The sequence below is a fragment of the Lelliottia sp. RWM.1 genome (genome assembly GCF_016859735.1).
GTDB lineage: Bacteria > Pseudomonadota > Gammaproteobacteria > Enterobacterales > Enterobacteriaceae > Enterobacter.
Genome location: NZ_WLVC01000003.1, coordinates 115,343 through 172,432, shown reverse-complemented (window position 1 = coordinate 172,432; position 57,090 = coordinate 115,343). Strand labels below are relative to the sequence as shown.

General features: G+C 53.9%; 55 protein-coding genes and 3 pseudogenes (2 of these 58 only partly in view). 36 read left to right on the top strand and 22 right to left on the bottom strand.

Features of this window, described 5'->3' with window-relative positions; genetic code table 11:
* The 24 genes from terL to GF617_RS03925 form a co-directional block, all read left to right on the top strand.
* Positions 1–752, top strand: the 3' portion of a protein-coding gene (gene terL / locus GF617_RS04035) for a phage terminase large subunit (protein ID WP_203451124.1). It extends 898 nt beyond the left edge of the window; 752 of the gene's 1,650 nt are visible here — the last part of the coding sequence; its start codon lies beyond the left edge, outside the window; the stop codon is at positions 750–752.
* A gap of 2 nt (positions 753–754) precedes the next feature.
* Positions 755–2,323 (top strand): DUF935 domain-containing protein, encoded by a 1,569-nt coding sequence (locus GF617_RS04030; RefSeq protein WP_203451123.1) that lies wholly within the window; start codon positions 755–757, stop codon positions 2,321–2,323.
* Positions 2,310–3,566, top strand: a complete 1,257-nt coding sequence (locus tag GF617_RS04025; RefSeq protein ID WP_203451122.1) for a phage minor head protein — start codon at positions 2,310–2,312, stop codon at positions 3,564–3,566. Before GF617_RS04030 ends, GF617_RS04025 begins: the two co-directional genes overlap by 14 nt.
* A complete protein-coding gene (locus GF617_RS04020) occupies positions 3,566–4,111 on the top strand; it encodes a phage virion morphogenesis protein (RefSeq protein ID WP_203451121.1) in 546 nt (181 codons plus the stop codon). Before GF617_RS04025 ends, GF617_RS04020 begins: the two co-directional genes overlap by 1 nt.
* A gap of 222 nt (positions 4,112–4,333) precedes the next feature.
* Complete coding sequence (locus GF617_RS04015; RefSeq protein WP_203451120.1) at positions 4,334–5,449, top strand: phage protease; 1,116 nt, start codon at positions 4,334–4,336, stop codon at positions 5,447–5,449.
* Between the two features lie 11 nt (positions 5,450–5,460).
* Positions 5,461–5,853 carry a hypothetical protein gene (locus GF617_RS04010; protein ID WP_203451119.1) on the top strand — a complete coding sequence of 131 codons (393 nt, stop codon included), beginning with the start codon at positions 5,461–5,463 and terminating at the stop codon, positions 5,851–5,853.
* Positions 5,854–5,866: 13 nt separating this feature from the next.
* Positions 5,867–6,775: a Mu-like prophage major head subunit gpT family protein gene (locus GF617_RS04005; RefSeq protein WP_203451118.1), complete on the top strand. Its 909-nt coding sequence runs from the start codon at positions 5,867–5,869 to the stop codon at positions 6,773–6,775.
* Positions 6,775–7,176: an HI1506-related protein gene (locus GF617_RS04000; RefSeq protein WP_203451117.1), complete on the top strand. Its 402-nt coding sequence runs from the start codon at positions 6,775–6,777 to the stop codon at positions 7,174–7,176. The genes GF617_RS04005 and GF617_RS04000 overlap by 1 nt, the downstream gene beginning before the upstream one ends.
* 3 nt (positions 7,177–7,179) lie before the next feature.
* On the top strand, positions 7,180–7,608 hold the full coding sequence (locus GF617_RS03995) for a gp436 family protein (protein ID WP_203451116.1): 429 nt from the start codon (positions 7,180–7,182) through the stop codon (positions 7,606–7,608).
* Entirely contained in the window at positions 7,608–8,261 is a 654-nt protein-coding gene (locus GF617_RS03990; protein ID WP_203451115.1) for a DUF1834 family protein, read from the top strand. The genes GF617_RS03995 and GF617_RS03990 overlap by 1 nt, the downstream gene beginning before the upstream one ends.
* Positions 8,254–8,469, top strand: coding sequence for a DUF2635 domain-containing protein (locus GF617_RS03985; protein WP_203451114.1), 216 nt, complete (start codon positions 8,254–8,256; stop codon positions 8,467–8,469). Before GF617_RS03990 ends, GF617_RS03985 begins: the two co-directional genes overlap by 8 nt.
* On the top strand, positions 8,462–9,880 hold the full coding sequence (locus GF617_RS03980; protein ID WP_203451113.1) for a phage tail sheath C-terminal domain-containing protein: 1,419 nt from the start codon (positions 8,462–8,464) through the stop codon (positions 9,878–9,880). Before GF617_RS03985 ends, GF617_RS03980 begins: the two co-directional genes overlap by 8 nt.
* 13 nt (positions 9,881–9,893) lie before the next feature.
* On the top strand, positions 9,894–10,268 hold the full coding sequence (locus GF617_RS03975) for a phage tail protein (RefSeq protein WP_203451112.1): 375 nt from the start codon (positions 9,894–9,896) through the stop codon (positions 10,266–10,268).
* Positions 10,268–10,660 (top strand): hypothetical protein, encoded by a 393-nt coding sequence (locus GF617_RS03970; RefSeq protein WP_203451111.1) that lies wholly within the window; start codon positions 10,268–10,270, stop codon positions 10,658–10,660. The genes GF617_RS03975 and GF617_RS03970 overlap by 1 nt, the downstream gene beginning before the upstream one ends.
* Positions 10,657–10,791, top strand: coding sequence for a hypothetical protein (locus GF617_RS27360; RefSeq protein ID WP_001446052.1), 135 nt, complete (start codon positions 10,657–10,659; stop codon positions 10,789–10,791). The genes GF617_RS03970 and GF617_RS27360 overlap by 4 nt, the downstream gene beginning before the upstream one ends.
* A gap of 3 nt (positions 10,792–10,794) precedes the next feature.
* Positions 10,795–12,951: a phage tail tape measure protein gene (locus GF617_RS03965; protein WP_203451110.1), complete on the top strand. Its 2,157-nt coding sequence runs from the start codon at positions 10,795–10,797 to the stop codon at positions 12,949–12,951.
* Positions 12,948–14,279 (top strand): DNA circularization protein, encoded by a 1,332-nt coding sequence (locus GF617_RS03960; protein WP_203451109.1) that lies wholly within the window; start codon positions 12,948–12,950, stop codon positions 14,277–14,279. The genes GF617_RS03965 and GF617_RS03960 overlap by 4 nt, the downstream gene beginning before the upstream one ends.
* Positions 14,263–15,489: a phage baseplate assembly protein gene (locus GF617_RS03955; protein WP_203451108.1), complete on the top strand. Its 1,227-nt coding sequence runs from the start codon at positions 14,263–14,265 to the stop codon at positions 15,487–15,489. Before GF617_RS03960 ends, GF617_RS03955 begins: the two co-directional genes overlap by 17 nt.
* Positions 15,473–16,078: a phage baseplate assembly protein V gene (locus GF617_RS03950; protein ID WP_203451107.1), complete on the top strand. Its 606-nt coding sequence runs from the start codon at positions 15,473–15,475 to the stop codon at positions 16,076–16,078. Before GF617_RS03955 ends, GF617_RS03950 begins: the two co-directional genes overlap by 17 nt.
* An 88-nt stretch (positions 16,079–16,166) precedes the next feature.
* Entirely contained in the window at positions 16,167–16,517 is a 351-nt protein-coding gene (locus tag GF617_RS03945) for a phage GP46 family protein (RefSeq protein WP_203451106.1), read from the top strand.
* Positions 16,517–17,584, top strand: coding sequence for a baseplate J/gp47 family protein (locus GF617_RS03940; protein WP_203451105.1), 1,068 nt, complete (start codon positions 16,517–16,519; stop codon positions 17,582–17,584). Before GF617_RS03945 ends, GF617_RS03940 begins: the two co-directional genes overlap by 1 nt.
* Complete coding sequence (locus GF617_RS03935; protein ID WP_203451104.1) at positions 17,581–18,153, top strand: YmfQ family protein; 573 nt, start codon at positions 17,581–17,583, stop codon at positions 18,151–18,153. Before GF617_RS03940 ends, GF617_RS03935 begins: the two co-directional genes overlap by 4 nt.
* Positions 18,153–19,001 carry a tail fiber protein gene (locus GF617_RS27040; RefSeq protein WP_239006315.1) on the top strand — a complete coding sequence of 283 codons (849 nt, stop codon included), beginning with the start codon at positions 18,153–18,155 and terminating at the stop codon, positions 18,999–19,001. Before GF617_RS03935 ends, GF617_RS27040 begins: the two co-directional genes overlap by 1 nt.
* A complete protein-coding gene (locus GF617_RS03925) occupies positions 19,001–19,591 on the top strand; it encodes a tail fiber assembly protein (RefSeq protein ID WP_203451103.1) in 591 nt (196 codons plus the stop codon). The genes GF617_RS27040 and GF617_RS03925 overlap by 1 nt, the downstream gene beginning before the upstream one ends.
* Before the next feature lie 120 nt (positions 19,592–19,711).
* On the opposite strand, the pseudogene GF617_RS03920 reads toward GF617_RS03925, so the two are convergent.
* Positions 19,712–20,326 (bottom strand): annotated as a pseudogene (locus GF617_RS03920) (porin); the annotation flags it as partial.
* 633 nt (positions 20,327–20,959) lie between these two features.
* Complete coding sequence (yddG, locus tag GF617_RS03915) at positions 20,960–21,838, bottom strand: aromatic amino acid DMT transporter YddG (protein ID WP_203451102.1); 879 nt, start codon at positions 21,836–21,838, stop codon at positions 20,960–20,962.
* Positions 21,839–22,059: 221 nt separating this feature from the next.
* Here yddG and fdnG point away from each other — a divergent pair, with 221 nt between their 5' ends.
* Genes fdnG through fdnI form a run of 3 tightly spaced genes read left to right on the top strand, consistent with a single transcriptional unit; the run spans position 22,060 to position 26,652 of the window.
* Positions 22,060–25,107 carry a formate dehydrogenase-N subunit alpha gene (fdnG, locus tag GF617_RS03910; RefSeq protein ID WP_203451101.1) on the top strand — a complete coding sequence of 1,016 codons (3,048 nt, stop codon included), beginning with the start codon at positions 22,060–22,062 and terminating at the stop codon, positions 25,105–25,107.
* 11 nt (positions 25,108–25,118) lie between these two features.
* Entirely contained in the window at positions 25,119–26,003 is an 885-nt protein-coding gene (gene fdxH / locus GF617_RS03905) for a formate dehydrogenase subunit beta (RefSeq protein ID WP_181623561.1), read from the top strand.
* On the top strand, positions 25,996–26,652 hold the full coding sequence (gene fdnI / locus GF617_RS03900) for a formate dehydrogenase-N subunit gamma (RefSeq protein WP_203451100.1): 657 nt from the start codon (positions 25,996–25,998) through the stop codon (positions 26,650–26,652). The genes fdxH and fdnI overlap by 8 nt, the downstream gene beginning before the upstream one ends.
* Before the next feature lie 119 nt (positions 26,653–26,771).
* On the opposite strand, the gene ppk2 is transcribed toward fdnI, so the two are convergent.
* Positions 26,772–27,614, bottom strand: coding sequence for a polyphosphate kinase 2 (ppk2, locus tag GF617_RS03895; RefSeq protein WP_239006314.1), 843 nt, complete (start codon positions 27,612–27,614; stop codon positions 26,772–26,774).
* Positions 27,615–27,783: 169 nt separating this feature from the next.
* On the opposite strand from ppk2, the gene GF617_RS03890 reads away from it, so the two are divergent.
* Both GF617_RS03890 and araJ read left to right on the top strand, forming a co-directional pair.
* Positions 27,784–28,428, top strand: a complete 645-nt coding sequence (locus GF617_RS03890; RefSeq protein WP_181623559.1) for a Qnr family pentapeptide repeat protein — start codon at positions 27,784–27,786, stop codon at positions 28,426–28,428.
* A 120-nt stretch (positions 28,429–28,548) separates the two neighbouring features.
* Positions 28,549–29,724, top strand: a complete 1,176-nt coding sequence (araJ, locus tag GF617_RS03885; RefSeq protein WP_181623558.1) for an MFS transporter AraJ — start codon at positions 28,549–28,551, stop codon at positions 29,722–29,724.
* Positions 29,725–29,730: 6 nt separating this feature from the next.
* On the opposite strand, the gene GF617_RS03880 is transcribed toward araJ, so the two are convergent.
* The 7 genes and pseudogenes from GF617_RS03880 to GF617_RS03850 all read right to left on the bottom strand — a co-directional run.
* Positions 29,731–30,822, bottom strand: coding sequence for an alkylhydroperoxidase domain protein (locus GF617_RS03880; protein ID WP_203451099.1), 1,092 nt, complete (start codon positions 30,820–30,822; stop codon positions 29,731–29,733).
* A gap of 10 nt (positions 30,823–30,832) precedes the next feature.
* A complete protein-coding gene (locus GF617_RS03875) occupies positions 30,833–31,822 on the bottom strand; it encodes a putative FMN-dependent luciferase-like monooxygenase (protein WP_203451098.1) in 990 nt (329 codons plus the stop codon).
* Positions 31,819–33,426, bottom strand: coding sequence for an ABC transporter ATP-binding protein (locus GF617_RS03870; protein ID WP_203451097.1), 1,608 nt, complete (start codon positions 33,424–33,426; stop codon positions 31,819–31,821). The genes GF617_RS03875 and GF617_RS03870 overlap by 4 nt, the downstream gene beginning before the upstream one ends.
* On the bottom strand, positions 33,423–34,274 hold the full coding sequence (locus tag GF617_RS03865; RefSeq protein WP_203451096.1) for an ABC transporter permease: 852 nt from the start codon (positions 34,272–34,274) through the stop codon (positions 33,423–33,425). The genes GF617_RS03870 and GF617_RS03865 overlap by 4 nt, the downstream gene beginning before the upstream one ends.
* A complete protein-coding gene (locus GF617_RS03860) occupies positions 34,271–35,215 on the bottom strand; it encodes an ABC transporter permease (RefSeq protein ID WP_181623553.1) in 945 nt (314 codons plus the stop codon). Before GF617_RS03860 ends, GF617_RS03865 begins: the two co-directional genes overlap by 4 nt.
* Before the next feature lie 10 nt (positions 35,216–35,225).
* Entirely contained in the window at positions 35,226–36,845 is a 1,620-nt protein-coding gene (locus GF617_RS03855; RefSeq protein WP_203451095.1) for a TIGR04028 family ABC transporter substrate-binding protein, read from the bottom strand.
* Between the two features lie 140 nt (positions 36,846–36,985).
* Positions 36,986–37,237 (bottom strand): annotated as a pseudogene (locus tag GF617_RS03850) (NAD(P)/FAD-dependent oxidoreductase); the annotation flags it as partial.
* Positions 37,238–37,406: 169 nt separating this feature from the next.
* On the opposite strand from GF617_RS03850, the gene GF617_RS03845 reads away from it, so the two are divergent.
* A complete protein-coding gene (locus GF617_RS03845) occupies positions 37,407–37,916 on the top strand; it encodes an Rrf2 family transcriptional regulator (protein WP_181623550.1) in 510 nt (169 codons plus the stop codon).
* 47 nt (positions 37,917–37,963) lie between these two features.
* On the opposite strand, the gene adhP is transcribed toward GF617_RS03845, so the two are convergent.
* The gene (gene adhP / locus GF617_RS03840) at positions 37,964–38,974 is read right to left on the bottom strand and encodes an alcohol dehydrogenase AdhP (protein WP_181623549.1); all 1,011 of its coding nucleotides are present in this window, start codon (positions 38,972–38,974) and stop codon (positions 37,964–37,966) included.
* A 273-nt stretch (positions 38,975–39,247) separates the two neighbouring features.
* Here adhP and GF617_RS03835 point away from each other — a divergent pair.
* Positions 39,248–39,839, top strand: a pseudogene (locus GF617_RS03835) (inorganic diphosphatase); the annotation flags it as partial.
* A gap of 44 nt (positions 39,840–39,883) precedes the next feature.
* Here the strand turns inward: GF617_RS03835 and GF617_RS03830 are convergent.
* The 4 genes from GF617_RS03830 to GF617_RS03815 all read right to left on the bottom strand — a co-directional run bounded on the left by GF617_RS03830 (position 39,884) and on the right by GF617_RS03815 (position 44,864).
* Positions 39,884–41,593, bottom strand: a complete 1,710-nt coding sequence (locus GF617_RS03830; protein ID WP_203451093.1) for an ABC-F family ATP-binding cassette domain-containing protein — start codon at positions 41,591–41,593, stop codon at positions 39,884–39,886.
* Positions 41,594–41,900: 307 nt separating this feature from the next.
* Positions 41,901–43,598 carry an NAD-dependent malic enzyme gene (locus GF617_RS03825; protein ID WP_203451092.1) on the bottom strand — a complete coding sequence of 566 codons (1,698 nt, stop codon included), beginning with the start codon at positions 43,596–43,598 and terminating at the stop codon, positions 41,901–41,903.
* Positions 43,599–43,774: 176 nt separating this feature from the next.
* On the bottom strand, positions 43,775–43,912 hold the full coding sequence (sra, locus tag GF617_RS03820) for a stationary-phase-induced ribosome-associated protein (protein ID WP_203451091.1): 138 nt from the start codon (positions 43,910–43,912) through the stop codon (positions 43,775–43,777).
* A gap of 100 nt (positions 43,913–44,012) precedes the next feature.
* Positions 44,013–44,864: a Vmh family MBL fold metallo-hydrolase gene (locus GF617_RS03815; RefSeq protein ID WP_181623754.1), complete on the bottom strand. Its 852-nt coding sequence runs from the start codon at positions 44,862–44,864 to the stop codon at positions 44,013–44,015.
* 112 nt (positions 44,865–44,976) lie between these two features.
* On the opposite strand from GF617_RS03815, the gene GF617_RS03810 reads away from it, so the two are divergent.
* The 4 genes from GF617_RS03810 (at position 44,977) to GF617_RS03795 (ending at position 49,176) form a co-directional block, all read left to right on the top strand.
* Positions 44,977–45,852, top strand: coding sequence for a LysR family transcriptional regulator (locus GF617_RS03810; protein WP_181623544.1), 876 nt, complete (start codon positions 44,977–44,979; stop codon positions 45,850–45,852).
* 111 nt (positions 45,853–45,963) lie between these two features.
* On the top strand, positions 45,964–47,010 hold the full coding sequence (locus tag GF617_RS03805) for an NAD(P)-dependent alcohol dehydrogenase (RefSeq protein ID WP_181623543.1): 1,047 nt from the start codon (positions 45,964–45,966) through the stop codon (positions 47,008–47,010).
* A 99-nt stretch (positions 47,011–47,109) separates the two neighbouring features.
* A complete protein-coding gene (locus GF617_RS03800) occupies positions 47,110–48,285 on the top strand; it encodes an MFS transporter (RefSeq protein WP_203451090.1) in 1,176 nt (391 codons plus the stop codon).
* A 21-nt stretch (positions 48,286–48,306) separates the two neighbouring features.
* Complete coding sequence (locus GF617_RS03795) at positions 48,307–49,176, top strand: LysR family transcriptional regulator (RefSeq protein ID WP_203451089.1); 870 nt, start codon at positions 48,307–48,309, stop codon at positions 49,174–49,176.
* Here the strand turns inward: GF617_RS03795 and GF617_RS03790 are convergent.
* On the bottom strand, positions 49,173–50,087 hold the full coding sequence (locus tag GF617_RS03790; protein WP_181623540.1) for a LysR family transcriptional regulator: 915 nt from the start codon (positions 50,085–50,087) through the stop codon (positions 49,173–49,175). The two genes, GF617_RS03795 and GF617_RS03790, sit on opposite strands and share 4 nt — an antisense overlap.
* A gap of 168 nt (positions 50,088–50,255) precedes the next feature.
* On the opposite strand from GF617_RS03790, the gene GF617_RS03785 reads away from it, so the two are divergent.
* Positions 50,256–51,005, top strand: coding sequence for an SDR family NAD(P)-dependent oxidoreductase (locus GF617_RS03785; protein WP_181623539.1), 750 nt, complete (start codon positions 50,256–50,258; stop codon positions 51,003–51,005).
* Here GF617_RS03785 and GF617_RS03780 read toward each other — a convergent pair.
* The 6 genes in view from GF617_RS03780 to GF617_RS03755 are tightly spaced (at most 24 nt apart) and all read right to left on the bottom strand, a layout consistent with a single transcriptional unit that may run on beyond the window.
* Complete coding sequence (locus tag GF617_RS03780) at positions 51,002–51,988, bottom strand: mannuronate-specific alginate lyase (RefSeq protein ID WP_203451088.1); 987 nt, start codon at positions 51,986–51,988, stop codon at positions 51,002–51,004. The two genes, GF617_RS03785 and GF617_RS03780, sit on opposite strands and share 4 nt — an antisense overlap.
* A complete protein-coding gene (locus GF617_RS03775; protein WP_181623537.1) occupies positions 51,988–52,917 on the bottom strand; it encodes an ABC transporter ATP-binding protein in 930 nt (309 codons plus the stop codon). Before GF617_RS03775 ends, GF617_RS03780 begins: the two co-directional genes overlap by 1 nt.
* On the bottom strand, positions 52,910–53,896 hold the full coding sequence (locus tag GF617_RS03770; RefSeq protein ID WP_203451087.1) for an ABC transporter ATP-binding protein: 987 nt from the start codon (positions 53,894–53,896) through the stop codon (positions 52,910–52,912). The genes GF617_RS03775 and GF617_RS03770 overlap by 8 nt, the downstream gene beginning before the upstream one ends.
* The gene (gene ddpC / locus GF617_RS03765; RefSeq protein ID WP_203451086.1) at positions 53,893–54,789 is read right to left on the bottom strand and encodes a D,D-dipeptide ABC transporter permease; all 897 of its coding nucleotides are present in this window, start codon (positions 54,787–54,789) and stop codon (positions 53,893–53,895) included. Before ddpC ends, GF617_RS03770 begins: the two co-directional genes overlap by 4 nt.
* Entirely contained in the window at positions 54,786–55,808 is a 1,023-nt protein-coding gene (locus GF617_RS03760) for an ABC transporter permease (protein WP_181623534.1), read from the bottom strand. Before GF617_RS03760 ends, ddpC begins: the two co-directional genes overlap by 4 nt.
* A 24-nt stretch (positions 55,809–55,832) precedes the next feature.
* Positions 55,833–57,090 carry the 3' portion of an ABC transporter substrate-binding protein gene (locus tag GF617_RS03755; RefSeq protein WP_375289536.1) on the bottom strand. It continues 272 nt past the right edge of the window, so only the last 1,258 of its 1,530 coding nucleotides appear in the window; the start codon falls outside the window, past its right edge; its stop codon occupies positions 55,833–55,835.

Genomic DNA, 57,090 nt, shown 5'->3' with positions numbered 1-57,090 from the left:
AGGCATACTACCGTGAGCACCAGGCTGAGATGGATGAAGGAGCTGTTGTGTCATGGGCTGCGCGTCCGCTTTATGCCCTGATGCTCATCCGTGCCCGTGATGGCCACAGCACCTTTGATGCGGAATATCAGAACGATCCCGTCAGCGGCGAAGATGCGCCATTTACCGGCTGCATTAACTTCTGGGTCAACCGCCTTAACGAGTGGCGCTTCTATGGTGCATGTGATCCCAGTCTGGGTAAACACGGTAACAGCCGTGACCCTTCTGCGTTGCTGGTCGGCGGTTTCAACCGCTTCACCGGCATTCTGGATGTGGTTGAAGCGCGTATCCGTAAACGTGTGCCGGATAAAATTATCTCCGATGTTATTGGGCTACAGCGGGAATATCACTGCCTGGTGTGGGCGGTCGAGTCCGTCCAGTTCCAGGAGTTCCTGCGCACCGAACTGGTGAAGCGCTCCGCTGCGATGGGTATCCCCGTTCCTGCCAGGGCCGTCACGCCTTCGGTTGATAAGCTCCTGCGCATTGAGTCACTGCAGCCACATATGGCCAACGGCCTGATACGCCTGCACCCTTCCCAGACCACGCTTATCGACCAGCTCCGGCATTTCCCCAAAGCTGACCATGATGACGGGCCTGATGCCCTGCATATGCTCTGGATGCTGGCCGTTTCCGGTGCTGGTAATTTCGAATTTAAAGCTGTTCCCCGCCGTGGCCATAGCGGGGACAGGTTCGGTCCTTCAGGAGGATTTTGATAATGGTTCAGATTCTTGACCAGTATGGTCGCCCGCTAAATAAAGAGGTGCTTAAAGCCCCCCAGTCCTCCCGCACGTTCGAGCTGCAACGTGACTGGCCAACTCATCCCTCACGGGGAATGACGATTGCCCGTCTTCCTCGTTTGCTTGAAGCGGCAGAGCGCGGCGACCTGGCGGCTCAGGCTGACCTTTTCGAAGATATGGTTGAGCGGGACGGGCATATCTTTTCTGAAATGGCCAAGCGCAAGAATGCGCTGCTCACTCTGGACTGGAGCATCGAACCACCGCCGAACGCGACGGCGGAAGAAAAGCAGATCGCCGCGATGGTGGCCAGCTGGTTTGCGGACCTTCAGGAGATGGAAGATATTACCCTGAACGCGGCGGAAGCTATCGGGCATGGTTTTTCCGCTCAGGAGATTGAAAAGTGGGAGCTTGACGGCAATCTGTGGCTGCCCGTCAAAATCAAACTGCGTCCACATCGCTGGTTCTGTACCACGCCGGAAGCCGGGGACGAGGTGCGTCTTAACACCGGCACGCTGGGTGGAGAAGAACTCTGGCCGTTTGGCTGGCTGGTGCATACGCACAACGCCAAGTCAGGCTATATCGCGCAGTCAGGGTTATACCGCGTACTGGTCTGGCCTTATCTGTTTAAAAACTACAGCGTGCGCGATCTCGCTGAGTTCCTTGAAATCTACGGACTGCCACCGCGTATCGGGTCGTATATGTCCGGGGCCAGCCAGGATGAGCAGGATAAACTCATGGAAGCGCTGGTCAGTATCGGTCATAACGCATCGGGGATTATTCCTGACAACACCAAAATCGAATTTAAGGATGCCGCCGAGGGGCAGTCCGATCCTTTCATGGCGATGATTAACTGGTGCGAGCGTACCGAATCAAAGGTCATTCTCGGCGGCACGCTGACGTCACAGGCAGACGGTAAGTCCTCAACAAACGCCCTTGGTAATGTGCATAACGAAGTCCGCCACGATCTGCTGACTGCTGATGCCCGACAGCTGGAAGGGTTTTATCGTGGCTTCATTCGTATGTTACTGGCCATTAATGGTTATAACGTCAGCCCGCGCCGTCAGCCTCGCCTGGTATTTGATACCCGCGAGCTGGAGAGCATTGAAACCTTCGCCAATGGTGTTTCCGCGCTGGTTCGCGCCGGGATGGACACAATCCCGACCTCATGGATACACAAAAAGGTCGGGATTCCGGTACCAAAAGATAACGAAGCTGTGCTGACGCCGCCTGCTGCTCCCTCTCCAGTGGGGCTGAGCACCTCGCCGGTATTCCGCCATTTCACGGCACTCAGCACCACGGGTGAGGTTATTGACTCTGCGCAGGATGCGCTGGACAGCGCCACATCGCCAGGGGAGAGCATCGCGGTGGCCATGGATAAGCTGATTGCGCCGCTGGTCTCGGCCCTGAGCAAGGGGCAAAGCCCTGATGAGGCACTGGATATCATTGCTGCGAGTTATCCTCAGCTGGATGATGCGCAGCTGCAACAGCTGATAAAGCAGGCGCTGTTTGTCAGCGAGGTCTGGGGGCGACTCAATGCCGAAAGCTGATGTTGATCTGGGGTACGCCATCGGGTTAAAGCCCGAAGAAGCGATAGCCTACTTTGAGTCGAAGGGCTACGTCACCGGCTTTAACTGGCACGATATTGAAGCCCGCGCCCACGCCACCAGTTTCACCGTGGCGGGCGTCCTTAAACAGGATGTGCTTGAGGATATTCATAAATCGCTTAGCGAGCATATTGTTAACGGCGGCACGCTCCGGGACTTCGAACGGCAGATTACCCCAACGTTGACCCGTAAGGGCTGGCTTGCCGACCGCGCAAGGCTGGTTGCCGATGAGGATGGCGTTCTGGAGGGTAAACAGCTCACGCCACGCCGTCTGCGCACCATCTTTGAAACCAATATGCAGGCAGCGTATGGCGCAGGGCGCTATGCGGAACAAATGGCCAACGCGGAGTTTCGCCCCATATGGGAACGCGTGGCCGTCATGGACATGCACACCCGGCCACTCCACGCCAGACTCAATGGTTTCACAGCCCGCTATGACGATCCTGTGTGGCAGTTCATGTACCCGCCTGACGGATACCACTGCCGCTGCCGCATTCGTGCCCGAACTCAGGCGGATGCTGACCGCATGGGGATTGAGGTCAAATCGTGGGAGCAGGACATTGTCACGGTACAGCAGGCATGGGGGCCAAAAGAAACCCGTGACGTTAAGGCGCTGCGCTTCAACGGCGAGCTTTACACCCCTGATGCCGGATTCGGGCATAACCCCGGTCAGGGCTGGCTCTCCTCTCTTGGGCAACGTCTTATGGATAAATCTGCGACCACCACGCCACGAATTGCCTCTCAGGCCATTCAGGAAACACTGTCCGAACCTGCTGTACTGGATGCCGTCAGTGATGATGTCCGTCGCTGGGTCGACACCGTCAGCGTGCGGCAGAAAACCCATGGCGATCTGAGACGTGTTGGCGGTATTCATCCGGATCTGCTGAACCGACTCGAAGAACGAGGTATTAACGGTGCGGTCACGTTGAGTGTCCACGAAGAGGATGTCCGGCTGGCTCCCGGACCGATGTGGTCAGAGCTTCCAGCTTTGCTTCGTCAGCCATCAGGTGTCTGGCTGGATGATGACGCGCTGGTGTGGCTGCTCTCCGGGAAGAACGGCGTCCGCGCCGTTCGTGGTGTGCAATCAGAAGACGGCTGGCGGCTGTCACTGGTGAATGCCGGTGACACGGTCAATCCTGATGATGTGATATCTGAACGCGCGGCGCAGCTGCTGGAGCAAAAATAATGAGCTATGCAATCAGGTATGACATTGGTGACTTTGAGCGTTCACTCGGTGAACTCATTAAAAAGCTGGAAAACCGTGCCCCCCTCATGCGCGAGATGGCCGCTGCCATGGGCGATGCCGTCGAAGAAAACTTCGCGCAACAGGGACGACCTGCCTGGATGGGATGGAAAAGCAACGCCTACTGGGCGAAGCGCCGGGGCGGAAAAATTCTACAGAAGTCGGGACGACTTGCCGCCAGTATCACACAGTACAGCACCAGTGATGAGGCGACGGTCGGGACCAATGTGAAATACGCCCGTATTCACCAGGAAGGCGGTGAAATCAGTATTCCTGCCCGCAGTCAGAAAGCATACTACCGCCAGAACAAGGATGGTTCAGTGGGGAACCGGTTTGTTAAAAAGTCCCGTTCTAACTTTGAACAGTGGAACACTATCGGGGCATATAAAATTAAAATGCCCGCGCGTCCTTTCCTGCACCTCACCGAAGATGACGTGGAGAAGATGGAGAGTACGGCTGAGCAGTATCTGAAACGTATTTTAGACTGAGGGTAATTTCTCCCTGTAAGCCTCTGTGACGAGTTTATAACGATTATGGTAGAGTGGTTCGGATCTGAGGAGTTTAAGCGTTTTTAAAAGCGGTTTAAAAAGCCCAGGCATTACCTTCGGCTGTGCCCTGATTAAATTCTTTCTTTTCCGCCTGTTGACCGGCTAAATCCACTGAACCCCTTCATCTGAACCACACCTCTGTGATGCCGTATCGTCGGCATCATGAAAAAGACACTCATCGCTTCACTTACCCAGGAAATTAACACCGCCACTCCCAGTGTCATCCAGCTCTTTCCGGCTGGTGAATTCCGCGCCCGTGATGGTCGTCCGACCGAGTGCGATGCCTGGCTGATGACGCGTGACATTGCTGAGCGGCTGATTGCCGCCGCCGATGCCCGCGAAACGCCGTATGTCCTGGACTATGAGCATCAGACGCTACGCTCAGCCAAAAATGGTCTGCCCGCTCCCGCTGCGGCCTTTTTCAAAAAGCTGGAGTGGCGCGAAGGTGAAGGCCTCTTTGCCGTCGATGTTGAGTGGACCACTGCCGCTGCGGACATGGTGGCAGCAAAAGCATACCGCTTTATTTCCCCCGTCTTTTCTTACGACAAAACCGGTCAGGTGCTGGAGTTACTTAACGCCGCGCTGACCAATACACCTGCGGTCGACGGGATGGAGGAAGTGTTACTTGCTGCCGCCTCTCTGATGGCCGCGCATTTAACCACAGAGGGTCAGACCGAAATGGATGAAGAATTTCTCAACGAGCTACTGAGCAACCTGCGCTGGATGCTCAATCTGCCAACTGCCTCAACGAAAGAAGAGATCATGGCTGAGCTGCAAAAAATCATCACCATGATTTCCAATGGCCAGGGGACTGCAGCGGCGTCGGTCAGTCTGCTGGATATCCTGAACCAGAACGCGCAGAGCATCGCCGACCTGACAGCGAAACTCGACACGCCTGACCCGGCCAGGTGGGTATCAGTGGAGGTCATGCATTCAGCCGTTCAGCAGGCGACAGAGCGTGCCGGTGCGGGTAATACCGCTGTTCTGGCCACGCAGCAGGCTGAATCGTTGATTACGGTTGCCCTCAGCGACGGTCGTCTGCTTCCGGCGCAGCAGGCATGGGCGGCGTCACTGGCGAAATCCGATCCTGCCAGTCTTACTGCCTTTATTGAAAAAACGCCAAAAATCGCCGCACTGACTACCAGTCAGACGAAGGGGCAACCGCCAGCGGGCCTTCCGTCACGCCCGTCACAGGATGCAGATGATGATGCAATTGACCCGGCCATCTGCTCCATGATGGGCAATGACCCGGAAAGCGTCGCGAAATATCTCAAATAAAGGAGAGCGAAATGGATCGTCATACCCCTCATCGCGACGGTCAGCTGTTTGCCGTCCCGGTTGCTGCTGCCACTGAACACTTTGGTGGCCACATTATTGCGGCCAACGCAGCGGGCTTCGCTGTGCCGGGTAGCGCCACGGCAGCCAATACCACCCTCGGCATCTGTGATGGCTGGGTGGATAACTCTGCCGGTGCAGCTGGTGATGCGAGCGTGCAGGTTCGTCGCGGTAAAGCCTGGTTCCTTGCCAACAGCACTACTGACGCGGTCACGCAGACGCAGATTGGCAAGGATTGCTACGTGGTGGATAGCCAGACAGTGGCCAAAACCAGTGATACCAACGCCCGCCCGGTCGCCGGAAAGGTGCTGGGTCTTGAGAATGATGGCGTCTGGGTTCTGATTTAATAAGGAGAGAACCGTGTTAATTAACGTAAAAAATGTGCGTCAGATTTTCATTAATCTGAAAGCGACCTTCCAGAACGCCTTTGATCAGACGCCGTCCGACTGGCAGAAGATTGCGATGGTAGTGCCATCGACCGGGAAAGAGAACGACTACAGCTGGCTGAGCCGTTTCCCAAAAATGCGTGAGTGGATTGGCGACAAGGTGGTTAAAGCGCTCGCCGCGTTCAACTACACCATTCTCAACAAAGACTGGGAAGCGACGGTTGAAGTTGAGCGTAACGATATCGAAGACGATCAGATCATGGGTTATGCCCTGCAGGCGAAAGGTGCGGGCCAGTCCGCTGCCGAACTGCCTGCCGATATCGTCTTCGCGCTCCTGAGCAAAGGTTTCACCAATCTTTGCTACGACGGCCAGCCCTTCTTTGATACCGACCACCTTTTGGGGGGCAAGTCGGTCTCTAACAAAGGGACGAAAAAGCTTGCCGTCACCTCGCTTTCCGCAGCAAAAGCGAGTTACGGCGCTGCACGAACAGCCATGCGCAGCCTGAAGGATGATGAAGGCGCGTCCCTGAAAATCCGCCCGACCATTCTGGTTGTGCCCCCGGCTCTTGAAGACGATGCCAATTATCTGATGACGGCTGACCGCTTCCCGGACAATACGCCAAACCCTTACAAGGGGACGGCTGAGGTTCTGGTTGTGCCGGAGCTGACGTCAGATACCGCCTGGTTCCTTCTGGACACGTCAAAACCCGTGAAGCCCCTGATTTACCAGGAGCGTAAAAAACCGGTCTTTGTTGAGCAGACTGACTACAACGCTGACAACGTCTTTATGCGCAAGAAGTTCATCTTCGGGGCTGAAGCACGTGCAAACGGTGGTTACGGTTTCTGGCAGATGGCGTATGGCTCGACCGGGGAGGCAGCATAATGCCGATTCAAATCACTGCCCGCCGCGACGGTTTTCGCCGTCTCGGCATCGCCCACAGCGCGAATACTGTCACCTGGCCGGATGACCAGTTCAGCGAGAGCCAGCTCCAGATTCTGGAAAACGATCCAAATCTGATTGTGGTCCGCTCGCAGGATGTTCCTGAATCATCAGGGGATGCTGTTTCCGGCCTGACAGCCGAGCGTAACGACCTCAAAGTTCGCATCAGCGAGCTGGAGGCGACAGTTCTGCAGCTCAACCAGGATGGCGACGCACTTAAGCAGAAGCTTACCAGTGCAAACAGCAGCATCGCGGAGCTGGAGGCAGTACGTGATGCACTGAGTCAGAAGCTGAATACGCTGCAGGCCGGTTCGCAAACCACGGACAAAAAGGCTAAGGGGTAAACGATGTACGCGAACCGGGAGGACATGGTCAGGGCGTTTGGTGAACGTGAGTGCGTGTCGCTCACCGACCGCAACTATACCGGGCAGATTGACGATGATGTGCTGAACGGCGCACTCACTCAGGCCAGCGCTGAAATCGACGGCTATCTCTGCGGTCGCTATCCAGTGCCATGGGCTGATGAGCCCCGTGTTCTCGTCGGTCGCTGCTGCAACATCGCCCGCTATCTTCTGTGCGGCTCTGAGACCCAGATGACAGCGGAAATCCGCGAGCGGTATGAAGACACCGTTCGTTACCTGGAAAAAATCGCAGCCGGGAAAATCAACCTGGGCCGGACGGCTACTGGTGAAGTGGTGAAAAGCGGAACCGGTGCGAGGATGGTGTCGGGGGGCCGCGTCTTTGGACGTGACCAGACTGGCGGAGGAAGTTTCTGATGGTGATTACGGATATTGAAAAAGCCATCGTGGAGCGCCTTCGCAAAGGTATGGGGCGTATGGCGAAGAACGTGCGTTCCTACGGCGGCGAGCTGGACGGCGAGCCTGCGGAGGTACTGCGCCAGCTCCCTGCAGTCTGGGTGACCTTCGGCGGGGTACAAAAAACCGAGCCATACAGCACAGCACGGCAACGGTTTGTGACCCAAGGTCGCTTTGTCGTGGTGGTGGGCGAGCGCAGCCTGCGCAGTGAAGAAACGGCCCGAATGGGTGGGCCACATGTGCAGGAGGTGGGGACGTATATTCTGGTCGCCGCCGTTCGTCGTCTGCTGTCGGGTCAGGATATGGCCGATACGGGTATCAAAATTGCCCCACTCAGCCCCGGTCGCGTACGCACGCTCTTCAACACCCAGATAGAGTCACAGGCTTTTTCCGTTTTTGCCTGTGAGTTCGACACGAAGTGGATTGAGTCCGCACTTGAGAACGGACGTTACCCGGTTACGGATGCGCCGGAAGGTCATGTTGATCACATCTTCCAGACTTATGGCGGTGAGACAACTGACGACGACCCGGCGTGGCTGAGAACACGACTCAGTTACGACCTTAAGCAGCCTGAAAAAGACAATGCAGCTGAGGACATTATAAGTCATGAGTAAAATTAAAGTGAAAGCCGCCAGTGGGTTGAAAGTGCCGCGCGAAGATAATGCACGTCGTTACATCACTGATTCGGAACCCCTTGAAGTGGAGAACACCGCTTATTACCAGCGTCAGGTGATGGCCGGTGATCTGATTCTTGTCACAGAGAGTGACAAGAACGGCAAAAACAAAAACAATGAGGCCAGCACGGAGGTGAAAGGTGAGTAGTCCTAATATCAGCCTTGACACTATAGGCACGAACCGCAAGCCCGGTCAGTATATTGAGTTTAATACCCGTCTGGCCGTTCGAACTTTGCCCGGTAACACCCAGAAGGTGCTGATGATTGTGCCAATGCTGGCATCCGGCTCGTCAGCACCGCTTGTCATTCAGAATGTGTTCTCTGATGAGGAGGCGGCGACGTACTTTGGCCGTGGCTCAATGGCTCACCTGATGGCCATTGCCGCCATCGGTGCATATCCCTACCTGCAGTTGCAGATGATGGGTATCAGTGATGCTGCAGGTGCGGTAGCTGCGACGGGCAAAGTCACCGTGACGGGCACGGCATCATCCAACGGGAAGCTGAGCGTAAACATTAATAATACGCGTATCGACGTCGGTATTTCGGCAGCAGATACGGCGGAAACCATTGCAGCCGCGTTAAAAGAACTGATCACCCAGAAAGACGGATTGCCGGTGACAGCGACGGCAAACGCCGGGGAGGTGGAACTAACCTGCCGTCATAAGGGGGCATTTGGTAATGACATTATTGTCTCTTCCAGCGTGACGGCAACGGGTATCACAGCAGCAGCAGCCACGCTTACTGGCGGTAATGTTGACCCTGATATTACGCCTGCACTGGCGGCAGCGTTCTCTGCAGGACATAACATTGTGGTCAGTCCGTTCGCCACGCAGGATGCGATGACGGCGCTGCGTAACCATCTGACCAATGTCAGTAATGCAATGGAACAGCGCGGTGCAATCGGTGTGGGTGGCTGGCGAAAATCTCTCTCCACCGGCATTTTACTGGCAGAGTCACTTAATGAAGGGCGTATTACGCTGGGCTGGCATAACGGCTCGGTGAAAACCCCGGCACAGATTGCCGCAGCGTATGCGGCTGTCATCGCCAGTGAAGAAGACCCGGCCCGACCGCTGAACACCCTGGCGATGAGCACGCTGGATGTGACACCAGTGGAAAGCCAGCCCGGACGGACTGAGCAGGAAAATGCCCTTCGTAATGGTCTTACGCCGTTTGAGATTGGCCCCGGTGACAAAGTGCAGATCGTTCGCGCTATCAGCACCTACACCAAAAACGCCCAGGGTGTGGATGATGTGGCCCTGCTGGATATCACCACTATCCGCACGCTGGATTATGTGCGCAAGGCCTGTCGTGAACGCATCGCACTGCGGTTCCCGCGTAACAAGCTCAGCTCAAAAACGCCCCCCAAGGTGCGAAGTGAGCTGCTGGATGTGCTCTACAAGCTGGAAGACCTGGAGATTATCGAAGAGGTGGATGCCAACAAAGATGGTCTTATTGTGGAGCGTGATTCACAGGACGTGAACCAGCTGAATGGTCGCATTCCTGCGGATGTTGTGAATGGCCTGCACGTCTTTGCCGGTCGAATTGATTTGCTGCTCTGAGGAGTGAACCAGAATGGCTATTGAAGAATATGTTGGCGCGATCGTCATGGAAGTCGACGGCCAGGAAATTGAAGTGACTGACCTCAAGGAAGATGTGACCACCGGGCGTAAGCTGGTCAAGACGATGAACCGAACGGGGCGGGCAAAAGGCTTCTCCCGTGGCATCGAAGAGATCCAGCTGACCCTAACCGTCGTCATCCCGGAATCTGGCGACCTGAACTGGGCCGGTATTGAGGGTGCGAAAATAACCCAGTACCCGCTAAACAGCACAGGTAAACGAGTGTCTTACCTGGACTGCTTCACCACTCAGGCCGGTGCTCAGTATACCGTCGATAATGAAGCCAAGCGTGATATCACCATGAATACGCTTCGTCGGGTGGAGGAATAATGGAAAAGCAGCAGCTTTTATATGGCGTTAAATACGGTGATAAAGTCCATTTTGACTTTACCGTCAGGATGCCAGTGGTGAGCAATACTATTGACGCGCTGCGGGCAACCGATGAAGCCTGCGGCACGACCGAAGGCGCAGCCGCAAACATGTATTATCGCGTTGCGGTGATGGCGTGTGCAATTACTTCCCTCGGAGACCTGCCGAAGGAAGAAATCACGGCAGAGCTTTTACTTAACGAGCTGAATGATGGTGATTTCGATCTCATTGATGCTCAGGTTGAAGCCATTAAAAAAAAGCGGATGGATTTGAACAAAAGCTCACCGGGTACCGAACCCTCGTCCTCGCCCTCGGAAGATACGGGATCAGTGAACAACAAATCGGAAGCATGACCCGGACGGAACTCGACGGCTACACCGAAGCGCTTGCCCGGTTACATGGAAAGAAAACCGGGCAAACCACCACCCGCACAACCCGCACTGTCAAATCGCAACGCCGGAAGAAAGTCGGCAAACGGAGATAACCCATGGCGCGTAACCTACAACTGGCGCTGCAGCTGTTTGCCCGTGACACCGCCTCCAAAGCGCTTAAGCAAGCACTACAGGGTATCAGCCGTGATACCAAAACAGCGCAAAAAGCCGATGATGAGCTGGCGAAATCCCGCCAGCAGAACTCAACCACAGCGATTCGCGCCTCCCGTTCTCTGATTGAGGAATACCGTCGCGCCAGTTCGGCGCGATCAACTCTTGGCATTCGCTCAGAGCGTGATATTCAGCGTGAAATACAGCAGACCATGGCGGCCTACAACCGCCTTACCCGCACAGGCATGCTGTCCGCGAATGAGCAGAACCGGGCTTTCAGGGCCATGACTGACAGGGTCAAAACGCTTCGAACTGAGCTGGTCGGCGTGAATGACTCAATGACGCGCATGCAGCGCTTTCGTGCAGCAGGTTCAACCGTGGCAGCAGTAGCCGGTGGGTTAACCGCTGCAGGTATGATTATAAAAGACCCGGTTCAGCGTCAGATGGCCTTCGAACGACGTAATGCAGAAATAGCCAACACTGCATATAACGAACTGTCAGGACCTGAGCGTATTAAAAAAATCCCCGTTATCAATAACGCTATCCGCAATGCGGTGCGCTACGGTGGCGGTACGCCTGAAGCAGCACAGGATACGCTGAATGCTCTGTTTGCAGGTAGTCTTGATGAAAAGACGGCTATGAAAATATTGCCTGATATTACTCGTTATGCTTCAGCATCAGGTGCTAACCCACAAGACCTGGCTAAAATTGGTATCAGCGCTATAAAAAACTTTGACATTGATCCGAAAGACTTACCTACTGTTTATGATAAGTCGATTCGTTCAGGGGAAAATGGCAAGTATGAACTTGCCGATATGGCGTCATCTTTATCATTAACGCTCACCAAAGCTAAGAGTATCGGTATGTCAGGTCTTGGTGATTTTGATAAGATATTAGCCTTATTACAGGCAAATGCAGAAACAGCAGGTGATAACAGTGCTGCATCCACTAACGTAAATAATTTACTTGATAAAATCACAAGTGCTGACATTCAAAATACTTTGAAGAATTATAAATTCAGAGGGAAAGGTGGAAAGGCACTTGGTTACATTGACTATTTGGCTGAGCAAAAGACAAATGGGTTAAGTACACCAGATATCGTTATGAATGCCGTATCGGGGATTGTATCAGCAGATAAAAGAGTTCAAAAACTAAGGGGTGAGGCAAAAAAATATAAAGGCACGGATAAAGAAAACGATATCCTCGCTGCTTTGGATATTGTTGTTTCTTCAATTACGTCAAAAATAATTGCTGACCAGCAAGCTAGTACTGCTTTAAAAACAAATATAATGAAGCGTGAGTTTATAAAGGAACAAATAAAAGGAACTGAGAATTCGGCCGGGGCTGGCGCGGCATCTTTTGATGTGATGTCATCAACAAATGATTTTAAGTCACAACAATTTGAATCTGAGAAAATGTTTTCTGAACAGGATGCAATGAAACCTATTGCCGATTTATACGGGGATTTGACGTCAAAACTTACCGATTACGCTAAAGAATATCCTGAATTAACAACTGCTATTTCAGGTGCCACCACTGGCATTAAAGCCATGACAGCGGCGGCTGTAGCCTTTGCCGGGCTCAACTTCCTGACTGGCGGTGGAATTAATTTACCCGGTCGTAATCCTGGTGGCGGTATCCCGCCTGTGCGTGGTGGTTCTCGTCTTGGTGGAATATTCAAAAATGCTCTGCGCTATGGTGGCCGTATTGGTGGCCCTCTGGCAGCAGCATATGCAGCCTATGACTTGAATTCGACCTATGACGAAGCCAGAGATAGTGCTGATAAAAGTGGTATGGGGACTGGTGAGTATCTCTTTAAAAAGACTAAAGAGCGGGAAGCAAACAAAAAACCGCTATTCGATGTTGATGTTGGGAAGGCTGTCAGCTCCTGGTGGAGTTCACCTTCAGCAATCGGCCAGCAAAATTATCAGACTGCAGGTGGGTATTCCATTCCTTCGTTCATGCTGCCACCGCAACAACAAAAATCACAACCCATCAACCTCACCACAAAGCTGATACTGGACGGTCGTGAAATTGCATCAGCGGTCAATGAATACAACGGCGAACAATCCGTTCGCGGCTCAACAGGAGGCCCGCAGTGAGCTGGGAAGATTCATTACAGGATGCCTCATTCAGGGGAGTCCGCTTTGATGTGGTTAATACCCGTGACAGCGCCAGCCGCGACATTGCGACGTATGAGTATCCCTATGTGGACGGTGGTGATGTAGATGACCTTGGCCGCAAGCCTCGTAACCTGCGAATGACGGTCCTTTTCTGGGGCGACGATTACGATGTGCGACTGCAGGCGTTTCTGGTCGCGCTGGATACTCGCGGCAGTGCGGAGTTGATACATCCGGTTTTCGGCTCCATGACGCGCATGCAGTGCATTGAATATCAGGCGTCACACGAAGCCGAGAACGTTGATTACTGTGTCGTCGAGGTGGCCTTTATCCAGGGCGGCCTGAATCTGCCATTCTTTGGCAGTGACTTCCCGTTGTCGAAAGCGGATATCATTTTCAACCAGGCGCAATCCGCTCTGGAGAGAGCCCAGACGGCTATCGACAATATTCTTTCTCCTTTGCGAACTGCGAAGAAGTGGATGAAGAAAGCAAAATCGCTGGCAACCACGACGCTGAATATGGTGACGGTGCTTAAAGGGGAAGTGACGGGGTTTGTCAGCTCCACCTCAGATTTTGTTAATTACCCGAAAGCGTTCATGAATGACCTGCAGAGTGCGCTGAGCCTGACGTCGTTTCAGTCCAAATCTAGTGTCAGTAATAATCCCGGAAGCTATTCACAGTCCTCAGACGTTTCCGGCACAGCGGGCATCGTGATGGCCGACTGGAAGAATGGCCGCAACGAGTTGCAGGATGTGGCGACATTACCTCATGAGATTGTGACCGGGCAAAGAACGGCGGCGGTTGCGGTTCCTGCTGGTTCATCTTCCACGGATATTACAGAGCTGGTAACGGCTGTAAAAATCCAGGTAGCCATCCAACTGGCACTCGATGCTTCCGACATACTCAGTGACAGCAGCATCAGCGATATTCTGTCTCCCGTCGATATTGAGCAGATCACCAATGACACCCGGACGGCCATTCAGGATGCCATCGAACAGACTCGCGAAACCTTTGCTCCCGATACGCAAAATGTGAGCGCCGGTGAAACACCCAGCGGCGTGACATGGCAGCCCGTGGTTGAAAGTCTCAAGGATATCGCCCTGACCGTTCAGGAGTTGGGGATAGCGGTTATTACAAGCAGACCGCCACTGACTACACGCGTGGTATCGTCCGACGCTAACCTGCATCTGCTGGCGCATCTGTGGTACGAGGACTACACGCGCGCCGCCGAGCTGCTGCGCCTTAATCCGACACTACGTAACCCTAACAATATCAAAGCCGGTGACGTTCTGAATGCCTACTCAAGATAAAGATTCGCAGAATACAGTGAGCCTGGTTATTGATGGCAAAATCCATAGTGCATGGAGCCGCTATCAGATTGACTCCGATTTTCTGATCCCCTCCGATGCATGGAGCGTAACGCTTGGGCTGCCTGACGGTATTTTCCCTCCGGCCATTAAACGTGGTGTGCCGGTGCTGGTCAGGGTGGGTAATGATGTTGTCATGTCCGGTCGGGTGGATGTGGTTCAGCGCCGGGTATCCCGTCAGCAGGTCTCTTTATCTCTTTCCGGTCGCGATGGCGCAGCCGTGCTTGTTGACTGCGCTTCACCCGTTTTTACCTCCCGCCAGCTCAGTCTTGAAGAAGTGATCGCCCAGGTTGTCAGACCGCTGGGGATAACGAACATCCGTATCGAGGCTGAATCATCCCTGCGTAATGACAAGGTCAGCGTGGAGCCCGGAGAACGTGCGTGGGATACGCTTGAGCGTGCAGCTGCAGCACGCGGTTTATGGCCATGGTTTGAGCCGGATGGAACGCTGGTGATCGGCGGGCCAGACTATACGAAAGAACCGGTGGCCACGCTTGTTCTTAATCGTGACGGTCGGGGTAATAACGTTCTCGATCTCAGTGACCGGTCATCTGTTACCGGTGTTTTCTCGGAGCTGACTATGCTGGCTCAGGGACATGGTCAGGGGAAGAAGTCCGGCAAGCTGGATATCATCGATGTTGACGCTCTGAATGATGACGCAGAAGATGACAGTGCAGAAGATGATACCGATGGTATTTATAACAGCACCGGCTCAGCTGAAAATGGTTTTCATGGTCTGCGCAGCACCGTTCGTGACAGCACAGTGCCGTTTTACCGTCCGCAGATCATGGTCGCTGGCGATGCGGATAATCAGGAACAGGTTGATTACCGTGCGAAAAAGGCTATGGCCGACGCCCGACTAAATGGGTTTGATCTTACTGTCATTGTCAAAGGTCATCGCATGAAGAGCGGGATTTTATGGCAACCAGGCCAGCGTATCCGCGTGCGAAGTGAACCGCATGATATTGATGATATTTATTTTTTAATGGGAAGAGAGTTTTCAGGTGGTCGCCCGGACAATACCATTACGACCCTGCGCCTCAAAGAGGACGAAGTCTGGATACCGGATGCTTATCCGAAAAAACGTAAATCACGAAAACGCCGCGCGAAAGTAAATAAAGAGCTGGAGATTATTGATGTGGAACAAAATTGATTTACGTATTAACACCGCATTAAACCGTATAAGAAAAGCCTTCAGGGGCGTTTTAATAAGGGTTAACAGCGGCGGTGATATTCAGACCATTCAGGGTAAAGGTCTGGCTACTGAGTCTCTGCAGGATGTGGAGATGTTCCAGCAGTACGGTTTTACATCCAACCCGCCCAGGGGGACTAAAGCCATTATGCTCCCGCTTAACGGGCGCACCAGTCATAGCGTGGTGATTGCCACGGAACACGCTGCATACAGGCTAAAGAGCCTGAAAAGCGGTGAGCTTGCCATTTATTCGGATGAAGGCAGTAACATTATTCTGAAGCGCGGAAAAATAATTGAAGTAAACTGCGATGAATATATCGTTAATACTAAAAAGAACACGGTGAATACCGAACAATATATTGTTAATACCAAAACGTATAAAACCACAGCCTCAGAGCGGGCAGATTTTGATACACCACTGCTGAAAGGCAGTAATGAAGTCGCTGACAGCAAGTCTACGCTGAATACCATGCGTGAGACTTTTGACGGTCACGACCACGACCACGGCGGTGACGCAGGCACAACGCAGAAACCTAATCAGCAAATGTAATTTGTGGTAACGTTAATTCTCACTCAGATTAATACCCACTGAACCCCTTCACCGATAATTTAAATTTCCATGCCGATAGTATGACGGCATGGAAATGTTGATTGATCCGACGACCGGCGATTATACCGGCGAGACTACAGACTCCCTGGCCAATGCCGTTTATCTTCGGCTAACGACCCCGCTTGGCTCATGGTGGGCAGATCCAGCTCTGGGTTCTCTTTTGCATACACTCCGCCGTGAAAAGGATGTGTCTCGCGTTCAGAAACTCGCGGTGCAGTATTCGCAGCATGCCCTGCAGCCGATTATTGACGACGGTCGCGCCCAGTCCATTTCCGTTACTGCAGAGCACTGGCAAAAAGGCTGGATGCTGCTTCATATCACCGTCACGTCCGCGAGCGGAACGCCGCAGACCTGGAAATATCCGGTTAAGGTCAGCTGATGCCATTCATTACCAAAAATGCCGCGCAAATTCGCACTGACATTCTGCGGGATATCAAAAATCTCCTGCAGTTGTCTGATGATAAACTTGGCCCGGACAGCGACTGGTATGTCCGTGCATCAAGTGTAGCCAGCGTTGCCGAAGGGCTTTATCAGCATCAGGGATGGATAGTTCGTCAGATTTTCCCCGATACAGCGGATGCTGAATTCCTTTATCTTCATGCCCGTTTACGTGGGTTAACCAAAAAAGTAGCCAACAGCGCTTCTGGTCCCGCCACATTCACTGGCGAACCGGGAGCGGATGCAGCGGCAGGTCTTGTTTTCAAGCGCGACAGTGTTTCATGGACGACGACCGAAGAAACAACTATTGGGCAGGATGGGAAAGCCTCTGTAAATGCGGTGTCGTCTCTGGCAGGAACGACAGGTAATACCACGTCCATCACTTCTGCAACGCTGACCACAACACCTGACGGTTTCGACAGTACAGTAACTGTGGGTCAAATGACTGGTGGTACAGATGAAGAAACTGACGCTGAGCTGCTGGCTCGCTTACTTGAAATCATTCGCCGCCCTCCTGCAGGAGGTAATAAATATGATTACAAGCGCTGGGCTCTGGAAGTATCGGGGGTTTCTGCTGCTTACGTTTATCCGTTACGACGCGGGCTGGGTACTGTTGATGTTGTGATCACATCTGCAGGTGGATTGCCCTCGCAGGATGTGGTCGACAGGACACAGGCATACATAGAGGATGTCAGGCCTGTGACGGCAAAGAATTCTCTGGTCATCATGCCCACCATCCACACCTTTGACGTGCTGGTTAAGGTGTCCCTGGATGGGATCACACTTGCTGCCGCTACTGAGGCTGTTGCCACAACTCTTGAGGATGATGACTCACGTCGTGAGCCTGGAGTGGAATTTATCCGTAGTCAGGCGGGGACATTGATCTCACTTATTCCAGGTATTACTGACTACGAGATCATCACTCCGTCAACCAATATTCAGCCTGTTGTCGATGCGACAAAAGTTGAATGGCTTAGACTGGGAAATGTTGAGGTAGAGCTGTTATGAGCTACTACACCCTTTTAAATCGTCTTTTGCCTCTCGTCTCATACAGTCCTGGGCAACCTATCCTTGACGCATCACTGCGATCAGAATCAGAGGTGTTTAATGCTCTCGACACATCTGCTGGACTCGTTGAAGGAGGGGTCACACCATTTTATGCACGTAGTCTGATGCCGGACTGGGAGCGAGTTCTTGAGCTGACTCCTGCAGCGGGCGCGACATACCAGCAACGTCTGCAACGTGTGTTGGCAAAACTGGCCGAACTCGGTGGACTCAGTATTCCTTACTTTACCCAACTGGCGAACCGTCTTGGCTACATCATCACAATTGATGAACCACAACCGTTCAGGGCTGGTGTAAACCGTGCCGGTGATCGTCTCTGGGTTGAGGACATTATCTGGGTATGGCGCGTCAACGTTCAGAACTCTGGCACACAATCCTATCGCTTTCGTGCCGGTAGTTCAGCTGCGGGTGAGCGCCTCACGAATTTTGGCGATCCCGTTATTGAAGAGGTATTTCGTGACCTCAAGCCCGCCCATACCTTTTGCTATTTCGCATATCAGGAGAATGAATAATGCGGCCCTTAATGCCACCGGTTCAGACACCGGATAATCTTTTTCATGATGGTAATAAGCTCACTGGTGAGCCGGGGACCCTAGTTGATGCCGAGCATCTGAATAATGAACAGGCTTCGATCAGGGATGTTCAGTCTGAGCTTATTTCAGTTCTCACTGCTGCTGAAATGGAACCCAACCCAGCGGCCCTCCAGCTGTTCTCTGCTCTTCAAATACTGTTTGCTCAAAATACTGACAGCCTTGGGGCGTTGTCCGGTCTGGTCGGCGCAGCAAATAAACTCCCGTACTTCATTGCTGCTGATACCGCAGCTCTGACAACTTTGACCAGTACAGGCCGGGATATTATTGGTAAAAATACCGTCGCTGATGTTCTCTTATACCTTGGTCTGGGAGACGGTTCAATGCTACCGGTTGGCACACCGATCCCCTGGCCGTTGGCAACCCCGCCTACAGGCTTTCTCAAAATGAATGGTGCAACGTTTGACAAGGTTGTTAACCCGAAACTGGCTCTGGCATACCCATCTGGAACTTTACCCGACTTACGCGCGCAAACAATCAGGGGCTGGGATGACGGAAGGGGGGTTGACACTGGTCGTGCACTGTTGAGTGAGCAGGGTGATGCCATCCGAAACATCACCGGCAGTGCGGCAAACGTCTACACAGGCAACCCTGACCTTGCAACGGGCGCGATCAGCTATTCAGGCACGGGCATAACGTCATGGCAAAGCGGGGCGGGTTTAAGTATCTCTTATCGAAACCTGAACTTTAGTGCCGCAACACAAGTGCCAACGGCAGCAGAGAACCGGGTTAAAAGCGTGGCATTTAACTACATCGTGAGAGCGCAATAATGAAAGAATACATCACGCTGAATGAGCTGGGATTTGCAGAAACCTCAGGCTGGATTGTTTGCTATCTGACAAACCCTGATGGGGAATATCTGGGTTTTATTGACGAATTTATCCCTGCCACTGCTGGCTTGCCTGCCGGTGCGTATATTGATGAACCTCCATCTGATGAAGCGGGAAAAGCGATAATCCGTGTCGGCGATAAGTGGGAGTTAGTCGAAGATCATCGCGGTGAAACGGTCTACAGCACTGAGAACGGACAACCGGTTGAAGTGAAAACCCTTGGTGATTACCCAGAAAATACGACGCAACTTGCGCCAGCAACACCTTTTGATAAGTGGAGCGGCTCTGCATGGGTTACTGATGAAGCAAAACTGAAAGCTGCAAATATCGCTGAAGCTGAGGCACGCAAAGCACAATTGCGCGCCCAGGCGGATTCAGAAATAGCCTGGCGGCAGGATGCGGTTAATGACGGCTATGCTACTGAACAGGAGGCCGCTGACCTTGCAGCATGGAAAAAATACAGAGTGTTGCTGATGCGCATTGATACATCAAAAGCACCAGATATTGAGTGGCCCGAAGTTCCGGCCTGATCACAGAAAAATATATCTTTGCGTTCATTTTTGCACTGTGCGGAATGTGTCTTTTTGGCATCTTCCGGCAGTGCAAAATTTATCGCGTTTTGGTGCAAAAAAAATCACCGCGCTACAGGTAGCCCCCACGCCGAAACCGTTCATTTCGTAGGTAGAAGACAGGCCCCAACCGTCGCCGTTCGCTTCAGTGATGTCGCGGTCGTCGTTTTTACCCTGGTACTGAGCAGCAAAGTTCAGACCGTCAACCAGACCGAAGAAGTCGGTGTTACGGTAGGTTGCAACGCCAGTCGTACGGCCAGTCATAAAGCCATCAGTCTGAGTCCAGGTGTCGCCGCCGAATTCTGGCAGAACATCGGTCCATGCGCCGATGTCATAAGCAACACCGTAGTTACGACCGTAGTCGAAAGAACCGAATTCGTTAAATTTCAGACCTGCAAATGCCAGACGGGTTTTGTTGCCGTCAGCACCTTCGGATTCTGAACGGTTACCTTTGAACTCATATTCCCACTGACCATAGCCGGTCATCTGGTCGTTAATCTGAGTTTCACCTTTGAAACCCAAACGCACGTAAGTTTTATCGCCGTCGTTTTTGGTTTCATCAGAGAAATAGTGCAGACCTGTTACTTTTCCGTACAGATCCAGTTTGTTACCGTCTTTGTTATATACTTCAGCCGCGTTTACAACGCCTGCTGCCAACATGGAAGTCACTGCCACTGCAACTAATTTAAGTTTCATTTTTAATAATCCTTATAATTTTCTTTACGCATTTCCTGCGTCATTGCTAAACAATTTCTAAACGAAGCCGCTTGTCAATGACATGCTATTCTTAAAAATCTTGTGGTCTCCTTTCAATAATAAGTTTCAATTTATTAATTTTAATTTCAATTAGTGTGATCGTGATCGGAAAAAGTGACTCGAAACAGCGTTTTCTGGCTAATTAACAGACAGTGATGCATTATTTTCTGTGTATCACAATTCCCGTTGAAATAGTTTTAATGTGTTTTTGTTGCCACTTGAAATTTTTATCTCACGCATAACAATTGATTAGCAATAAAGACATTTGCTCATATTAAAACAGGGTGTTATGAGGATTTTCGCATTTTGATAATGTTATAAGTGCCGACATATCCAGAAATAAACTATTGCAATAAGTGCTATTTAAACAGTGAATATACGCAGAGGATTAATCACGTTCCGGTGTCAATTTATGTCAATTAATGGCGGTGGGGATTTACGAAGGGAAGGTAATATAAACAAGCGCTGAACAAGGATGCTATAGATGAAGAGAATATTCTTAAACTAAATCACACTGATATTTTGAACCTGTTGCGGCGGGCACTTCATCTGCCCGACACAGGGTTTTGAACGCTATTTGCGTGTCGCATACCAGCACAGCAGAGAACCGGCGCACACCATCACCGCGCCTTGCCAGAATGAGAACGACAGCGGAGCGCTCAGCAAGACTGCAGCCAGTGCAGCCGATAACACAGGGGTAAAATAGGAGACCGCGGCAAGGACGGTAACATTGCCGTACAGGATACCAATATTCCAGGAGGCATAGCCGAACCCGAGTGCCACGCCACACATTAATAGCTTCACGACAACAGGAATGCTAAACACCATTTCCGGTTGCTCGCTAAAGGCATATTTCAGCCATAAACTGAGCGCTGTGAGCAAAACAAAAAGGGTAATGCCGTTCTGTCCGTTGGCAAATTTACTGGTGACGGTGCAGTAGGCCGCCCAGATAAATGCCCCGGCAAAAGCCAGTGCGTAACTGAGTGGACTGGAGACAATATTACGCGTGATCTCGTCTATATGCAGGCCGTGTTCACCACCCAATACCCAGCATACCCCCATGAGTGAGATGGCTAATCCGGGGATGACCCACAGGGTTGATTTTTGGCCGTTAAACAAAATCGCAAATACAATAGTGAGGCTAGGCCAAAGATAATTGACCATGCCGACTTCGATCGCCTGGGGACGTGTTGCCGCATATCCCAGTGAGAGCGCCAGGCAAATTTCGTAGCTGACAAATAAGACGCTCCCGGCAATAAGGTAACGTGGAGAGAAACGTCTAATATTTGGCAAGCCAACCGTCACCAGACAAAGTAATCCGCTGACGGTATAGATCATTGCCGCTCCCCCAACAGGACCTAATCCTTCGCTCACGCTACGAATAAGTCCGACCATCGTGCTCCACAGCAGGATTGCCGCCAGTCCAATGAGCGTTGCTCTTTTTTTATCCATCACCTTGCCATCGCCATAAAATACAAAGGGAAAATTTATAGCACTAATCTGCTATTGCTCGCGAATTATTCTCTTTAGCGGGTAACTCCAAAGGATTAAACAAACCCGCCAGGGGCGACTATTAAGGGGGCGAAGCTGAGTGACATTGATTTGACGCAAAAAAATCAGGGACTTTGCTGTTAGTTTGCGGCGCGAAGTCTTATCAGATAACGAGGACAGCAATGGACGTCAGCCGCAGACAATTTTTTAAAATCTGCGCGGGCGGTATGGCCGGAACAACAGCTGCCATGTTGGGATTTGCGCCCAAAATGGCACTGGCTCAGGCGCGCAACTATAAACTGCTGCGTGCCAAAGAGATCCGTAACACCTGCACATACTGCTCCGTAGGATGTGGGCTATTGATGTATAGCCTGGGCGATGGCGCGAAGAACGCCAAAGAAGCGATTTATCATATTGAAGGTGACCCGGATCATCCGGTCAGCCGTGGAGCACTCTGCCCGAAAGGGGCTGGCCTGCTGGATTATGTCCACAGTGAAAACCGGCTACGTTACCCGGAGTATCGAGCGCCTGGCTCCGACACGTGGCAACGTATCTCCTGGGATGAGGCCTTTAGCCGCATAGCAACCCTGATGAAAGCCGACCGCGACGCCAACTTTGTTGAAAAGAATGAGCAGGGCGTCACTGTCAATCGTTGGCTTTCCACCGGGATGCTCTGTGCATCTGCGGCCAGTAATGAAACCGGCATGCTGACGCAGAAGTTTGTGCGCTCACTCGGCATGCTGGCGGTAGACAATCAGGCGCGTGTCTGACACGGACCAACGGTAGCAAGTCTTGCTCCAACATTTGGTCGCGGTGCGATGACCAACCACTGGGTTGATATCAAAAATGCCAATGTCGTGGTGGTGATGGGCGGTAACGCCGCAGAAGCCCACCCGGTGGGATTCCGCTGGGCGATGGAAGCGAAAAACAATAATGATGCGACGCTTATCGTGGTCGACCCGCGCTTTACGCGAACGGCATCGGGGGCTGATATCTATGCGCCAATCCGCTCCGGTACGGACATTACGTTCCTGTCCGGCGTACTACTGTACCTGATTGAAAACGGCAAAATTAACGCGGAATACGTTAAACATTACACCAACGCTAATCTGCTGGTGCGGGAAGATTTTGCCTTTGATGACGGTCTGTTCAGCGGGTATGACGCCGAAAAACGGCAATACGACAAATCATCCTGGAATTATCAGTTTGATGAAAACGGTTATGCGAAACGTGATGAAACCCTGACCGACCCGCGCTGTGTGTGGAATCTGCTGAAACAGCATGTTTCCCGTTATACGCCGGATGTCGTGGAAAACATCTGCGGCACGCCGAAAGCGGACTTCCTGAAGGTATGCGAAGTGCTGGCGTCCACCAGTGCAGCAGATCGAACCACCACCTTCCTGTATGCGCTGGGCTGGACGCAACACACGGTGGGGGCACAGAACATCCGCACTATGGCGATGATCCAGTTGCTCCTGGGCAACATGGGGATGGCCGGAGGTGGCGTAAACGCCCTGCGAGGTCACTCGAATATTCAGGGGTTAACGGATCTCGGCCTGCTCTCTACCAGTCTGCCGGGGTATCTGACGCTGCCATCGGAAAAACAGCCGGATCTACAAACGTACCTTGCGGCAAATACACCTAAAGCAACGCTGCCCGACCAGGTGAACTACTGGCGTAATTATCCGACGTTCTTCGTCAGCCTGATGAAGTCGTTCTATGGTGATGCCGCGCAGAAGGAGAACAACTGGGGGTTTGACTGGTTGCCTAAATGGGATCAGTCCTGGGATGTCATCAAGTATTTCAACATGATGGATAAGGGCGACGTAACGGGCTATATCTGTCAGGGGTTCAATCCGGTTGCGTCCTTCCCGGATAAAAACAAGGTGGTTCGCAGCTTAAGCAAGCTGAAGTATATGGTGGTGATCGATCCTCTGGTGACCGAAACCTCTAACTTCTGGCAAAACCACGGCGAGATGAACGAGGTCGATCCGGCATCCATTCAGACTGAAGTGTTCCGTCTGCCTTCCACCTGCTTTGCAGAAGAAGATGGCTCGATTGCTAACTCCGGTCGCTGGCTGCAGTGGCACTGGAAAGGACAGGATGCGCCGGGTGACGCGCGAAACGACGGTGAGATCCTGGCCGGGATATACCATCGCTTGCGCGAGAAGTACCGAACCGAAGGGGGTAAAGGCGTTGAGCCGCTGCTGAGAATGCAGTGGAACTACAGTCAGCCGGACCATCCGGAATCGGAAGAGGTGGCAAAAGAGAATAACGGCGTGGCACTGGCCGATCTCTATGACATCAGCGGTAATCTGGTGGCAAAAAAAGGCCAACTGCTGAACAGCTTTGCGCTGCTACGCGATGATGGCACGACGGCCTCGTCTTGCTGGATCTACGCCGGAAGCTGGACGGAGCAGGGCAACCAGATGGCGAACCGCGATAACGCTGATCCGTCAGGATTGGGCAATACGCTGGGGTGGGCCTGGGCCTGGCCGCTGAACCGTCGCGTGTTGTACAACCGCGCTTCGGCGGATATCAACGGCAAACCGTGGGATCCGAAGCGGATGCTGATCCAGTGGAACGGTACGAAGTGGGTGGGGAACGATATCCCGGACTTCAACACCGCAGCACCAGGAAGCGCCACCGGACCATTCATTATGCAACCAGAGGGGGTGGGACGCCTGTTTGCGCTCGACAAGCTGGCAGAGGGGCCTTTCCCGGAACATTACGAGCCGATGGAGACGCCACTGGGAACCAACCCGCTGCACCCAAACGTGATCTCAAGTCCGGTAGTACGCATCTACGAAGAGGATGTGCTGCGTTTAGGCAAAAAGGACGCGTTCCCGTATGTCGGAACGACTTACCGCCTGACCGAGCATTTCCATACCTGGACTAAGCATGCGCGGCTTAACGCGATTGCCCAGCCGGAACAGTTTGTGGAGATAAGCGAAACGCTGGCGAAAGCAAAAGGGATTGCGAATGGCGACCGTGTGACGGTGAGCAGCAAACGCGGGTTTATTCGCGCGGTAGCGGTGGTAACCCGTCGTCTGCAAACCCTGCACGTTAACGGCCAGCAGGTTGAGACGGTGGGCATCCCACTGCACTGGGGCTTTGAAGGGGTGGCGCAGAAAGGCTATATCGCCAATACCCTGACGCCAAACGTCGGCGATTCAAACTCGCAAACGCCGGAGTATAAGGCGTTTCTGGTCAACATCGAGAAAGCGTAAGGAGCGATTACATGGCGATGGAAACACAAGACGTTATCAAACGCTCCGCGACAAACCCGATAACCCCCGCGCCTCGCGTGCGGGATTATAAGGCGGAAGTGGCAAAGCTGATTGATGTCTCATCCTGTGTGGGCTGTAAAGCCTGCCAGGTGGCCTGTTCGGAGTGGAACGATATCCGTGATGAGGTAGGGCATTGTGTCGGGGTTTACGATAACCCGGCCGACCTGAGCGCCAAATCCTGGACGGTGATGCGTTTTAGTGAAACCGAACAGAACGGCCGGCTGGAGTGGCTGATCCGTAAAGATGGCTGTATGCACTGCGACGACCCGGGCTGCCTCAAGGCATGCCCGTCTGCCGGGGCGATTATTCAGTACGCTAACGGCATCGTCGATTTTCAGCAGGATAACTGCATCGGCTGTGGTTACTGCATCGCCGGGTGTCCGTTCAATATTCCGCGTCTCAACAAAGAGGATAACCGGGTCTACAAATGTACCCTGTGCGTAGACCGCGTAAGCGTTGGGCAAGAGCCCGCTTGCGTGAAAACCTGTCCAACCGGTGCGATTCACTTTGGTACAAAGAGAGAGATGCTGGATGTGGCGCAGGTACGCGTCGATAAACTCAAGGCTCGTGGTTACACCAATGCCGGTATTTACAACCCTCAGGGGGTGGGCGGCACGCATGTGATGTACGTCCTGCATCACAACGATCAGCCGGAGTTGTATCACAATCTGCCAAAAAATCCGGCAATCGACACCTCTATCAATCTGTGGAAGGGGGCGCTAAAACCGCTCTCAGCGGCAGGTTTTATCGCCACGTTTGCCGGGTTGATTTATCACTACATTGGTATCGGGCCTAACAAAGAGGTGGATGACGACAAGGAGGAACACCATGAGTAAGTCAAAGATGATTGTGCGCACCAAATTTATTGACCGCGCCTGTCACTGGACGGTGGTGATCTGCTTTTTCCTCGTGGCGGTCTCCGGGATTTCGTTTTTTTTCCCAACGCTACAATGGCTGACCGAAACCTTCGGTACACCGCAGATGGGACGCATTCTTCATCCGTTCTTCGGCGTGCTGATTTTCGTGGTGCTGATGTTTATGTTCGTGCGCTTCGTTCACCACAATATCCCGGACAAGCAGGATATTCCGTGGGTAAAAGGGATTGTTGAGGTTCCGAAGGGGAACGAGCACAAAGTGGCGCGTGTCGGGAAATACAACGCCGGGCAAAAGATGATGTTCTGGACCATTATGAGTATGATTTTTGTCCTTCTGGTCACGGGGGTAATCATCTGGCGTCCCTGGTTTGCGCCGTATTTCCCCATTCAGGTGATTCGTTACAGTCTGCTGATCCACGCCACCTCGGCCATTATTTTGATCCATGCCATCCTGATCCATATGTACATGGCCTTCTGGGTGAAGGGATCGATTAAAGGCATGATTGAAGGGAAGGTGAGTCGTCGCTGGGCGCAGAAACACCATCCACGCTGGTATCGCGATGTGGAACGAATTGAAGCAAAAAAAGACAGTACCGAAGGGATGAAGTAAGCGGATGCGTCGCCGGCATTGCCCGGCGGCGTGTTACTGCAAATATAGCGAGCCGCATTCTCATGAGTAATAAAGGGTATTCGCCCTTTTATTTATTTGCATAAAAGGGCGGGTGTTGATTAGAACCGCTCTGCAACATACCGGAACGGATAAGTGGTTGGTTTCACTTTTCCCACTTTTCGTTTCGGTAAATTCACCGCTTCTGTATGCAAATCTTTATAGGGGATCTGCGAAAGGAGATGCGAAATAATATTTAACCGCACGCGTTTCTTGTCTTCGGAGCGGGCAACAAACCACGGAGCCCAGGCGGTATCGGTGGCGGCAAACATGGCATCACGTGCCACGGTGTAGTCATCCCACATATTGAAAGATTTGATATCCATGGGAGAGAGTTTCCAGGTTTTGCGGCCATCATTAATGCGATCGCGCAGGCGGCGCTCTTGCTCTTTCGGCGTGACCTCAAGCCAGTACTTCAGCAGAATGATCCCGGCATCGACCATGGCTTTTTCCATCACCGGTGTGCCATCGAGAAACTTATCCACTTGTTCCTGAGTGCAGAATCCCATGACCCGTTCAACGCCCGCGCGGTTGTACCAGCTTCGATCAAAGATAACGATTTCACCTGCGGAAGGCAGGTGGGGAATATAACGCTGGAAGTAGAGCTGGCTCTTTTCTTTATCTGTGGGGGCGGGGAGCGCAACAACACGGAAGACGCGAGGGCTGACGCGCTCGGTGATGGCTTTAATCGTCCCGCCTTTACCTGCGCCGTCACGGCCTTCAAACACGATGCAGACTTTAAGCCCTTTGCTGACCACCCACTGCTGGAGTTTAACCAGCTCCACATGCAGCCGACGAAGCTCTTTCTCATAGTCCTTCGTCTTAAGGGAAACCTTAATGGCCTTGTCTGGAGAGGCTTTGGGCGCGGCTTTTGCTTCGGTTTTGTCTTGCCTGGTCTTTCCCATAACATTCCTCTTTTTCAGTACAGATCATGAACGTTGAAGGCGCTAACACTTTGAAGTGTAATCCTGGCTGCAACGCTTCGCGGGAATTATTTGCACAAATCAGTTCCTCTGCGGCGAGGTCCGGGTTACACTTTTACGCATATACTGTATAAATAAACAGGCGTGTATCATGGCATTGATTCTGGAAGGTGAAAAGATAGGCCGTAGCCGGTTTACCGGCGAGAAAATCGAAAATGCACTCTTTCGCCACTGTGATTTTTCCGGTACGGATCTGACGGGTACGGAGTTTATCGGCTGCCAGTTTTATGATCGTGAAAGCCAGACAGGGGGCAATTTCAGCCGGGCGCAGTTGAAGGATGCCATCTTCAAAAGCTGTGATTTATCGATGGCAGATTTCAGAAATGCCAGTGCGTTGGGGATTGAGATTCGTGAGTGCAGGGCGCAAGGGGCCGATTTTCGTGGAACCAGTTTTATGAATATGATTACCCCACGCACCTGGTTTTGCAGCGCTTATATCACCAAAAGTAACCTCAGCTACGCCAACTTTTCGAACGTGATCCTTGAGAAATGTGAGCTGTGGGAAAACCGCTGGAATGGAGCGCAAACGCCTGGTGCAACCTTCAGCGGCTCCGATCTTTCCGGTGGCGAGTTTTCTTCATTTGACTGGCGCGCGGCCAACTTTACGCACTGCGATCTGACGAACGCTGAACTGGGCGAACTCGACGTGCGCGGCGTTGATTTGCAGGGGGTCAAACTGGACAGTTACCAGGTGTCTCAGCTTATGGAACGCCTTGGGATCGTCATTATCGGTTAATCATATTCACAACCCTACCCGAAATGATGGATTAACGTGCCAGAAAGACGTTTTGAACTGGTTCGCCCTACATGATTGTTCAATAATGCATGTTGCAAATTTTTAACAAGTGGTTGTGGTATGAAAAAAACAATTTTTTCGTTGGCACTTGGTACATTCGGTCTGGGAATGGCTGAATTCGGCATTATGGGGGTGTTAACGGAACTGGCTCATGACACCGGGATTTCGATTCCCTCCGCCGGCAATATGATCTCATTTTACGCGTTTGGCGTGGTGATCGGCGCTCCCATCGTGGCACTCTTTTCCTGCAGGTTCTCGCTTAAATCAACGCTGCTGTTCCTGATGGTTATGTGTGCCATCGGGAATGCCATCTTTACCTTTTCCACATCGTATCTCTGGCTGGCGACGGGGCGTTTGATTTCCGGTTTCCCCCATGGGGCGATTTTCGGTGTTGGCGCGATAATTCTGTCGAAAATTGCGCCTCCGGGGAAAGTGACGGTTGCGGTCGCGGGGATGATCGCGGGAATGACGGTGGCGAACCTGGTGGGTGTGCCACTTGGCACCTGGTTGGGCCATGAATATAACTGGCGCTACACCTTTTTCCTGATCGCGGTTTTTGATGCGCTGGTGATCCTGTCGGTGCTGCTGTGGGTTCCTAAGCTCTACGATAAGACCGAAACGCGCCTTACCGAACAGTTCCACTTCCTCAAAAAGCCGGAGCCGTGGCTGATTTTTGCGGCAACCATGTTTGGTAATGCCGGTGTTTTTGCCTGGTTCAGCTTTGTTAAGCCCTTTATGGTCAACGTGTCGGGTTTCTCCGAAGGGGTGATGACCGTTATCATGATGCTGATGGGGCTGGGAATGGTGCTGGGAAATCTGCTCAGCGGCAAGTTGTCCGCCCGCTTTAGCCCATTACGCATTGCGGCGACAACCGATCTGGTGATCGTCGTCGCCTTGCTGCTACTGTTTGCCTTTGGTGAGCACAAAATGGCCTCGCTGATAACCGGTTTTATCTGCTGTGCCGGGTTGTTTGCACTCTCTGCCCCTCTGCAAATAATGCTCCTGCAAAATGCAAAAGGGGGAGAATTACTGGGTGCTGCCGGAGGTCAGGTGGCATTTAATCTGGGAAGTGCGATTGGGGCATATTTCGGTGGAATGATGATTACACTCGGTTTTAGCTGGAGCTATGTCACGCTGCCAGCGGCCATTCTCTCCTTCTCGGCAATGTCATCCCTGCTGCTTTATGGTTATCTGAAGGCCAAACGTAATCAGGCTAACGCGCATGCGTTAGCCTGATTCTTCTCAGGAAAGCCAGGGCTCGCCCAGGGTCAACATCAGGCGGTTGGCCCAGGCGAAGAAGGCGGCAGACTGAACCAGATCAAGCTGCTGTAACGTATCCAGTTCCTGTTTTTCGAGCGCCGCCAGATGGGCTGGCGTGATGGCAGGCGGCGTAACCGACAGCGCTGCAGCAAAATGAATTTCCGCCTGCCAGCGGGGCGACTGTCCCTCACTCAGCGACTGGCCAGGACGTACTGCCAGCAGCGCCTCTACGGCGGTGTCATCCTTTGACAACTGACTGGCTTTACGCGCATGGACAGATGCGCAGTAAATGCAGCCGTTGATTTTACTGACGACCGTCGCAGCCAGTTCACGCTCTGCACGCGGTAATCCTCCCGGCGTGTAAAAAATTCCTTTATCCGTTAACGTGCGCTGCTCCAGCACCGGCAGGTTGCGTCCCAGCAGGCGGAAATAATCCGAATCGGTATGGCCAAATTTCGCCAGGACGGCAACCTCATCGGCGTGAAAGTCTGCCAGCGGTTTGGCGGCGACCCAGGGTTCCCAGCCCAGCTCTTGCTGCGTGAAAGCCACAGGCGCCGCTTTGCCCGTCAACGTCGTCGCGGTGGTGTGCCAGACGCCAGCCACAACCGGTGCGTCACTGGCGGAGACCGGTTTGTCATTCAACAACCGCAATCCGGCGATCAACCGACTCTGGAAGCTGACAAACGCGATGACTTGTGCCAGCGTGACGATGGCCTCTTTGCTCCAGCCGGCCTGTGTCAGGGTGTTCAGGGCGCCAGGTGTCGCTTCCACAGGGGAGAAGGTCAGCAAACGGGCAAAATTCAGCGCAGGTGTTAACCGGGATGATGTCGGGTCAGCCAGGCCAAACCCGGCGTAGTGGGCGGCCAGCGACGGTGCGTTGTGCCATTTGGCCACTTTCGCTGCCACGGCAAAACGCTCATCCAGCGCGAAAGCAGGATCCTGTTGGCTAAACAGGGTTTCGTAACTGCCCTGGGCGTAACGTGTGGCGGCATCACGGGTGGCGCGTGCTTGTGCCAGAGGTGAACCGGGTACGATCTCCGCCAGCTCGGCGAGAATATCCTGACTTAATGCCATGCGTGTCTCCTCAAAGAATGTGGGGGGCAATGTGGTCTGCAATCAGCTCAATAGAGCGCAAGGTATCCCGGTGGGAAGGTTCGACCGAGTGTACCTGGAATGAGATGTCGGTAGCTCGCGCCAGAACAGAATCCCCTTGAAGTGACGCCAGTACCGTTTGCGGTGCGCCGATATGGGCGTCGAACTGACGACGATAATCTGTGACAGTGTCACCTGTAACCTGATGTCCGGCCGCACGATGCTGCTGTGCTTGTCTGGTTAAACCGGGGGCAGCCACCTTCAGTGCGTAGTCATCGCTGTCAGCGACAAACGCGGTGCGGGAGGCCAGAATTCTCGGCGCAATGCCCGCTGGTAGGGCGTCAAGATAGGCATCCACTATAGGGTTTTGGATCTCATCCAGCGTTAAATCGAGCCGATCTGCCGGGCGGGGCTGAGTGCGGGACAGCATCAGCCCATGTCCTGCCTGTGCAGCTCTTACTGCGCCGTCAATGGAGAAGGTTGCGATCCAGATTCGGTCGGCAAGTTGCGGAGCTGGCGGGTAAAGATGATTATCCGGATGCGTCAGCGAATCGCCGCGCCAGGCACTTTGGATCAGATGTAAATATTCGGCGAAGGCTGCACCGCGCTCCTCGAATGTCAGGCCGAACGGCAGAAACGACGTGGGCGTACCGCCCGAACCAAAACCGACCTCCAGCCTCCCGTCGGCCAGCAGATCCAGTACTGCGGCGTCTTCCGCCACGCGCAGTGGGTTTTCCATCGGCAGGGTAATGATGGCGGTTCCCAGACGAATGTGTTCTGTATGAGCGGCAACGTGTGCCAGGAACAGCAGCGGAGAAGGCAGGCCGCCTTCATGTTCGTGAAAGTGGTGTTGTGCAATCCACGCACTGTCGAAACCGTGGCGTTCAGCGTGGCGGATCTGTTCTGTCGCCAGCCGGTAGCGTTCTTTTGGTGTGGCATCATCCAGCAGGCGGGTGAAAAAACCCAGGCGTTTTCGCGTCATGCAAACTCCTCCGTAACAGGTGAAAAATGGGGAATGGCGTCAATCAGTTCGCGGGTATAACTGTTCTGTGGCGAGGCAAACAGGGTCTCGACGGCGCCATGTTCAACAACCTGACCATTGCGCAGCACCGTCACGCTATGTGCGATACGGCGAACGGTCGCCAGGTCGTGGGTGATAAAGAGATAGGTCAACCCCAGCTGTTGCTGGAGCTGCTGAAGCAGTGCCAGGATCTGCGCCTGTACTGTGACATCCAGGGCGGAAGTGGCCTCATCAAGCACCAGAATCGTCGGGTTCAGAATCAGGGCACGTGCGATGGCGACACGCTGACGCTGCCCGCCTGAAAGTTCACGCGCCGTCCGGTTCAGTAACTCGACAGGCAGGGCTACCCGCTGGGCCACCGTTTCAACACGCGTTTTTCGTTCCCCTTTATTAAAGCGGGCAAAGTTTTTCAGTGGCTCTTCGATGATTTCAAAGAGCGTCTGGCGCGGGTCGAGCGACGCAAAAGGGTTCTGGTAGACAAACTGGATTTTTTGCCGTAACTGCCTGCGCGCCTCACGGCTTAGTTCAGTGGCGTTAATGTCGTCAATCACCACACGGCCACTGTCTGCCTGTTCAAACCCCAATAGAATACGGGCGAGGGTGGTTTTGCCTGACCCTGACTCACCCACCAGCGCATGCGTGCTGCCGCGCGTAACGTCAAAACTGACGGTATCAAGCGCCTGTAGCTGATGACCTTTTCCCAGCGAAAATTGTTTGCTGATGGCCTCTGCGCGAATCGCAGGCGACGCCAGCGGACGTCCGGATACCGGAGCAATCGTCAGCCGCTGTCCTTGCAGGTCGCTTAATAGCTGGCGGGTGTAAGCATGCCGGGGAGCGCGGACAATGTCTGCTGTCGCGCCCTGTTCCTGAATTTCGCCGTGACGGAATACCAGCAGTCTGTCAGCACGTTGCGCGGCCAGTGCCAGATCGTGGGTGACGAACAGCACCGCCGTACCGGACTCGCGGCGCAGCAGATCCAGCAAATCAAGAATGCGCTTTTGTACGGTCACATCCAGCGCGCTGGTTGGCTCATCGGCAATGATCACATCCGGGCGCAGTGCGATAGCGATGGCGATCAGCACTCGCTGTTTCATGCCGCCGGAGAGCTGGTGCGGGTACTGTTTCATCCGCTGTGCCGGATGGCTGAGCCCCACTTTGGTTAACAGTGTCAGCACCTGTTCATCACGTTGAGCCGCCGTCATTTTTTGGTGAAGCTGAACGATTTCGCCCACCTGCGCGCCTATTGTCTTCACCGGGTTAAGCGAGTTACCAGGGTCTTGTGGTACGAGACTGATACGTGCTCCACGCAGGCTATCCAGCCGCCGGGATGACCACTGGCTTATCTCCTCGCCATTCAGACGGATGCTGCCGCTGTCGCGACGGGCATTTTCTGCCAACAGGCCAATGATGGCCTGAGCCGTCGTGGTTTTGCCTGAACCGGATTCACCGACAAAGGCCAGCATTTCACCGCGACCAAGGCTAAAGCTGACGTTATGCACCACTTCACGCCACTGGCGGCCCGTCCGGTAGCTGAGGGTAAGATTTTCAACCGCGAGTACCGTCATACGCGACCTCCGCTGAACTGTTGACTGATTCGGTTAGTGGCCAACACCACGGCAATGACGACAATCCCGGGGAAGGTGGTGAGCCACCAGGCGGTTGAGAGATAATTGCGCCCTTCAGCGATCAATAACCCCCATTCTGGTACGGGAGGCGGTGTGCCATATCCCAGAAAACTCAGTGTGGAAAGGGCCAGAATGGCCTGCCCGAACTGCAACGTGGCGAAGGCCAGCACCGCGGTTAAGGCATTGGGCAGAATATGTCGCCACAGCACGGCCCAAAAGGTTCCGCCGCTGCCGAACGCCGCTTCAACGTAGTCAGCATGGCGAATGCGGACCACTTCCCCCCGCGCCAGACGTGCGAAGCTGGCGATTGATGCAACCCCGACAGCGATAGCGGCATTGACCGTGCCAAAACCAAGCAGGATGATCACCGTCAGAGAGAGCAGCAGGGATGGGATTGCGAGCAGTACGTCAACAAAACGCATCAGCAATGACTCGACGCGCCCGGCAACAGCACCGGCGATAACACCCAGACCTGTACCGACGACCAGCCCGAGGCTGACGGCGGCCAGTGCGGCACTCAGGGAATGCGATGCGCCATAGACAATCCGGGTATACACATCGCGACCAAGCTGGTCAGTACCCAGCCAGTGTCCGGACTGAGGCGCGAGACGCTGTGCTCCTGCGATGCCTTCAATCGGGCTGTAGTGGGTAAAAATGCCCGGTGCGAATGCCGCGAATGCGGCCAGGAACATCACGGCCCAGGCCAGCCATAATCCTGGCTGCCACGGCAATGCCTGCCAGGAAGGGACGTGTTTTCGCGCCGCCGCTGCGTAATCAACCAGGCTCATGATGCACCTCCGGTAACGGTTTGCAGGCGAGGATCGAACAGCGGCATCAGCAGATCCACCAGCAGATTGATCAGGACAAAACCGAGGGCTGAAATCATGACCACTGCCTGAAGCACCGCGATATCCTGGTTGTTAACGGCCTGCTGTGTGAGCTGTCCCAGGCCGCTGCGGCCAAAGACGGTTTCAGTGATCAGTGCCCCGGCAATCAGTTCCCCGAGCAGCAATCCCGCAATATTCAGTACCGGCAGCAGCGCGTTCCCGGTGACGTGCCGCCACAATACGGCGGTTTCACTCAGCCCTTTGGCCCGCGCCACAGCGACGAATGGCTGAGAGGCCACTTGATCCAGACTGCGCATCAGAATCTGCGCCAGCGGCGCGGAGATCGGAATAGCGACGGTGACGATCGGCAGGATCAACCCCTGTAGCGGACCAGGGTTAATGACCGGAATCAGCCGGAACTGGAAGGAAAAGAGCTGAATCAGGGCGATTCCCAGCCAGAAAGTGGGCAAGGAGATAAACAGCACAGGCAGAGACTGTATCGCGTTGCTGAGCCAGCGTAAGCCGGGCAAACGCGCGGCAAAGGCCAGGGCGAACGCCAAAATCACGGCCAGGGCGAAGGCGGGTAATGCCAGGCTTAAAGTGTCCGGCAGATTTGTGGCAATCAATTCGCTCACCGGAACCCCTGCCTGTAATGAGTAGCCAAAATCCCCGTGGAGCATGGCAAACAGCGTGTGGGCATATTGCTGCCACAACGGACTGTCTGCGCCATACGCCACGCGCATCTCCTCGATTTGTGCCGGGCTTAACCCTAAATCCGGATTCTGAAATTTGATCAGTACAGCATCACCCGGCAGCACCTGAAGCAGCACAAACGAGAGGGTAAATGCTGCCCATAGCACCAGCAATCCGTGGCCGAATCGTTGCAGAAGTGCGTGGCTCATGATCGGCTCCTTAATGTTTTTCGAGCCATGCGCCGTAGAACGACGGACGGCCAACCGCTTCAAAACTCACGCCTTTTAACCATGGCGCACCCGCAAATACCTGAGGCTCTTCGAAGATAGGGATCACATAGGCGTTATCCAGAAGGTAATGCTGTGCATCCCCCGTAAGCTGGAGACGTTTTTGCGGATCGGTTTCGGCAGAGATATTCACCAGCAGTGCATTGAGCTTGTCGTCGCGGAAGTCTTTCACTTTGTCGCTGGAGCCGCCTTTTTGCAGAAGTGCGTCTCGGTTCGCCGGGTAGAACATGCTCTTCACAACGTCCGGGTCTGCACGTCCCACTTCGGATACCGTTAGCGGTGTTTTCAACGGATCGAGGTTATCCAGCGTGCGGCTTCCCGCATCACCCGCTTTAACGCTCAGCGCTACACCAACTTGTCGCCATTGCTGGGCGACCAACTGGAGAACTTCTTTGTTTTGCGGCTGCGGCAGGGATTCATAAATGGTTAGCGCCAGGCGTTGTCCATCTTTGGCCCGGATGCCGTCGCTGCCCGCTTTCCATCCGGCTTCATCCAGCAGGGTGTTGGCTTTTGTCGGGTCAAACGTCAGTTTGTCGCTCAGGTCAACAAAACCGGCGGCGGAGTCGGCAATCACCGATTTTGCCTGCGGATAATTGGGGGAGAAGAGGGTCTCTACCACCTGTTTAGCATTGGTGGCATGCAGTAACGCCTGGCGGACGCGGATATCTGAAACCAGCGGGTTATCCGGGCGGAAGCTGATGCTGTCGTTTACCCCGCGCGTGGGGGCCGCGTAAATGGTGTATCCCTGATCGGTAGCCTGTTTCTCGTCATAAGCCTGTACCTGACGAATAAAATCAGCCTGGCCTGCCAGTAGCGCACCCACGCGGACGCTGTCTTCCTGGGTAACAATAAATTTAATGCCATCCAGATTTGCGGGCCCTTGCTGCGCGAGGTTTTTCGGCCCCCACTGGTAGTCTTTGCGGGCATCCAGCGTTACTTCCCGACCCAGTTTTTCGTCTTTCACCACAAACGGGCCTGATCCAATGATATGGCGGGCATCGCCCAGCTCTTCAAAGTTACGTTTCAGCGTGCTCAACGACACCAGACCGGAGCCGATAGTCGCTGTACCTTGTAAGAAACCCGGCGAAGGTTTTTTAAAGAAGAACTTCACAGTCAAAGGATCGACCACTTCACTGTGATCGTAGTTATTGATCACCTCGGAGACCGGCAGGCGTTGTGCTTTGTTGCCTAATCCGTAAGTGTCGAAGTTTTTCGCTACGGCGCTGGCATCCAGTGGTGTACCGTCGGAGAAGGTAATACCTGGGCGGATTTTAAAGGTATATTCCGTTTTATCGGTGTTACTGCTCCAGCTTTCAGCCACCCAGGGTTCAACCTGGAGTGTTTTCGGGTTCTGCCAGGTCAGTTTATCGGTGATCTGATTAAGGATACCGCCGTTGGGATAAAACCCACCGGCAGGGGGATAGAGGTTGGTGTGGGCCTGTTGCTCCAGGTAGACAAGCGTGCCACCTTTAACAGGGGCATCTGCGGCATATGCTGACGTTGCCACAAGGATGAGCGCCGTTAGCAGCGGCAGGCGAAAGGGGGTTTGCATGGTGAATTCCTTTGTTATCTTCTTGTTAGCGTCGGATTCATCATCGGGCGCGGCAGAAAACAAGGGAACAAAGGAATTAAGATAAGGATTGCCGGAAAGTGAAAATAAAAACGCCCCGGGGAAGGGGCGGTAATACAGGACTACACAAATTTTGCCAGCGGGTCGGCTGCCGCAAAAGCAACTGCGCGGTCGGCTGCGGGTGGATAGATTAGCTCGTGAGTAATGGCCATTTTGATCTTCTTCGCCTCCTCGCGTACAGACTTGACCGTTTGCTCCCAGCCTTCGGTATAGACTGCGCCCCATGCGCCTAAATCGAGGCAGGTTACATAGTTCACCTGACGATAAGGACAGGGGGCAACGCCTAACAGGCTGGCCGCCGCGTTGTGTCCGGCAATGACATAACTGCAACTATACTTGTCGCAGTTAACTGCGACAACTTTTTTCTGAGTTAAAAATTAAAGCGTCGAAAAAGCAGGTAGTTACTGGAATCATGAACTCCGGGCTGTTTTATGCTCATCCTCAAGGCTATAATGACCTGGATTATTAACCTCGGAGTTAAACATGGCTTTTTACAGTTCCGGCGTGGAATATGGCATTCATAGCCTGATGTGTATGGTGGATGCGAAAGGCAACGAACGCGAGATGAGTGTCCGGGAGATGGCGGCCTTACAGGGCGTACCTTATGACTACCTGGGGAAAATTTTCACGCGTTTGTCACGTGCCGGGCTGGTTACCAGTACGGAAGGCAAGGGGGGGGGATTTAAGCTGGCGCGTCCTGCCGAGCTGATCTCCGTGCTGGATGTGGCGCACGCGATTGATGGCGAGAAAAATATGTTTGAGTGCCGAGAAGTGCGTCAGCGTCTGGCGGTGTTTGATGAAACCCCTCCGGGTTGGGTATGCGACGGTCCGTGCGGAGTTCGCTCCGTAATGGATAGTGCGCAGCAACGTATGGAAGAGGAGCTGGCCCGACACACGATCCTCGATCTGGCACGCAAAATGTATCGCAAAGCGCCTGATACCTTTCAGATTGAAGTTCAGGAGTGGATTTCAGACCGACGAAATGCGTCCTGATTCTTTAACTCACGCCCTCTCAGCCAGGGAGAGGGCGTGGCGATGGCTTACGAGCGTAAATCAATCACCATACGGCCACGGATCTGGCCCTGTTCCATCTCTTTGAAAATGGCGTTGATATCTTCCAGCGGTCGCAGCGTGACTTTCGGTACAACCTTACCTTCAGCTGCGAACTGGAAGGCTTCCAGCAGATCCTGACGCGTACCCACCAGGGAACCCACAACCTGGATACCATCCAGAACCAGACGTGGAATATCCAGGCTCATCGCTTCTGGCGGCAGACCGACGGCCACCACACGGCCACCTGCACGCACAGCATCGACGGCTGAGTTAAACGCCGCTTTTGCCACCGCAGTGACCACTGCGGCATGCGCGCCACCGGTTTTCTCCTGAATGACTTTCGCGGCATCTTCGCTGCGGGAATTTACGGTTAAATCAGCACCCATGCTGGCGGCCAGTTTCAGCTGTTCATCATTCACATCAACAGCAATCACTTTCGCGTTAAAGACGTTTTTGGCGTACTGCAGCGCCAGGTTACCCAGACCGCCCAGACCATAAATGGCAATCCATTGTCCGGGTTTAATATAGGAAATTTTCACGGCTTTGTAGGTGGTAACACCCGCGCAGGTGATGCTACTGGCGGCGGCGGAATCCAGACCGTCAGGCACTTTCACTGCATAATCCGCCGTCACGATGCACTCTTGCGCCATGCCGCCGTCAACGGTATAACCCGCATTTTTAACATCGCGGCAGAGTGTTTCATTTCCGGTGTTACAGTATTCGCAGTGGCCACAGCCTTCGAAGAACCAGGCTACGCTGGTACGATCGCCCACTTTCAGTGAGGTCACACCCGGCCCAATTTCTTTCACGATGCCAATCCCTTCGTGGCCCAGGATCACCCCAGTCTTATCCCCAAAATCACCATTTTTAACGTGAAGATCGGTATGGCAAACCCCACAGCATTCCATCGTCAGGAGTGCTTCACCGTGTTTGAGCGCCCGCAAGGTTTTCTCGGTAACATCAACGTGGTGATCTTTGGTTACAACAGCAGCCTTCATATGTTTCTCCTTATTCATGGTCAGCATCTGCATAGCAAACAAGACGGATGAGAATACGTCTTACTTCTTTAGGATTAATCCTTTGACGGCGTGTTGCAAGGGCGGTGCAACAAAATGTAATAATTTCATTAGCTTCTGATTAATAAGTCAGCAAAAAATCATTAATACTCTTAATAAATGGGGGGTGATAAAAACTGACAAAAAAGCGTCATGGGTCTGTCATCTGCCAAACGTACCGTGTTGTCTTCCTAATAACCGAAGAGTTAAAAGACAATGCATCTGGTGAAAAAACTTATCGCAATCAGCGTTCTCCTGTCCGCTTCCGTTCAGGCGCAAAACATCCTTGAATTCCCTCAGCCGGAAAACAACCCGGAAGAGTTTTACGCCGTCACGGAGATCCCGGCGGGCGGCATTATCAAATATGAGACCGACGCGAAAACCGGTTTTATTATTGCTGACCGTTTCCAGTCGATGCCGGTGGCTTATCCCGCAAACTACGGCTCGTTGACCCAGTCGCTGGCCGGTGATGGCGACCCACTGGACGTGATTTTCTACACCCGTGCGCCAATGGCGCCAGGTACACTCATTAAACTGCGTGCGATTGGTGTACTGAAGATGGTGGATGGTGGTGAGAAAGACGACAAAATTGTGGCAGTTCCGGCGAGTAAAATCGACCCGACATACGACGATATCAAAGAGTTGAAAGACCTGCCGAAGATTGAAGTCCAGCGCCTGGAGTCGTTCTTCCGCGTCTACAAACAACTTCCGGAAGGACGCAAAAAAGTGGAGCTGAGTGGCTTTAATGATGCCGCGACGGCGAAGCAGGAGATCAAACAGGCATGGGATGCCTGGAAAGAGAAAAACCCTCAGTAGCAAACTGGCCCGGCGGATTTTCCGCCGGGCACAGACTTACAGTTGCGCCTCCAGTGCCTCAATTTCTTTACGCCATTGCGCCTGAAGTTGTGGCTTTTGATGCTTAGGTTTTCGCGCTACATCCTCTGCCAACAGTGTTTCCAGCGCAACCAGCCTTTCCAGCAGATCGTCATACGCTGACGGGATTTCGTCCCGTGGCAACGCATCATCTACCGGTTGAGCCAGACCCGAACTTTCACGCAGACGTTCAAACACGGCGTCGGCATCGTGCCATTCGCTCAGCTTCCCGTCTTCAATCAGCCAGAAACGATTGCAGCTATGGCGGATCAGTTGTCGGTCGTGACTGACCAGCAAAACGCCACCCTCGAACTGCTGCAGCGTTTCACCCAGCGCCTCTTTGCCTTCCATGTCCAGGTGGTTGGTCGGTTCATCCAGCATCAACAGGCTATAGCGGGCAAGCGTAAGACCGACAAACAGCAGGCGAGAGCGCTCGCCGCCACTGAGCGTACTGACCTTTTGCCCGTGACGCGCCCAGGGGAAACCGGAACTTATAAGCGCCATTTTGCGATCCTGTTGATGAGGTGCAAACGGCTCCAGCGCATCCAGCAGCGAAGCGTCGTCCGGTAACTGGTGCAGTGTCTGGTCGTAATAACCCAGGGTTACACGCGGATGAATGATCAGCCCTTCGACACAGCCTCCATGGGCGAACTGTCGCCAGATAAGTTTCATCAGTGACGATTTACCACATCCGTTGCGTCCGACAATCGCCACCCGATCACCGCTTTTCAGTCGAGCGATATCGACATCAAACAGCGGGAGCAGCCCCGGAGCCGGAGGTACAGCGAGATTGCTTATCTCCAGCAGCCGATCGGCTCGTAGCGCATCGCCCCGCAGGGTTAATGTCCACTGACTGCCCGTAGTGACTTCTGTCTGGCTCTCCTTTAGCCGCTCAACCTGTTTTTCCATCTGCTTGGCCTTACGGGCCAGATCTTCGTTATCGTAGACCTTGCCCCAGGTGGCCAGCCGTTTAGCGCTGGCGGCGACGCGATCGATCTCCTTTTGTTCCGCCTTGTGGCGCTGTGCATCACTTTCATCCTTTGCAACCAGTGCCTTGCGTGCCGCCGAGCAGGGGAGCGCAAAGTAGTGCAGCGTTTTGTCACGCAAGATCCAGCTTCCGTTAGTGACAGCATCCAGCAATTGCCTGTCATGCGAAACCAACACAAAGCTGCCGGACCAGTTCTGTAAAAACTGTTCCAGCCAGAGCATGGTTGGCAGATCAAGGTGGTTGCTGGGTTCATCAAGCAGCAGCAGATCCGGCTCGCTGATTAACGCCCTCGCCAGCAGCAGACGGGTGTGCTGACCGCCGCTGAGCGTTGCCGATTGCAGAGCCATATCCTGTGCGGTGAACCCCATGCTCGCCAGCAATGCTTCTGCCTTCCAGCGCAAACTGTCATGCTCTGTGCGGGGGACTTGCGCCAGTACAGCATCGAGCATAGTCAGCGGGTAAATGGCCTCCGGCAGATGCTGTTCAACGCGGGACATCAGGCAATGTCCGGCCAGCGCCACCGTTCCGCTTGCAGGCGAATCTGTGCCGTCCAGGACTTTCAGAAGTGTACTTTTTCCGCAGCCGTTATCGCCCAGCAGGCCAATGCGGTCGCCTTTTTTCAGCGTAAAGGAGAGGTCGTCGAAGAGCGTGCCAAACGCCGTATCAACACGTAAAGAATGTGCAGTGAGTAAAGTGCTCATTTGTTGCTTACCCAAGAGTTACAGGCAGGTTAATGCCTCGTCAAACATCGCTGACGATAACTCAGTAAGCCCGAGAGAAGGGATTTCAGGGATTGGTGTCTTCGCTCAAGCCGAAGTTATCGCAGCACGATACCGATAACGCTTGAGCGGGTACGATTACCAAATGTATGTGAAAAATGGAAAATTTCACAATACAGCATAGTTGGCCTCCTTATATATTCAGTAGGTTAATGAATGAAAGGAGTGTAGCGGAAGGATGCGAGAGTGCAAACAATAAAAAAGGCAACTTACGTTGCCTTTTTCGCGCTTAAATCGACGTTCGACGGTAGCTGCGGTATTCCGGCATCCAGAAGTTCTCATCAATGGCTTGCTGCAGAGCATCGGCAGAGGTTTTCACCGCCACGCCCTGTTGCTGCGCCATTTTGCCCACGGCAAAGGCGATAGCACGCGAAACTTTGTGAATATCTTTCAGCTCCGGTAGTACCAGTCCTTCGCCGTTATTCACCAGAGGCGAGTATTTCGCCAGCGTTTCGCTTGCCGACATCAGCATTTCATCGGTAATGCGTGACGCGCCGGAGGCAATCACACCCAGGCCAATTCCAGGGAAGATATAGGAGTTGTTACATTGGGCGATCGGGTAGGTTTTCTCCTTCCAGACGACAGGATCAAACGGGCTACCGGTGGCGACAAGTGCGTTACCTTCAGTCCAGGCAATGATGTCCTGCGGCATTGCTTCCACGCGCGACGTTGGGTTGGAGAGCGGCATCACGATAGGGCGTTCGCAATGTTTGTGCATCTCGCGGATGATCTCTTCAGTGAACAACCCGGTCTGCCCGGAAACACCGATCAGGATGTCCGGTTTCACGTTGCGTACCACGTCCAGCAGAGAGAGCACTTCGTTGTCGGTGTCCCAGTTTTTCAGGTTGTCGCGCTTCTGCACCAGCTTCGTCTGGAACGGCAGCAGGTTTGGCATCGCATCGGTCAGCAGGCCGAAGCGATCGACCATAAAGACGCGCGAGCGAGCCAGCTCTTCGCTTAACCCTTCACGCTGGGTCTGGGCAATAATTTGTTCGGCGATCCCGCAACCAGCAGACCCTGCGCCGAGGAAGACGATTTTCTGGTAGCTCAACTGGCTGCCAGCCGCACGGCTGGCGGCAATCAGCGTACCGACGGTGACGGCTGCTGTGCCCTGAATATCATCGTTGAACGAACAAATTTCATCGCGATAACGGTTCAGTAATGGCATGGCGTTCTTCTGCGCAAAATCTTCAAACTGCAACAGAACATCCGGCCAGCGGTGTTTAACCGCCTGGATAAAATCATCCACGAACTGGTAGTACTCATCATCAGTGATACGCGGGTGACGCCAGCCCATATAAAGCGGGTCATTGAGCAGTTGCTGATTATTTGTGCCGACATCCAGCACAACCGGCAAGGTGTACGCCGGGCTGATCCCACCACAGGCGGTATAGAGGGATAATTTACCGATAGGGATACCCATCCCGCCGATCCCCTGGTCGCCCAGGCCCAGAATACGTTCGCCGTCGGTGACCACAATCACTTTGATATTGTGGTTGGGCACGTTTTGCAGAATGTCGTCCATGTTGTGACGGTTCTGGTATGAGATAAACACCCCGCGGGAACGGCGGTAAATCTCGGAGAAGCGTTCGCAGGCGGCGCCCACAGTCGGGGTATAAATCACCGGCATCATCTCTTCGAGATGATTTTGGACCAGGCGATAGAACAAGGTTTCGTTGGTATCCTGGATGTTACGCAGATAGATGTGTTTATCGATCTCCGTCTTGAATCCCTGGTACTGGATCCAGGCGCGTTCTGCCTGTTCTTCGATGGTTTCGACCACTTCAGGCAGCAGGCCGAGCAGGTTGAAGCTGCTGCGCTCTTCGGCGCTAAAGGCGCTGCCTTTATTGAGCAGGGGAAACTCAAGCAGAACCGGGCCTGCATAAGGAATATATAAGGAACGATGTTGTTTCGGTTTGTTGTCCATGTCACTCACTCTTTTTTTGAAGATCCGTCCCTGGCACTGTCGTTTGTCATCTTTCTGGCCGGTGCTACGGGTTTCGGTCGGCTGGTATTATAAAGGAGCTGAATGTTAATTACCGCAACACATAAGCAAAAACACCATCGGTTTTGCCGATGGTGTTGTGCGTCATAACGCGAAACTTACTTCTTTACGTGGCGTCTTCTGCCTGAAGCCTGGTGGACAACCGTTTCGTGGTTGTCTTCAATAACCACTTTTTTGTGGTTAGAAATCTTATAGTTAAGTCCCAGAATATGACGTGCCTTACGGTTCGATTTCATGCTTACTCCTCAATCCTGTTGATAGTTTTAAGGACCACTCCGCATGTGCGGACGAAATGTAACCCCTTAGGTTGCCCATCCAGCTTAGCAGGTTTTCAGCTTACCACTTCATTTCGCCGGTATTCACTTTGGCACTCAGCTCCAGCGAACTCGCTTCTGCGAGATCGGGATACTGTTTTTTCATCGTGCTAATCACGGCTGCCGAGCCTTTCTGGTCTGCCAGAGCCTTTTCGAACTGCTGGAGATAGTTGCTGGTGAAGGTGATAGCGCCAGTGCCTGTCGGAGGTGTACCAAGATAGTGCCCTGGGATCACGCGCTCAGGCTTATGTGCCGCCATCGCCTCCAGTGTGTGCAACCACTGTTGGCGGCTCTCTTTGGTTTGGGTATCGGCTGTCCAGACGTGAATCCCCCATGAAACGCCCGTCCCGCCTAAAATGGCTTTTGCCGAAGGTATCCAGACATAGGCCGCATAGCTATCCGGCTGTTCAATGCTGACGGTTTCACCATCGATCATAAAGGTGGTGGAGGCGATAACCTGTGGAACGACAAGTGTTGTCGGCGCGCCATCTTTCATCTGCGGACCCCAGAATGCCAGTTTGGCATCTTTGGTCGCTTTAATGTGATCCACCACATTTTGGGTTGCCACGACTTTGGCGTTCGGGAACGCTTTCACCAGTGGTTGCAGACCAAAGTAGAAATCCGGGTCGCCGGAGGTAATCACGATCTTATTCAGAGTCTTTCCGCTGCGACGAATTTTCTCAACCAGAGCTTCGCCATCTTTTACGCTGAATTGTGCGTCAAACAGAACAGCCTCTTTCGGCCCGGAAACCAGCGTGGAGGAGACCGCAAAAATAGCGTTCTCTTGTGGGTTATAGGTGTCCAGCGTGAGCGGTGCGGCAAATACCGCTGGCGTGAACAGGGCGCACAGCAGTGCAAGGCGGTTAAGCGTCATCATCATTTCTCTTATCAGGTGGAAAGCATCCATTGTAAGGATTTCTGCATTTGCCAGAATTCCTGAAACAAGACATGCTTTGTTTCATAAATCGATCAGATGGAGTGCTGGAATGGATCGCGTTATTGCCGCTCAGGTCTATAACCGGATATGTGAGCTGGGCAGTTTGAGTGCGGCGGCTCGTGCGCTGGGGATTTCCCGGCCAATGGTGAGCCGTTATCTTGAGCAGATGGAAAAGTGGGCCGGGACACGGCTGGTACACCGCTCGACGCGGAAGCTGACGCTGACAACGGCAGGCGAAAAGGTGCTACAGAAAACGCGCACGCTGACGCAGTTATCTCAGGAAATTGAAGATCAGTCGGCGAAAGACAGGCCATCCGGCACATTGCGTGTGGCCTGCGCGCATTTCACGGCGATGCACATGGTGGCTCCTGTGCTTCCCGATATTCTCTTACGCTATCCGCAACTGCGGGTTGAACTGGATGTGAACAACCATCCTGTGAGTCTGGTGGGGGAACGCATTGATGTGGCGATCCGCATCACTGATAACCCGGAACCCGGTATGATTGCACGCCGTCTGGGGGAGTGTCGCTCGGTGTTGTGCGCGTCGCCAGAGTATCTCGCGCAGAAGGGGGTTCCTCAACATCCTGAGGATTTAGCCCTGCACAACTGTTTGCATTACAGCTTTTTCGCCGGGCAGTCGTGGCATTTCCTCTCTCCGGAGGGCGAGGGTGTCAGTGTGGCCGTTAGCGGTAACCTGAGCGCCAGTATCTCCGCGCTGCTGATGGAGGCCGCTATTCGCCATTGCGGTATTGCGATGCTGCCAGAACGCGAGGCGCAAACGGCACTTGAACAAGGGACATTAGTGCCCGTGTTGTCATCGCTCACACCCAAACCGCTTGCTATCTATGGCATTTATCAGTCGAGAGAGTATCAACCCGCGGCCTTGCGCCTGTTCCTTGATGAAATTGCCGGTAGCCTGGGGTAATTCATGAGCTACGCTCATTACGCTATTCCACTTTTATCCATAGTCAGCGCGCCAGGGGTACAGTAGCTTTGGACGGTTCCTTTTGCGCGAGACCACTAGTGAGGTAAAGAGATGAAAGTTCTGGGCTATGCAGCAAAAACTCCCACCGCGCCGCTCGCACCGTTCACCTTTGAACGTCGCGAACCCCGCCCCGACGATGTGGTGATCGAAATCCTGTATTGCGGCGTCTGCCATTCCGATTTGCATCAGGCGCGTAATGACTGGGGATTCAGTGAATATCCTGTTGTTCCGGGTCATGAAATTATTGGTCGCGTGAAATCCGTTGGTGACAGTGTCACAAAGCTGAGCGTCGGCGATCTGGCCGGTATTGGTTGTATGGTCGATTCGTGCCGCGAATGTGAGCCCTGCAAACAGGGGCTGGAGCAGTATTGTGAAGAGGGCAATGTCCAGACCTATAACGGCCATGATCGCTTTGACCATCAGCGGACTTACGGCGGTTATTCCCGGACAATTGTCGCCAGTGAAGACTTCGTCCTGCATATTCCGCAAACCCTCGATCTGAAAGGTGTCGCCCCTTTGCTCTGCGCCGGGATCACCACCTGGTCGCCATTGCGTCACTGGAATATTGGCAAAGGCAGCAAAGTGGCTGTGATTGGTCTGGGCGGACTTGGTCATATGGCCATTAAGCTGGCTCACGGACTGGGCGCTGAGGTGACGCTCTTTACCCGCTCGCCAGGCAAAGAGGCGGATGCTCGCCGTCTGGGGGCCGATCATATTGTCTATTCCACCGATGACGAACAGATGCAGTCGGTGGCTAATCAGTTCAACCTGATTATCGATACCGTACCGTATGTTCACGATATTAATCCGTATATGTCGACACTGACGCTGGACGGTACGCTGGTCTTTGTTGGCTATCTGGGGGACAACCCGCCAGTGAGCACATTGCCGCTGATCCTTGGCCGTAAATCGGTTGCGGGCTCCTGCATTGGCGGCATCGCCGAAACCCAGGAGATGCTCGATTTCTGCGGTGAAAAAGGCATTACTGCAGATGTCGAGGTGATCCGGATGGATGAGATCAACGCGGCCTTTGAGCGCATGCTTAAAAGTGACGTGAAATACCGCTTTGTGATCGACATGAGCACGTTGAACGCCTGATATAACATTATTTATGACAGCCCAAGATTTCATCATTTTTCCTTTGGGCTTCACCTTCCTACACTCGCGCTACTTTTTATTCTTATTGAGTAGCGTGAGATGCCTTTTGTTATCTATATCTTTACCATCAGCGCCTTTGCGTTAGGCCTGGCTGAATTTATTCCTATTGGACTGACCGATGTGATTGCTCGCGATCTGCACCTTAGCGTGGAGCATGTCGGGGCTACCGTCACGGCGTATGCGCTCGGGGCGACATTTTCAGCTCCGGTCCTTACCGCACTGACCGCGGGATGGGCCCGCAAGCGGGTTATGATCCTGACCATGATTATCTTTAGCGTCGGTAGCGTGCTGGCCGCACTAGCACCGTCTCTTGAGTTGATGATCGTTGCCCGTTTCGTCGCCGGTCTGGGGCACGGTTTATTCCTGGCGGTTGCCTCCAGTACAGCCGCAGCCCTTGCCGGTCCCGGTAAAGCAGGGCGAGCGGTGGCGGTGGTTTTCGGTGGATTCACCCTGGCGATGGCGTTTGGTGTCCCGGCGGGAACCTGGCTTGGCGGGCTGATGAACTGGCGACCAATGATGGCATTGATTGGTGTGTTTGGTCTGTTGGGCGTAATCGGGCTGATCCCAGGAATGAAAGATCCGCTTCCTGGTAACACCAGCGTGACGGTTAAAGGCAGTCTGTCGGCTTTGCTTAATCCTGTTTTGCTGGGGGCTGCGCTGGTGACAGTACTCTCCTATGCCGGTTCGTTTACCGCGTACACGTACATTGCACCTCTGCTCACGTCCCTCACCGGCCTGAGTGTTGCAAGCGTGGGTATCTTCATGTTTATCTACGGGATTGCGGCGGCAGTGGGTAATGTTCTGGGCGGAAAACTGACGGACGTACTCGGGGTAAACCGTGCCAGCGTGCTGCTTATCGGCGGAATTATTGTTGTCACCCTGGGTATGTGGATCTTTGTCCGTCACCCGCTGATGATGGGCGTATTGGTCGCGTTACTGGGAATGTTCACCTTTGCCGCCGTTCCTGCGTTGCAGGCACGATTAATTCATGTGGCGCATGATAAAGCGCCCCATGCACAGGGTATCGCTGCGGGGCTGAATATTGCCGGGTTCAACTCCGGGATCGCATTAGGATCGGTGAGCGGCAGCCTGACTATCGTCCACGCAGGCTTAATCTATACGGGGCTGGCGGGGGCTGTACTGTCGATTCTGGGGCTTATACTGCTGTTCGTGCAGACCCGCACAAAACGCCAGACCACGGTACAGACAAACTGAACAGAGCATCGGGAGTAAGGGATGAGCCATCTGACCCATTTAAGAACGTTTCTTGAAGTGTACCGCCTGCGTTCAATGTCTAAGGCAGCGGTACGTCTGGGCATGACTCAGCCTGCGGCGTCCCAGCACATTCAGTCACTGGAAGCACTGACCGGCAAGCTTCTGTTTGTTCGGCAGGCGCGGGGGGTTGCAGCGACGGAAGCGGCAGATGAGCTTGCCCGTTCGATTGCCCCGCATATCGATGGTCTGGAAATGAAGCTGGCAACGCTGCGTCCGGGAGGTGTCAATGGTGGAACGGTACATATTGTCGGGCCTTCGGATTTTATTCACTACTGCCTGGCGCCACGGCTTGCTCCGCTCATTCAGGATGGCTTCAGCCTGCGATTCCATACAGGGGAGAAACGCCGAATTTATGACCTGCTGGATAACGAAGCCGTTGATCTTGCGGTGACGGCTTCCGTTCCCGACCCCCACCGCTATCACTATGCCCGTTTACTGAGCGAAAAATTGCTGCTGGTTTATGCCCCTTCATTGATGAGGCATCTGGAGACGCTCACCCAGGAGACATTAAGCCGCACACCGCTGCTGGCTTTCGATGAAGATTTACCCCTGGTGCGCGCGCTCTGGCTATCACTTTTCAACACCGCACCGGATTTAAAAGCGGCGCTCACTGTGCCTGATATGCGAATTCTTAAAACGCTTGCGCTTAATGGCCACGGCTGGACGGTACTACCAGATTATCATTGTCATACTGAGCTGGCGGAAGGGCACTTGATTGCGCCTCAGGCGCACCCTCCGGTAAACGAGCTGTATCTGGTCTGGGGAAAACGCAGGACGTTAACCCCAGCGGCACAACACATTAAGGATGTGGTGCTGACCGGGCCTGTTTAAGGCGCATTCCCCTTAATGGCCTCAGGAAATACCTCTGAAAGCCAGTCAATGAATACTCTCAGACGGTGCGTGACATGCCGGTTTTGCGGGTAAACAACATGAAAAGGGTAAACGGCGGGACGCCATTTCTGCAAAATCTCCACCAGGGCTCCCTCTTTCAGTAATGCCCCCGTCGAGTAGCTAAACGTCTGCACGATACCCAGCCCCGCAACGGCGGCCGCGAGGTGGGCATTACTCTCATTTACCCCGAAATGGTGCTCAGCCTTGATCTCTTGCACTTCGCCGTTGCGCGTAAAACGAAACGGAAAGGCCCGGCCCGTCACCGGTGAGAGATAACTGATGAGTTTGTGCCCGTTCTTCAGTTCTTCAGGATAAGCAGGTATGCCGTAGGTTTTCAGGTATGTCGGGGTTGCGCAGGTGATAAGCACCGCATTCCCGATATGGCGGGCGATAAGAGATGAATCATCCATCGGGCCGCCACGGATCACGCAATCCACATTGCCGCTGATCAAGTCAACCGGACGGTCAGCAACGCCTAAATCAATCCTGATATCGGGATAACGGCGAATGAAATCTGGCAGCGCAGGGATCAGCACATCCCGCGCCGTTGAGCCACCAACGTCAATGCGCAAACGCCCTCCGGGCGTGGTTTGTGAGACAGAAAAAGAGGTATCAATGTCTTCAATATCAATGAGCACGCGTGAGGCTTTCTCGTAATACTCCAGTCCTTCAGGCGTTGGCATCACGCGCCGCGTCGTGCGCTGCAGGAGGCGAACACCGAGATGCTGTTCGAGGGATTTAACCAGCTTGCTGAGCGTCGCATTCGGCATATTCAGCGAATCTGCCGCGCGGGTAAAACTGCCACTTTCAACGACGCGGGCAAACGCGCGCATTGCCATTAACTGATCCACCTTGTGCTCCTGATTCAGTGAAATGATTATTCCCCTGTGTGAATAGTCATTTTCATTTTTGCCTATTTTTCATTAATCAGACCAACGCTACAGTAAGTTCAACGCAAGCGAAAGCCCCTTCAAATGCTTTTGCTGGCATCACAATCTACCTAACAGAAGGTGAACAACATGAACGCATCTCTCTCAGGAAAAATCGCACTGGTTACAGGTGGCAGTACGGGCATTGGTCTGGCGACGGCTCAGGAGCTGGCGGCTCAGGGCGCACAGGTTTACATCACAGGGCGTCGTCAGGAGGAACTGGATGCGGCCGTCAAATCTATCGGGTCTGCCGCGACCGGTATTCGTGCGGATGCTTCAAAACTGTCAGATCTTGATCAGGTATACGCGCAGATCGCAAAAGAGACAGGACGGCTGGATATTCTGTTCGCTAATGCTGGCGGGGGCGATATGCTGCCACTCGGCGCGATCACGGAAGAACAGTTTGACCGGATTTTTGGTACTAACGTTCGCGGTGTGCTGTTTACTGTGCAAAAAGCACTGCCGCTTCTGGCGGCCGGGGCGTCCATTATCCTTACGGGTTCCACCGTTTCGATTAAGGGAACAGCAAGCTTTAGCGTTTACAGCGCGAGTAAGGCTGCCGTCAGGAACTTTGCGCGTTCGTGGGCACTGGATCTTCAGGGGCGGGGCATTCGGGTAAACGTCGTCAGCCCTGGGCCGATTAAAACACCGGGGTTGGGCGATTTGGTTGCCCTGGAGGATCGTCAGGGATTGTTCGATGCGCTTGCTGCGCAGGTTCCTCTTGGCCGCCTCGGCAAGCCTGAAGAGGTGGGTAAAGCAGTGGCGTTTCTGGCGTCTGATGCCGCCAGCTTTATTAATGCCACCGAGCTGTTTGTGGATGGCGGTATGGCGCAAATTTAAGGCCCATACAACACCGTTAAATCGCCGCCGAGACGGCGATTTTTCAGTGGCCGGTGCGCATCTCGCCGCGCCAGGGTGGGGCGAGCGCACTGCGTCAGCGAACAATACGGCTCCAGCCATTCGGCATCCGCCGTATCCCGTTTCAGGACATAACCCGCCAGTCGCGCCAGCGCCCCCTCGTTTTCTTGCATCAAGTCAACCCGGTTCGCGTGGGCAAAACTGGCCATCATCACCAGCGGCTCGAGCGCATAGTGGTGGTATGCCAGCGCTCTGGAACCCCGTTTTTTCTCGTTAGGTAACGATCCATCAGGATCAATCTGGCTGGCGGCAATACGGTACTCTTTAAGGGACCAGTCGAATAAATCCCGACGGTTGAGCGCCACACTTGTAGCCATCACTGACCATGCGGCCCAGTAACTGTGATTATTGGTTTTCGACAGCGGAAGCCCATCCCAGTCGGTCACGACCTGGTCAGCCAGCAGGCCGAGCCAGCGCTCTGTTTCGGCCGACGCGTGATGGTTTGCCAGGGGATGTCCGGGTAAAAATTTCAGTTCAAGCCAGCCCGTCGCAAGCGTTGCCAGCGCCCACTTGCGCATGGATCGCCCGGTGTGGTTGGTGTCTGTCGACTGGAGTGCGCCGGCATTGGCCCAGGTGGAGTAGCCTGCGAGAATACACGCCAGCGTTCGCGGATCGCCGCTTTGTTTATAGCGCCAGACCATCGTCATGATCCCACGTTCAAAATCGGCAATGGGTTTCGTCGCACTCTGGTATGCCGCTTCTGCCTGCGGATTGAGCGTGGCACGCGCCGGGCCTGACCCTTCATATTTACTGCGAAACTGCAACGTACCGGTAAAAGGAGCGGGTAGAGTGACACATTTGCCTTTGACCGTCTGTGGCAGCTCACGGGTAAATCCGGGCGGCGGGACGAGCGGGCTGGCAAGCCCGCTTATCGGGAACAGGAGAAGGCAGATCGCCCGACGCATCAATCCACCTCCCGCCAGCAACGCACCACCCGGTTGTCAGCCGTTTGTTGCAACGACTGCGGTTTCCCGCACCCGGAATCGGCTAACGGGCAACGCTCGCGAAAGTAACATCCGGCAGGCAGGTGGCGATTACCCGGCAGCTCTGTTTTGCGCAGGGCAAGACCATCGTCCAGCGGCTCGCCGGTTTTAGGAACAGAGTCGAGAAGCAAGCGCGTGTACGGATGCCGGGGTTGGCCCAGCACCTGTTGGGCGCGGCCCAGTTCAACGATTTGCCCGAGATACATCACCGCCACGCGGTCGCTCATGTGTCTGACCACTGAGACGTTATGGGAAATCAGCACATAGGTGAGATTACGTTGCTGCTGGAGCGTCACCAGCAGATTGAGGATTTGCGCCTGTACTGAGATATCGAGCGCGCTGGTGGGCTCATCCAGCACGATAATATCCGGATTGGACGATAATGCCCGGGCGATAGCAATACGCTGACGTTGACCGCCTGAAAAGGCATGGGGAAGCCGATCAAGGTATTCGGGGCGGATCCCAACCTGTAAGGCCAGGGTTTCGGCCAGTTGGCGACGTTCATGTTCCCGGCTGCGTTTCTGGATCCAGACCGGTTCCGTAATAATGCGCCAGACCGGGAGGCGGGGATCGAGTGATGAAAGCGGGTCCTGAAACACCATCTGCATGCCCTCTGTGCCGTGAGCGTGATGACAGCTTCCGGTACTGGGCTTTAGCATCCCCATTAATAGCTGTGCCAGAGTGCTTTTTCCGCAACCTGACTCCCCGACAATCCCCAGCGTCTCACCCCGGTGGATATGCAGATCCATCCCGTTAAGGGCGTGAACCTGCTCCGTCACACGACCTAACCAGTTTTTGCGGGCAGGAAAGTTCACATGCACGCTGTCCAGTTCGAGCAGAATATCAGACATGACGATCCTCCAGTTGCGGATACCAGCACGCGGCCTGTTGTCCTGCTGCGCCGTGGGCGGTTAAGCGGGGCGTTTCGTCACATTGCGCGCTGGCCGCGAAACAACACTCACGGAAGGCACAACCCCGGGGCAGGTGGGTGAGATTGGGAACTGTCCCCGGAATAGCCGGTAACATCTCGCGCGGTTCACCGTTTTCAGGCGCACACTGCAGCAGACCAATCGAATAGGGATGCACGGGATGGTGGATGAGCGTTTGCGTTGTTCCACTTTCTATCACGCTGCCCGCGTACATCACATACATGCGGTCGCACAGTTGCGACACCACCGCCATATCATGACTGATAAACAACACGGAGGTTCCGCTGGCGCGCGCTTTGTGTTTAAGCAAACGCAGAACCTGCAACTGGACGGTGACGTCCAGTGCGGTGGTCGGTTCATCGGCAATAATCAGCTCCGGCTCGCAGGAGAACGCCAGGGCGATCATCACTCGCTGGCGCATTCCCCCCGAAAGCTCGAAGGGGTAGCGCTCCATCACCTCCCGGGCATCCGGAATTTGCATCTCTTCCAACAACGAAATGGCTTTTTGCTGTGCGTCCCGCCGGGTCAGTGGCTGGTGCTGACGAATTACCTCCACCATCTGTTTACCGATCCGGCGTGTGGGGTTTAGCGCCGTCATGGGTTCCTGGAAAATCATGGAGACTTTCGCCCCTCGCCACTGGCGGAGCTGTTTCTCCGTGGCGTTCAGAACGTCATCGCCCAATAGCGTCACGCGGCCGCGATGAATACGGTAGCTCCCTTCAGGCAATAAGCGCATAGCCAGCATGGCAGTAACGGATTTTCCTGAGCCAGACTCGCCAACCACGCCGACAATCTCCCCGCGTTTTATCTCCAGAGACACACGATTCAGCGCGTGGACTTCTCCACGATAGAAGGGGAAGCTCAGGTGTAAATCTTCAATCGATAAGACCGTATCGCTCATGACTGTTTTCCTCCTGCTTTCGGGTCAAGCAGGTCGCGGATGCCATCACCAAACAGATTGAACCCGATGGCGGTAATCAGGATAGCCGCCCCTGGAAATGCGCAGTACCACCACTGGTCAAGGACATAGTTACGACCGACGGCGACCATCGCGCCCCATTCAGCAGTCGGTTGCTGTGCACCTAAACCGATAAAACCGAGTGTGGCGGCCATCAGAATGGCGCTGCCAATATCCAGTGATGCCTGAACGATCAGCGGCGGCAGGGCATTGCGCAGAATATGCCAGCTGATCAAATGCCAGCGTGATGCGCCAAAGGTGCGGGCCGCCTGTACATAGGTAAACTGGCGCACGACCAGCGTTTGCCCGCGAGCCAGACGGACGTAAAAGGGAATGCGCACAATGGCAATCGCGAGCATGGCGTTAAACAGACTGGGGCCCAGTGCGGCTGCCAGTGCCATCGTCAGTACCAGCGACGGAATGGAGAGCATGATGTCCATTATCCGCATAATGATGGCGTCACCGCGCCCACCCAGGATGCCGGAAAAACAGCCCAGTAGCGAGCCGATGCCTCCGGCAATGAGCACCACCGCCAGGCCTGCGGCGATGGATTGCTGGCTCCCCACCAGCACACGGCTGAACAGATCGCGACCCACTTCATCCGTGCCAAACCAGTGCTGAGCCGACGGAGCTTGCAAACGGGCGGTTAAATCCAGCGCGTTTGGGTCGTGTGGCACAATCCACGGCGAGGCGATCATCAGCGCCAGCATCAGGAACATAATCACTCCACCCACCAGTGTCAGCGGGCTTTTGCGCAGTAGCCAGAACAGTTTTGCCCAGTCGATGCGCGGCCTGTTGGTTTTCACGGGGACGGGCGTTTCTTGCGTTAACATCATTCGGCACCTCCGCGCCCGATACGGGGGTCAATCCACAGATAGAGCAGATCAACCACCAGATTAACCAGCACATAGGCCAGTGACACCACAACAGCGAAGCCCATCACGGCAGGGAAATCGAGCGCCTGAATAGAGGTCACTACCCAGGCACCCATGCCCGGCCAGGCAAAAACCGTTTCGGTCAGGACTGCGCCATAAAGCAGATCCCCCAGCGCCAGACCCAGCACAGTAATCGACGGGATCATCGCGTTGGGCAAGGCGTAGCGCAGGATGATGTACCAACCCGGCAAGCCACTGGCCCGCGCGGTACGAATGTAATCTTCGCTAAGCTGCTCCAGCATGGCAGAGCGGACCTGACGCGCCACGATGCCTAAATGGACAAACGCCAGAGTCAGGGCAGGCAAAATCAGGTGTTGCAGGGCATTAAAGAAGACCTCACCGTTTCCTTCCAGTAACGCATCCACCAGATAGAATCCGGTGACGTGTGCGGGCGGATCGAGCCAGTCATCCAGTCGGCCACCACCGGGCAGAATTTGCAGATGCCCGTAAAACAGCACAATCACCCCCAGCCCGAGCCAGAATGCTGGTGTCGAGATCCCAGTCATCGCCATCAGTCGCACCAGGTGATCCAGCCAGCGGTTGCGATAAACCGCAGACAAAATCCCCAACGGTACACCGATCACTAACGCCAGGAGCAGAGAACAAAACGCCAGTTCCAGGGTTGCGGGAAAGAACGCTTTCAAATCTTCCGCCACCGGGCGACCGGTGCGGATAGATGTCCCCAGATCGCCGTGTGCCAGGGCATCCACATAGCGCCCAAACTGGATATAGAGCGGCTGATCCAGCCCAAGCTGCTGGCGAATGTTCTGCACGATGTCATCGCTGGCGCGGTCACCGGCCAGCAGACGGGCCGGATCGCCGGGGATCATGTGCGAAATAATAAACGTGATGATACAAACACCTGCCACCACCAGGATTAACCCCCAGAAGCGCTGGCGCAGAATGCTCCAGAACGTCATACACTTTCTCCCCGGCTCGGTCAGTTACTTGCTCATCGTCGAGATGTTGAACACCTGCTCAAGCATCGGATTAAAGACGAAACCCTTAACCTCTTTGTTCATCGCCAGTTGGTAGTTTTTCTGGAACAGATAAACGTAGGCGGCTTCGTCGATCACAATCTTCTGCGCCTGTTGGTAGTCTTTGGTGCGTTCGGCCTGGTCTGTGGTTTTCAGGGCGCTTTGCAGCAGACTATCCACCTCTTTGTTTTCATAATAAGAGCGGTTGCCTGGCAGCCCTTTTTTGTCTGACTCAAACCAGTAGTTCATGAACATGTACGGGTCGGCAAAGTCCGGACTCCAGTTACCAATCGCGATGTCATAGTCTCCTTTGCCTACACGGTCGCGCATGGTGGCGTTAGCCAGCTTCTCCAGCTTGACGCTGATCCCGATTTTGCCGAGGCTGGCCTGAGTGGAAAGGGCGATAGGCTCCCAGTTCGGGTCGTTGTCGGAATAGAGGAACGTCAGGCTGGCCGGTTTATCTTTCACGTTGGCGAGCGCGTCTTTGGCTTTGGCTTCATCAAAGCTGTATTGCATCGCCGTGGCATCGAAGCCCCACATGCCGTCCGGAATCGGACCGCGCATCTGTTTGCCATTTCCGCTCAGGATCCCTTTCACCATGCCCTGGTAGTCCGTCGCCCAGGAGACAGCGCGACGCAAGTCAACCTGGTTCATTGGCGCTTTGCTGTTGTTGAGATACAGATAGGTGACGCGCAGTGACGGATATTCTGCAACGGTAACGTTGCCTTCCTGCTTGAGTGCGGTGAGTTGATCCACCGGTAGTGAATCCGCGATATCCAGATCGCCACGGGAGAGTTGCAGGCGACGTGAAGCGCTCTCGCCGATGATTTTCACCGAGACGCGTTTGAAATGTGGCTTTTCTCCTGTCCAGTGTGGGTTGGGCACCAGGACCAGTTGCTGGCCTTTCTGCCAGCTTTTCAGCATGAACGGCCCAGAACCTGCCGTGTTTTGTGCCAGGAACCCGCGCGCATCATCCGCAGCATTCGCTTTCAGTACGGCCGGGTTAATGATAGAGGCGCCGTCGTTAGCCAGCGTATAGAGGAACGGGGCAAACGGCTGGCTCAGGGTGAATTTCACCGTGTGGTCATCAAGTGCATCAATTTTTAAATCTTTGGGGAAGGCTTCCGAAGGACCCTGAGCAATTTTCAACAAGCGCTCAAAGGAGAGTTTTACCGCTTCGGCGGTCACTGGCGTCCCGTCGGCAAACATCGCGTTATCCTTCAGT

What these genes read in the sequence shown, in the direction of transcription:
- GF617_RS03870 (WP_203451097.1), bottom strand. Translation starts at nt 33,426, where the DNA reads ATGACGGTACTCGCGGTTGAAAATCTTACCCTCAGCTACCGGACGGGC.
- GF617_RS03985 (WP_203451114.1), top strand. Translation starts at nt 8,254, where the DNA reads ATGAGTAAAATTAAAGTGAAAGCCGCCAGTGGGTTGAAAGTGCCGCGC.
- GF617_RS03810 (WP_181623544.1), top strand. Translation starts at nt 44,977, where the DNA reads ATGGATCGCGTTATTGCCGCTCAGGTCTATAACCGGATATGTGAGCTG.
- GF617_RS03995 (WP_203451116.1), top strand. Translation starts at nt 7,180, where the DNA reads ATGTACGCGAACCGGGAGGACATGGTCAGGGCGTTTGGTGAACGTGAG.
- GF617_RS03830 (WP_203451093.1), bottom strand. Translation starts at nt 41,593, where the DNA reads ATGAGCACTTTACTCACTGCACATTCTTTACGTGTTGATACGGCGTTT.
- GF617_RS03935 (WP_203451104.1), top strand. Translation starts at nt 17,581, where the DNA reads ATGAGCTACTACACCCTTTTAAATCGTCTTTTGCCTCTCGTCTCATAC.
- GF617_RS03760 (WP_181623534.1), bottom strand. Translation starts at nt 55,808, where the DNA reads ATGACGTTCTGGAGCATTCTGCGCCAGCGCTTCTGGGGGTTAATCCTG.
- ppk2 (WP_239006314.1), bottom strand. Translation starts at nt 27,614, where the DNA reads ATGGGAAAGACCAGGCAAGACAAAACCGAAGCAAAAGCCGCGCCCAAA.
- GF617_RS03860 (WP_181623553.1), bottom strand. Translation starts at nt 35,215, where the DNA reads ATGAGCCACGCACTTCTGCAACGATTCGGCCACGGATTGCTGGTGCTA.
- GF617_RS03815 (WP_181623754.1), bottom strand. Translation starts at nt 44,864, where the DNA reads ATGACGCTTAACCGCCTTGCACTGCTGTGCGCCCTGTTCACGCCAGCG.
- GF617_RS03855 (WP_203451095.1), bottom strand. Translation starts at nt 36,845, where the DNA reads ATGCAAACCCCCTTTCGCCTGCCGCTGCTAACGGCGCTCATCCTTGTG.
- GF617_RS03890 (WP_181623559.1), top strand. Translation starts at nt 27,784, where the DNA reads ATGGCATTGATTCTGGAAGGTGAAAAGATAGGCCGTAGCCGGTTTACC.
- fdxH (WP_181623561.1), top strand. Translation starts at nt 25,119, where the DNA reads ATGGCGATGGAAACACAAGACGTTATCAAACGCTCCGCGACAAACCCG.
- GF617_RS27040 (WP_239006315.1), top strand. Translation starts at nt 18,153, where the DNA reads ATGCGGCCCTTAATGCCACCGGTTCAGACACCGGATAATCTTTTTCAT.
- adhP (WP_181623549.1), bottom strand. Translation starts at nt 38,974, where the DNA reads ATGAAGGCTGCTGTTGTAACCAAAGATCACCACGTTGATGTTACCGAG.
- GF617_RS03800 (WP_203451090.1), top strand. Translation starts at nt 47,110, where the DNA reads ATGCCTTTTGTTATCTATATCTTTACCATCAGCGCCTTTGCGTTAGGC.
- GF617_RS04000 (WP_203451117.1), top strand. Translation starts at nt 6,775, where the DNA reads ATGCCGATTCAAATCACTGCCCGCCGCGACGGTTTTCGCCGTCTCGGC.
- GF617_RS03880 (WP_203451099.1), bottom strand. Translation starts at nt 30,822, where the DNA reads ATGGCATTAAGTCAGGATATTCTCGCCGAGCTGGCGGAGATCGTACCC.
- GF617_RS03770 (WP_203451087.1), bottom strand. Translation starts at nt 53,896, where the DNA reads ATGAGCGATACGGTCTTATCGATTGAAGATTTACACCTGAGCTTCCCC.
- GF617_RS04030 (WP_203451123.1), top strand. Translation starts at nt 755, where the DNA reads ATGGTTCAGATTCTTGACCAGTATGGTCGCCCGCTAAATAAAGAGGTG.
- GF617_RS03845 (WP_181623550.1), top strand. Translation starts at nt 37,407, where the DNA reads ATGGCTTTTTACAGTTCCGGCGTGGAATATGGCATTCATAGCCTGATG.
- GF617_RS03775 (WP_181623537.1), bottom strand. Translation starts at nt 52,917, where the DNA reads ATGTCTGATATTCTGCTCGAACTGGACAGCGTGCATGTGAACTTTCCT.
- GF617_RS27360 (WP_001446052.1), top strand. Translation starts at nt 10,657, where the DNA reads ATGACCCGGACGGAACTCGACGGCTACACCGAAGCGCTTGCCCGGTTA.
- GF617_RS03805 (WP_181623543.1), top strand. Translation starts at nt 45,964, where the DNA reads ATGAAAGTTCTGGGCTATGCAGCAAAAACTCCCACCGCGCCGCTCGCA.
- GF617_RS03970 (WP_203451111.1), top strand. Translation starts at nt 10,268, where the DNA reads ATGGAAAAGCAGCAGCTTTTATATGGCGTTAAATACGGTGATAAAGTC.
- GF617_RS03780 (WP_203451088.1), bottom strand. Translation starts at nt 51,988, where the DNA reads ATGCGTCGGGCGATCTGCCTTCTCCTGTTCCCGATAAGCGGGCTTGCC.
- sra (WP_203451091.1), bottom strand. Translation starts at nt 43,912, where the DNA reads ATGAAATCGAACCGTAAGGCACGTCATATTCTGGGACTTAACTATAAG.
- GF617_RS03940 (WP_203451105.1), top strand. Translation starts at nt 16,517, where the DNA reads ATGCCATTCATTACCAAAAATGCCGCGCAAATTCGCACTGACATTCTG.
- GF617_RS03825 (WP_203451092.1), bottom strand. Translation starts at nt 43,598, where the DNA reads ATGGACAACAAACCGAAACAACATCGTTCCTTATATATTCCTTATGCA.
- GF617_RS03950 (WP_203451107.1), top strand. Translation starts at nt 15,473, where the DNA reads ATGTGGAACAAAATTGATTTACGTATTAACACCGCATTAAACCGTATA.
- GF617_RS04015 (WP_203451120.1), top strand. Translation starts at nt 4,334, where the DNA reads ATGAAAAAGACACTCATCGCTTCACTTACCCAGGAAATTAACACCGCC.
- GF617_RS04010 (WP_203451119.1), top strand. Translation starts at nt 5,461, where the DNA reads ATGGATCGTCATACCCCTCATCGCGACGGTCAGCTGTTTGCCGTCCCG.
- GF617_RS03785 (WP_181623539.1), top strand. Translation starts at nt 50,256, where the DNA reads ATGAACGCATCTCTCTCAGGAAAAATCGCACTGGTTACAGGTGGCAGT.
- GF617_RS03865 (WP_203451096.1), bottom strand. Translation starts at nt 34,274, where the DNA reads ATGAGCCTGGTTGATTACGCAGCGGCGGCGCGAAAACACGTCCCTTCC.
- ddpC (WP_203451086.1), bottom strand. Translation starts at nt 54,789, where the DNA reads ATGATGTTAACGCAAGAAACGCCCGTCCCCGTGAAAACCAACAGGCCG.
- GF617_RS03965 (WP_203451110.1), top strand. Translation starts at nt 10,795, where the DNA reads ATGGCGCGTAACCTACAACTGGCGCTGCAGCTGTTTGCCCGTGACACC.
- GF617_RS03795 (WP_203451089.1), top strand. Translation starts at nt 48,307, where the DNA reads ATGAGCCATCTGACCCATTTAAGAACGTTTCTTGAAGTGTACCGCCTG.
- GF617_RS03945 (WP_203451106.1), top strand. Translation starts at nt 16,167, where the DNA reads ATGGAAATGTTGATTGATCCGACGACCGGCGATTATACCGGCGAGACT.
- GF617_RS03925 (WP_203451103.1), top strand. Translation starts at nt 19,001, where the DNA reads ATGAAAGAATACATCACGCTGAATGAGCTGGGATTTGCAGAAACCTCA.
- fdnI (WP_203451100.1), top strand. Translation starts at nt 25,996, where the DNA reads ATGAGTAAGTCAAAGATGATTGTGCGCACCAAATTTATTGACCGCGCC.
- GF617_RS03955 (WP_203451108.1), top strand. Translation starts at nt 14,263, where the DNA reads ATGCCTACTCAAGATAAAGATTCGCAGAATACAGTGAGCCTGGTTATT.
- GF617_RS03875 (WP_203451098.1), bottom strand. Translation starts at nt 31,822, where the DNA reads ATGACGCGAAAACGCCTGGGTTTTTTCACCCGCCTGCTGGATGATGCC.
- GF617_RS04025 (WP_203451122.1), top strand. Translation starts at nt 2,310, where the DNA reads ATGCCGAAAGCTGATGTTGATCTGGGGTACGCCATCGGGTTAAAGCCC.
- GF617_RS03975 (WP_203451112.1), top strand. Translation starts at nt 9,894, where the DNA reads ATGGCTATTGAAGAATATGTTGGCGCGATCGTCATGGAAGTCGACGGC.
- araJ (WP_181623558.1), top strand. Translation starts at nt 28,549, where the DNA reads ATGAAAAAAACAATTTTTTCGTTGGCACTTGGTACATTCGGTCTGGGA.
- yddG (WP_203451102.1), bottom strand. Translation starts at nt 21,838, where the DNA reads ATGGATAAAAAAAGAGCAACGCTCATTGGACTGGCGGCAATCCTGCTG.
- GF617_RS04020 (WP_203451121.1), top strand. Translation starts at nt 3,566, where the DNA reads ATGAGCTATGCAATCAGGTATGACATTGGTGACTTTGAGCGTTCACTC.
- GF617_RS03990 (WP_203451115.1), top strand. Translation starts at nt 7,608, where the DNA reads ATGGTGATTACGGATATTGAAAAAGCCATCGTGGAGCGCCTTCGCAAA.